This window comes from Microbacterium sp. Ru50 (assembly GCF_002920555.1).
Lineage (GTDB): Bacteria > Actinomycetota > Actinomycetes > Actinomycetales > Microbacteriaceae > Microbacterium > Microbacterium arborescens.
Genome location: NZ_PQSV01000002.1, coordinates 393966 through 438480, shown reverse-complemented (window position 1 = coordinate 438480; position 44515 = coordinate 393966). Strand labels below are relative to the sequence as shown.

47 protein-coding genes and 1 tRNA gene (1 of these 48 running past the window's edge) are annotated in these 44515 nt (G+C 69.1%); 14 read left to right on the top strand and 34 right to left on the bottom strand.

The annotated features are described in order from the left end of the window. Window positions 1-407 precede the first annotated feature (407 nt). From C3481_RS12175 to C3481_RS12135, 9 genes are all read right to left on the bottom strand, one after another. Entirely contained in the window at window positions 408-1187 is a 780-nt protein-coding gene (locus tag C3481_RS12175; RefSeq protein ID WP_103842524.1) for an ABC transporter ATP-binding protein, read from the bottom strand. Beyond that, window positions 1184-1999 (bottom strand): ABC transporter ATP-binding protein, encoded by an 816-nt coding sequence (locus C3481_RS12170; RefSeq protein ID WP_103842522.1) that lies wholly within the window; start codon window positions 1997-1999, stop codon window positions 1184-1186. Before C3481_RS12170 ends, C3481_RS12175 begins: the two co-directional genes overlap by 4 nt. Beyond that, window positions 1996-2871, bottom strand: coding sequence for an ABC transporter permease (locus tag C3481_RS12165; RefSeq protein ID WP_103842520.1), 876 nt, complete (start codon window positions 2869-2871; stop codon window positions 1996-1998). The genes C3481_RS12170 and C3481_RS12165 overlap by 4 nt, the downstream gene beginning before the upstream one ends. Next, entirely contained in the window at window positions 2868-3830 is a 963-nt protein-coding gene (locus tag C3481_RS12160) for an ABC transporter permease (protein WP_308457284.1), read from the bottom strand. The genes C3481_RS12165 and C3481_RS12160 overlap by 4 nt, the downstream gene beginning before the upstream one ends. 20 nt (window positions 3831-3850) lie before the next feature. Next, a complete protein-coding gene (locus C3481_RS12155) occupies window positions 3851-5365 on the bottom strand; it encodes an ABC transporter substrate-binding protein (protein ID WP_258039108.1) in 1515 nt (504 codons plus the stop codon). 79 nt (window positions 5366-5444) lie between these two features. Further along, window positions 5445-6209, bottom strand: a complete 765-nt coding sequence (locus C3481_RS12150; protein WP_103842518.1) for a DUF1684 domain-containing protein — start codon at window positions 6207-6209, stop codon at window positions 5445-5447. Between the two features lie 57 nt (window positions 6210-6266). Then, on the bottom strand, window positions 6267-6671 hold the full coding sequence (locus C3481_RS12145; RefSeq protein ID WP_071917972.1) for a hypothetical protein: 405 nt from the start codon (window positions 6669-6671) through the stop codon (window positions 6267-6269). Between the two features lie 9 nt (window positions 6672-6680). Next, on the bottom strand, window positions 6681-7142 hold the full coding sequence (locus C3481_RS12140) for a DUF3817 domain-containing protein (protein ID WP_023954592.1): 462 nt from the start codon (window positions 7140-7142) through the stop codon (window positions 6681-6683). Window positions 7143-7164: 22 nt separating this feature from the next. After that, window positions 7165-7590 (bottom strand): MarR family winged helix-turn-helix transcriptional regulator, encoded by a 426-nt coding sequence (locus C3481_RS12135; RefSeq protein ID WP_081731878.1) that lies wholly within the window; start codon window positions 7588-7590, stop codon window positions 7165-7167. Window positions 7591-7959: 369 nt separating this feature from the next. Here C3481_RS12135 and C3481_RS12130 point away from each other — a divergent pair, with 369 nt between their 5' ends. Further along, window positions 7960-8388 carry a MarR family winged helix-turn-helix transcriptional regulator gene (locus tag C3481_RS12130; RefSeq protein WP_064954916.1) on the top strand — a complete coding sequence of 143 codons (429 nt, stop codon included), beginning with the start codon at window positions 7960-7962 and terminating at the stop codon, window positions 8386-8388. Beyond that, complete coding sequence (locus C3481_RS12125; protein WP_023954595.1) at window positions 8385-9740, top strand: MFS transporter; 1356 nt, start codon at window positions 8385-8387, stop codon at window positions 9738-9740. Before C3481_RS12130 ends, C3481_RS12125 begins: the two co-directional genes overlap by 4 nt. 106 nt (window positions 9741-9846) lie before the next feature. On the opposite strand, the gene C3481_RS12120 is transcribed toward C3481_RS12125, so the two are convergent. Further along, entirely contained in the window at window positions 9847-10344 is a 498-nt protein-coding gene (locus tag C3481_RS12120) for a TetR/AcrR family transcriptional regulator (protein WP_237049171.1), read from the bottom strand. A 94-nt stretch (window positions 10345-10438) separates the two neighbouring features. Between C3481_RS12120 and C3481_RS12115 the strand changes: the two genes are divergently transcribed. Then, on the top strand, window positions 10439-11149 hold the full coding sequence (locus C3481_RS12115) for an MBL fold metallo-hydrolase (protein WP_071917971.1): 711 nt from the start codon (window positions 10439-10441) through the stop codon (window positions 11147-11149). 34 nt (window positions 11150-11183) lie between these two features. On the opposite strand, the gene C3481_RS12110 is transcribed toward C3481_RS12115, so the two are convergent. From C3481_RS12110 to nrdH, 6 genes are all read right to left on the bottom strand, one after another. Further along, complete coding sequence (locus C3481_RS12110) at window positions 11184-11561, bottom strand: hypothetical protein (protein ID WP_137750438.1); 378 nt, start codon at window positions 11559-11561, stop codon at window positions 11184-11186. Between the two features lie 136 nt (window positions 11562-11697). After that, window positions 11698-12867, bottom strand: coding sequence for an RtcB family protein (locus C3481_RS12105; protein WP_023954599.1), 1170 nt, complete (start codon window positions 12865-12867; stop codon window positions 11698-11700). Between the two features lie 337 nt (window positions 12868-13204). Then, window positions 13205-14182, bottom strand: coding sequence for a class 1b ribonucleoside-diphosphate reductase subunit beta (nrdF, locus tag C3481_RS12100; RefSeq protein ID WP_023954600.1), 978 nt, complete (start codon window positions 14180-14182; stop codon window positions 13205-13207). Between the two features lie 35 nt (window positions 14183-14217). Then, window positions 14218-16386 carry a class 1b ribonucleoside-diphosphate reductase subunit alpha gene (gene nrdE, locus C3481_RS12095; protein WP_064954922.1) on the bottom strand — a complete coding sequence of 723 codons (2169 nt, stop codon included), beginning with the start codon at window positions 16384-16386 and terminating at the stop codon, window positions 14218-14220. After that, the gene (nrdI, locus tag C3481_RS12090; protein WP_103842516.1) at window positions 16356-16805 is read right to left on the bottom strand and encodes a class Ib ribonucleoside-diphosphate reductase assembly flavoprotein NrdI; all 450 of its coding nucleotides are present in this window, start codon (window positions 16803-16805) and stop codon (window positions 16356-16358) included. Before nrdI ends, nrdE begins: the two co-directional genes overlap by 31 nt. A gap of 3 nt (window positions 16806-16808) precedes the next feature. Continuing rightward, the gene (gene nrdH / locus C3481_RS12085) at window positions 16809-17042 is read right to left on the bottom strand and encodes a glutaredoxin-like protein NrdH (protein WP_023954603.1); all 234 of its coding nucleotides are present in this window, start codon (window positions 17040-17042) and stop codon (window positions 16809-16811) included. A gap of 383 nt (window positions 17043-17425) precedes the next feature. Here nrdH and C3481_RS12080 point away from each other — a divergent pair, with 383 nt between their 5' ends. Next, window positions 17426-18631 carry an MFS transporter gene (locus tag C3481_RS12080; RefSeq protein WP_023954604.1) on the top strand — a complete coding sequence of 402 codons (1206 nt, stop codon included), beginning with the start codon at window positions 17426-17428 and terminating at the stop codon, window positions 18629-18631. Window positions 18632-18655: 24 nt separating this feature from the next. Here C3481_RS12080 and C3481_RS12075 read toward each other — a convergent pair whose 3' ends face one another. Beyond that, complete coding sequence (locus C3481_RS12075; protein ID WP_023954605.1) at window positions 18656-19063, bottom strand: hypothetical protein; 408 nt, start codon at window positions 19061-19063, stop codon at window positions 18656-18658. 80 nt (window positions 19064-19143) lie between these two features. Here C3481_RS12075 and C3481_RS12070 point away from each other — a divergent pair, with 80 nt between their 5' ends. Next, entirely contained in the window at window positions 19144-20313 is a 1170-nt protein-coding gene (locus C3481_RS12070; RefSeq protein ID WP_083990350.1) for an acyl-CoA dehydrogenase family protein, read from the top strand. A 113-nt stretch (window positions 20314-20426) separates the two neighbouring features. Here the strand turns inward: C3481_RS12070 and C3481_RS12065 are convergent, their stop codons facing one another. Next, window positions 20427-20699 (bottom strand): metal-sensitive transcriptional regulator, encoded by a 273-nt coding sequence (locus C3481_RS12065; RefSeq protein WP_023954607.1) that lies wholly within the window; start codon window positions 20697-20699, stop codon window positions 20427-20429. A 59-nt stretch (window positions 20700-20758) separates the two neighbouring features. Between C3481_RS12065 and C3481_RS12060 the strand changes: the two genes are divergently transcribed. Together C3481_RS12060 and C3481_RS12055 are read left to right on the top strand one after the other, a co-directional pair. Then, window positions 20759-22039, top strand: coding sequence for a DUF445 domain-containing protein (locus C3481_RS12060; protein ID WP_088380078.1), 1281 nt, complete (start codon window positions 20759-20761; stop codon window positions 22037-22039). Window positions 22040-22043: 4 nt separating this feature from the next. Beyond that, entirely contained in the window at window positions 22044-22517 is a 474-nt protein-coding gene (locus tag C3481_RS12055; RefSeq protein WP_103842514.1) for a histidine phosphatase family protein, read from the top strand. A 21-nt stretch (window positions 22518-22538) separates the two neighbouring features. Here the strand turns inward: C3481_RS12055 and C3481_RS12050 are convergent, their stop codons facing one another. Next, on the bottom strand, window positions 22539-23015 hold the full coding sequence (locus C3481_RS12050) for a YbaK/EbsC family protein (RefSeq protein WP_071917965.1): 477 nt from the start codon (window positions 23013-23015) through the stop codon (window positions 22539-22541). 94 nt (window positions 23016-23109) lie between these two features. Here C3481_RS12050 and C3481_RS12045 point away from each other — a divergent pair, with 94 nt between their 5' ends. Next, a complete protein-coding gene (locus C3481_RS12045) occupies window positions 23110-24180 on the top strand; it encodes a Glu/Leu/Phe/Val dehydrogenase family protein (protein ID WP_023954611.1) in 1071 nt (356 codons plus the stop codon). A gap of 148 nt (window positions 24181-24328) precedes the next feature. Here the strand turns inward: C3481_RS12045 and mgtE are convergent, their stop codons facing one another. From mgtE to C3481_RS12020, 5 genes are all read right to left on the bottom strand, one after another. Next, on the bottom strand, window positions 24329-25687 hold the full coding sequence (gene mgtE, locus C3481_RS12040; protein WP_103842512.1) for a magnesium transporter: 1359 nt from the start codon (window positions 25685-25687) through the stop codon (window positions 24329-24331). A gap of 368 nt (window positions 25688-26055) precedes the next feature. Next, window positions 26056-27702 carry an ABC transporter ATP-binding protein gene (locus C3481_RS12035; protein ID WP_103842510.1) on the bottom strand — a complete coding sequence of 549 codons (1647 nt, stop codon included), beginning with the start codon at window positions 27700-27702 and terminating at the stop codon, window positions 26056-26058. Further along, window positions 27699-28616: an ABC transporter permease gene (locus tag C3481_RS12030; RefSeq protein WP_023954614.1), complete on the bottom strand. Its 918-nt coding sequence runs from the start codon at window positions 28614-28616 to the stop codon at window positions 27699-27701. Before C3481_RS12030 ends, C3481_RS12035 begins: the two co-directional genes overlap by 4 nt. Continuing rightward, a complete protein-coding gene (locus tag C3481_RS12025; protein ID WP_064954928.1) occupies window positions 28613-29578 on the bottom strand; it encodes an ABC transporter permease in 966 nt (321 codons plus the stop codon). The genes C3481_RS12030 and C3481_RS12025 overlap by 4 nt, the downstream gene beginning before the upstream one ends. Before the next feature lie 43 nt (window positions 29579-29621). Then, window positions 29622-31148, bottom strand: coding sequence for an ABC transporter substrate-binding protein (locus C3481_RS12020; protein ID WP_103842508.1), 1527 nt, complete (start codon window positions 31146-31148; stop codon window positions 29622-29624). A gap of 150 nt (window positions 31149-31298) precedes the next feature. Between C3481_RS12020 and C3481_RS12015 the strand changes: the two genes are divergently transcribed. Next, window positions 31299-31967: a DUF1028 domain-containing protein gene (locus C3481_RS12015; protein WP_071917962.1), complete on the top strand. Its 669-nt coding sequence runs from the start codon at window positions 31299-31301 to the stop codon at window positions 31965-31967. Here C3481_RS12015 and C3481_RS12010 read toward each other — a convergent pair. The 4 genes from C3481_RS12010 to C3481_RS11995 all read right to left on the bottom strand — a co-directional run bounded on the left by C3481_RS12010 (window position 31948) and on the right by C3481_RS11995 (window position 35845). Next, the gene (locus C3481_RS12010; protein WP_023954621.1) at window positions 31948-32541 is read right to left on the bottom strand and encodes a helix-turn-helix domain-containing protein; all 594 of its coding nucleotides are present in this window, start codon (window positions 32539-32541) and stop codon (window positions 31948-31950) included. The two genes, C3481_RS12015 and C3481_RS12010, sit on opposite strands and share 20 nt — an antisense overlap. A 101-nt stretch (window positions 32542-32642) precedes the next feature. Next, complete coding sequence (locus C3481_RS12005) at window positions 32643-33209, bottom strand: NADPH-dependent FMN reductase (RefSeq protein ID WP_023954623.1); 567 nt, start codon at window positions 33207-33209, stop codon at window positions 32643-32645. Window positions 33210-33311: 102 nt separating this feature from the next. Next, window positions 33312-34667, bottom strand: coding sequence for an SLC13 family permease (locus C3481_RS12000; RefSeq protein WP_088380084.1), 1356 nt, complete (start codon window positions 34665-34667; stop codon window positions 33312-33314). A 65-nt stretch (window positions 34668-34732) separates the two neighbouring features. Continuing rightward, the gene (locus tag C3481_RS11995; RefSeq protein ID WP_103842506.1) at window positions 34733-35845 is read right to left on the bottom strand and encodes a PrpF domain-containing protein; all 1113 of its coding nucleotides are present in this window, start codon (window positions 35843-35845) and stop codon (window positions 34733-34735) included. A gap of 238 nt (window positions 35846-36083) precedes the next feature. Between C3481_RS11995 and C3481_RS11990 the strand changes: the two genes are divergently transcribed. Further along, a complete protein-coding gene (locus C3481_RS11990) occupies window positions 36084-36995 on the top strand; it encodes a LysR family transcriptional regulator (protein WP_023954631.1) in 912 nt (303 codons plus the stop codon). A 55-nt stretch (window positions 36996-37050) separates the two neighbouring features. Here C3481_RS11990 and C3481_RS11985 read toward each other — a convergent pair. Next, a tRNA-Ala gene (locus tag C3481_RS11985) sits at window positions 37051-37123 on the bottom strand. A 57-nt stretch (window positions 37124-37180) separates the two neighbouring features. On the opposite strand from C3481_RS11985, the gene C3481_RS11980 reads away from it, so the two are divergent. Further along, complete coding sequence (locus C3481_RS11980) at window positions 37181-38380, top strand: amidohydrolase family protein (RefSeq protein ID WP_103842504.1); 1200 nt, start codon at window positions 37181-37183, stop codon at window positions 38378-38380. A gap of 8 nt (window positions 38381-38388) precedes the next feature. Here C3481_RS11980 and C3481_RS11975 read toward each other — a convergent pair whose 3' ends face one another. From C3481_RS11975 to galU, 3 genes are all read right to left on the bottom strand, one after another. Next, window positions 38389-39291: a large exoprotein gene (locus tag C3481_RS11975; protein WP_103842502.1), complete on the bottom strand. Its 903-nt coding sequence runs from the start codon at window positions 39289-39291 to the stop codon at window positions 38389-38391. 72 nt (window positions 39292-39363) lie between these two features. Beyond that, on the bottom strand, window positions 39364-40005 hold the full coding sequence (locus C3481_RS11970) for a GNAT family N-acetyltransferase (RefSeq protein WP_103842500.1): 642 nt from the start codon (window positions 40003-40005) through the stop codon (window positions 39364-39366). A gap of 19 nt (window positions 40006-40024) precedes the next feature. Continuing rightward, complete coding sequence (gene galU, locus C3481_RS11965; RefSeq protein ID WP_023954639.1) at window positions 40025-40903, bottom strand: UTP--glucose-1-phosphate uridylyltransferase GalU; 879 nt, start codon at window positions 40901-40903, stop codon at window positions 40025-40027. 66 nt (window positions 40904-40969) lie between these two features. On the opposite strand from galU, the gene C3481_RS11960 reads away from it, so the two are divergent. Genes C3481_RS11960 through mscL form a run of 3 tightly spaced genes read left to right on the top strand, consistent with a single transcriptional unit; the run spans window position 40970 to window position 42397 of the window. Next, window positions 40970-41566, top strand: a complete 597-nt coding sequence (locus tag C3481_RS11960) for a 5-formyltetrahydrofolate cyclo-ligase (RefSeq protein WP_103842498.1) — start codon at window positions 40970-40972, stop codon at window positions 41564-41566. A 13-nt stretch (window positions 41567-41579) separates the two neighbouring features. Continuing rightward, window positions 41580-41870 carry an FmdB family zinc ribbon protein gene (locus C3481_RS11955; protein WP_023954643.1) on the top strand — a complete coding sequence of 97 codons (291 nt, stop codon included), beginning with the start codon at window positions 41580-41582 and terminating at the stop codon, window positions 41868-41870. Window positions 41871-41902: 32 nt separating this feature from the next. Further along, a complete protein-coding gene (mscL, locus tag C3481_RS11950; protein WP_064954937.1) occupies window positions 41903-42397 on the top strand; it encodes a large conductance mechanosensitive channel protein MscL in 495 nt (164 codons plus the stop codon). Between the two features lie 5 nt (window positions 42398-42402). On the opposite strand, the gene C3481_RS11945 is transcribed toward mscL, so the two are convergent. Then, a complete protein-coding gene (locus C3481_RS11945) occupies window positions 42403-42597 on the bottom strand; it encodes a hypothetical protein (RefSeq protein ID WP_036305846.1) in 195 nt (64 codons plus the stop codon). Beyond that, window positions 42584-44515 carry the 3' portion of an ATP-binding protein gene (locus tag C3481_RS11940; RefSeq protein WP_064954939.1) on the bottom strand. Its footprint extends 1797 nt past the window's final position, so only the last 1932 of its 3729 coding nucleotides appear in the window; its start codon lies beyond the right edge, outside the window — the gene reads right to left on this strand; it ends in the stop codon at window positions 42584-42586. Before C3481_RS11940 ends, C3481_RS11945 begins: the two co-directional genes overlap by 14 nt.

Here is a 44515-nt window from a genome sequence, read left to right as displayed (position 1 = left end):
GAAGAGGAGGTCTTTGATCCAAAGGAATCTCACCCCACCGAAGTGGAGTCGAGGTTATTTGGCATTTGACAAGTGCACGCTGTTGAGTTCTCAAGGATCGGACGCTCCCCCAACTGACCTCACAGCCAGCCCAGAGGGCAACTTCACAACCATACCCCACCCTTGGCCTGTTCATAACCAGGGCCGGAGACCGACTCGGTTGTGAGGTGTGGTGGGGACCCTGTGGCAGGTCTTGGACCTGCGACGCTCGGAAGCGTCTGTTTCGGGTTGTTCTCCGCTTGAGGGAGGCGGGACCTTCCGGCCCTCTCGCTCTTCCCTGTGGGGCGAACAAGTAATAAGTTACGCGGCTCCCGGCATCCTGGCAAAGCGGCGCGACATCCCGGGCGTGTCGCGGTCGCAGATCCCCGTCATTCCGCGGGAAGCCGGGGCACGGCGGCCACGAGCTGCGCGGTGTACTCGTCGCGGGGCGACGTGAGCAGCTGAGACGTCGGCCCCTCCTCCACGACGCGACCGGCGCGGAGCACCGTCATGCGCTCGCACAGCGCCGACACGATCGTCAGGTCGTGCGAGACCAGCAGCATGCCGATGCCCTGCTCCGCGGCGAGCCGCTGGAACAGCTCGATGACGTGCATGCGCACCGACGTGTCGAGAGCGCTCACCGGCTCGTCCGCCAGAAGCAGACGGGGGCGAGGCGCGAGGGCACGGGCGATCGCGATGCGTTGGCGCTGCCCGCCCGAGAACGCGTCCGGGTAGCGGGACGCAGCGTCCACGTCGAGGTCGACGGCCGTGAGCAGCTCGCCGACCCGCGCGTCGATGCGACTCCGGTCGCGGGTGATACCGAGGGACCGCAGCGGTTCGGCGATGGACTGCCCCACCGTCATGCGGGGGTCGAGCGACGAGAACGGGTCCTGGTAGACCGGCTGCACGGCGCGGCGCAGCGACCGCATCTGCGCGCGGTCGCCGACGCGAAGCGGTGCGCCGTCGAAGAGAGCGCGACCCGATGTCGGTGTCGCCAGGCCCAGCAGCAGGCGGAGAACGGATGTCTTCCCCGCGCCCGACTCCCCCACGAGTCCGACCGTCTCGCCGGGCGCGAGCGAGAGCGAGACATCGTGGAGCACGGCCGCTCCGCGACCGTAGGCGAAGTCGACGTGCTCGAGCGCGAGTTTCGCGTGACCGTCGGCCGTCATCGGGTTCCCTTCGCCGGCAGGAAGTCGTCGAGAGCGCGCGAGGCGGCGACCAGCTGCGCGGTGTACTCCTGCCGGGGCGACCGGAGCAGCTGCGCCGTGTCGCCGAGCTCGACCTGACGCCCGTCACGCATGACGAGCACGCGGTCGGCGATCTGCGAGACGACCGGCAGATCGTGGCTGATGAACAGCAGCGTCATCCCCCGCTCCGTCACCTCACGCTGGAGCAGATCGAGGATGCCGGCCTGCACGGTGACGTCGAGCGCGGTCGTCGGCTCATCGGCGATGAGGATGCTCGGGCCCGCCGCCAGGGCGAGGGCGATCGCGACGCGCTGCCGCTGGCCCCCGGAGATCTCGTGGATGAACGACCGTGCGATGCGCTCCGGGTCGGGCAGCTGAACATCTGTCAGGGCATCGAGCACGCCGCGCCGCAGCGCGTCTCCGGCCAGCCCGCGGTGCTTCGCGAGCGGCCAGGCCAGCTGCTTGCCAACGCGCATGAGCGGATCGAGCGAGGCCAGCGGCTCTTGGAAGACCGCTGAGATCGTCCGGCCCCGCACCCGATCGAGGCGGCGCGACGGGGTTCCGACGACCTCCACCTCGCCCTCGGCGGTCGCGATCGTCGCCGATCCGAACGGCGTCAGCGGGTACGCGAGCAGGCCGAGCATCGCGAGGGCGGTCAGCGACTTGCCCGAGCCGGACTCGCCGATGATGCCCAGGCGTTCGCCGGGTTCGAGCGTCACGTCGACGCCGTGCACGAGCGTGCGGTCGTCACCCAGCCGCACGCCGAGACCGGATGCGGTCAGCGCGGCGGTCATCCGATGCTCCTCGCGGTCGGATCGGCGATGTCGCGCAGGCCGTCGGCCAGCAGGTTCGCGCCGATGATGAAGGCGACCAGCAGGACGCCGGGGAGGATCGCCGCGGTCGGGGCGACGAGCACGGTGCTCTGCGCCTCCTCCAGCATCCGGCCCCACGAGGCGTTCGGCGGCGGGGAGCCGAGCCCGAGGTACGACAGCGACGCCTCCGCACCGACCGCTCCGCCGAACTGGAGTGCCAGCGGCACGATGAGGGTGGGCCAGACGTTGCGCAGCACGTGCCGGAACACGATGCCCAGCCTGCCCGTGCCCGAGGTCCGCGCAGCAGTGACGTAGTCCATCGCGAGGACGCGCGTCGCGGCGATGCGCGTGAGCCGGGCGATCACCGCCGAGCCGGCGAGGCCGATCGCGAGGATCGCCGAATCGACCGATGCCCCGCGCCAGGCGACGATCAGCATCGCCAGCAGCAGGGTCGGGAAGGCGATGGCGATGTCGAGCAGGCTCGTGAGGGCGTCGTCCACCCATCGGCGTGCGACGGCGGCGAGAAGCCCGAGACCGATGCCGACGATCGCCGCGATCAGCACCGATCCGAACCCGACGGTGAGGGCCAGCCGCGCTCCGATCATGAGCTGCGTGAACAGGTCGCGGCCGAGACGGTCGGTGCCGGCCCAGTGCTCGGCGGACGGCGGTTGCAGCCGGCCGCCGCTGGTGTCGTCGAAGGTGAACGGGGTCCACAGCAGCGAGATCAGGCCGATCACCGCGATGGCGCCGAACAGGATGCCGCCGACGGCGAGGTTGATCGAGCGTCGGCGGCGGGGCCGGGTGGGCCGCGTCGCCGGGACGGTGCCCGTGTCGGGAAGGGTCGTTGCCGTCATGCCGCCGCCCTCGCTCTGCGATTGCCCGAGATCGTGTCGCGCAGTCGCGGGTCGATGATGCGCTGCACGATGTCTGCGGCGAAACCGAGCAGAAGCACGAGGGCGGTCGAGAAGAGCAGCACCCCCTGGACGCTCGGGAAGTCCTGCTCCTTGATGCCGACCAGCAGCATGTCGCCGAGACCGGGGAGCGCGAAGACCCGCTCGATGATGACCGCGCCGACGAAGGTCGTCGACAGCTGGATCGCGAGGATCGAGATCAACGGGACGACGGCGTTTCGCACGCCGTGACGCCAGATGGCCGTGGCGAAGCTCTGCCCCGTGGCCCGAGCCGCGCGCAGATACTGCTGGCCGAGCACGTCGAGCGTCGCGCTGCGGACGTAACGTGCGAGATCGCTGCCCGCCACGATCGCGATCGTGAGCACCGGAAGCGTGAGTGACACGAGCGCGGCCCCGGGGTCCTCCCAGTCGCGCCGCGGGAAGCCGCCCGCCGGCAGCAATCGCCAGTTCAGCGCGAACACCGCGACGAGCAGGATGCCGACCCAGAAGACGGGAATCGCGCCGCCGAGCTGCGACACGGCCGAGAAGGCGGTTCCGTACCAGGTGCGCGCCTTCCACGCCGCGATGAACCCCACCGGCACCGCGATCAGCACCGACAGCGTGAACGCGATGAGGGTCAGGGGCAGCGTGACGTTGAGCCGGCGCAGGATCTCGTCGCCGACGGGAAGGTTGTTGGTGAACGATCGCCCCAGGTCGAAGCTCGCGAGCTGGCCGAGATAGGCCAGGAACTGCTCCGGGATCGGCCGGTCGACGCCCAGCCGCGCGGCGGCGGCCGCGATCTCGGCGTCCGTCGCCCCCACCGAGATGAGAGCGAAGACCGGGTTGCCGAGAACGCGCAGCACGACGAACAGGATCACCACCGCCAGCGCGAACGCCAGCAGCAGCAATCCTGTCCGTCGGATCAGATACCGGGTGATGGAGATCAGGCCTTCGTGATGTCGGACACGTAGAACAGCGAGTTCAGTCCATTCTTGGGCACGCCCGACACGCCTTCGGCCGCGATGCGCAGCTGCGGGTTGAGGTAGAGCCAGACGCTGGCTGCGTCGTCCGAGATCTGCTGGTTCGCCTTCTTGATCAGTTCGGTCTGCTCATCGACGGATGCCGCGGCCTCCGAGTCGGCCAGCCAGGTCTGCACGTCGGCGTTGTCGTAGCCCCAGTAGAAGTCGGGGTTGCCGTAGAAGTTGATGTCGCGGTCGTTGACGTGGCCCTGCAGCGTCGCCTCGAAGTTCTTCTCGGTGTAGACCTTCTGGTACCACTCGTCGTCGGTGATGATGTTGATGTTCAACGTGATGCCGACCTTCGCCAGCTCCGACTTGAGGAACTCCGCGACCGTCGAGTGGACGCCCGAGTCGGGGGTGTCGACCGTGAACGTGAACCCGCCGGACTGACCGGCCTCGGCGAGCAGCTTCTCCGACAGCGCCGGGTCGTAGGGGTTGTTGTCGGCCAGATCGATGTACCAGGGCTCGGAGGGCGGCACCATCGATCCGATGAGTTCGCCGCGGCCGTCCCAGATCGCATCGAGCAGCTTCTCGCGGTCGATCGCGGAGTAGATCGCCTTGCGCACGCGCGCGTCGTTGAACGGAGCGATCCGGTCGTTGAACGCCAGCAGCTCCTTCGTCGTCGAGGTGCCCTCGATGATCTGGAAGCCGGCGGCCTCGAACTCCGCGATGCTGTCGGGGTTCGACTGGCTCGTGACGAGGTCGACCGCACCGGTCGTCAGGGCGTTGTTCAGGGCCGTCGGGTCGGCGTAGTACTGGTAGACGACCCCGCCGTTCTTAGGCGCGGCGCCCCAGTAGGAGTCGTTGACGTCGAGGGTGATCGAGTCGCCCTTTCGATAGTCGCCGAGCTCGTAGGGCCCGGTGCCGTCGGCGGTGGCCGTCAGGTCGCCGGCATCCTCGTTGACGATCCAGACGTAGCCGAGGTTGTAGGTGAAGCTGATCGACGGCTGCGAGAGGGTCACCTCGACGGTCTTGTCGTCGACCGCCGTGACGGTGTCGATGACGCTCAACTGGCGCTTGCGCGCCGCGATCGACTCGTCGCCGACGAACCGCTCCAGGCTGTACTTCACATCGGCGGCGGTCAGCTCCTTGCCCGAGTGGAAGGTGGCGTCCTCAAGGGTGAACGTGTAGACGAGACCGTCTGCCGACACGCTGGTCTCCGCGGCCAGCAGCGGCTCGACCTGGGCGTCGTCGGTGATCCGGAACAGACCCTCGTACACGTTGCCTGTGAAGACCTCGGTGACGCCCGACGAGCCGCCGAAGATCTGATCGAGGTTGGTCGGCTCGTTCTGCGATCCGACGACGATCTCGGCGTTCGGGTCGCTCGCGCCGGCCGAACCGGCCGGGTCTGCGGATCCGGAGCATCCGGCCAGGACGAGAAGACCGGCCGTCGCAGCCGCGGTGGCGGCGACGATCCGGGAGAAGCCGCGTGAAGTCACGGGTGTTCCTTTGCTGTGTGGAGGGGGCGGCGGAGCGAGGTGCGGGCGCTCCGCCGTTTCGGGTGTTGCAGGAAGGAGATCAGAGCGAGAAGTCGCCGGCGAACCGGACCTTCTTCTCACCGGCGCGAACCGGGAAGGGCAGACGGTTCTGCAGCGGCGGCAGGGGGCAGTTCATCTGGTTCGAGAAGCCGCACGGCGGGACGACGGCCCGGTTGAAGTCGACCGTGACCGGCGTGCTGTCACCGGTGGCCAGGTCGCCGGTCGCGCCCGGGTGGTCGAGGAAGAGGAACCGGCCGGCACCGTAGGACTCGGCGCCGTTGGTCTGGTCGCCGAAGACGAGGTGCAGCTTCGGACCGCCGTAGTTGGTGTCGAAAGCGGCGAGTCGGTACTCGGTGCCGTCGATCTCGAAGACCAGGTCGCCCGAGACCGGGAGGCCGCGCGTCGCGCCGCCGTCCTTGATGTGCTCGAAGGGGACCACCCGGTCTTCATCGACGAGCTCGAAGCGGCCCTCGATCACCCAGGCCGGGTCGTACTCCCAGCGCTCGATGTCTTCGAACGCTTCGTTCGCGGGCGAGTCCTGCCGCCAGATGCGGTAGCCCTCCTGCGGAAGACCGGTCTCGATGTCGGTTCGCTGCAGACGGGTGAGCAGCGCATCGACCGGATGCCCGGCGCGCGCAGTCTCGTCGTCGACGGCGGGCTCGCCCGGAGCCGACCAGTGCGTGAGCACGAGGGCGAGGGATCCCTGCGGGGCCGCGACCGACTCCCGGCGGAAAGCCGCCCAAGCTCGGTAGTCGGACTCAGCCGAGGAGACGGATGCTGCTGCGGATGCGGATGTACTCACCATGACAGGCAACCAAACGTGGGACCGCCACGAGAAATTCCGTGTCGGACTGTTGCGCCCTTAGCGGGACCGCCCGGGGATGTCGGTGCCGCCCGCCCACAGCGCCCACGCGACGAGCACGGGCTGGAGGAAGAGTCGGCCGAAGCGCCGCGCATCGGTGTCGAGTCCGGGAGCCGACGCACCGGTGCGCCACTGGTGCACGTTGCCCGGGAACACGGCGACGAAGAAGGCGGCGATCGCCGCGGCGATGCGACGGCGTTCGCGTGGTAGCGCGACGAGCCCGGCGCCGAGCATCATCTCGACCGCACCGCTGGCCACGACGATCATGTCTTTATCGGTGCGCAGCAGCCGCGGCGCCCAGTCCGGGACCGCGATGCGATAGCCGCGTCGGAGGACGGTCAGATGCGCCGCTCCCGCCGCGATCAGCAGAGCGGCGAGGGCGAGGCGGGCAACGGTGCGCGGCATCCGATCACGTTACGCCCGTCCGGGCGGTCCGATCACCAGCAGCACGACGTATGCGGCGATGATGCCGATCGCGAGGATCATCGCCAGCACCACGGGACGGCGGACGAACCATCGCAGGAACCGGTCGACCGCGCGCCGGTCGCGCGGGTCGTCGGTCGCCTCGGTCCGCCACTCCCCCTCGAGAAGGCCGCGCCGGCGCAGCACGATCTCGGTCGGCACGGTCGCATAGGGGACCACGGCGGCGCCGACGGCGCAGATCGTCGGGACGATCGACCACCGGTTGTTCCAGGCGACGAGCACGGCGGTCGCGCCATAGCAGAGGAAGACGAAGCCGTGGATGCCGCCGCCGATCGTCACGGCGACCGGCAGGTCGAGCGCTGTGCGGAGAATCAAGCCGAGGATCAGCAGCGTCCACGAGACGGCCTCGGCGATCGCGAGCGAACGGAATGCGGTCGACGGTGTTCGGAACACCCCCGAACCCTATCCAGCCGACCTAGACGATTCCTGCACGGATGCCGTCCATCGAGGCCGCCAGGCCCGGCATGTTGTCGCTCAGCGTGGCATCGAGCTCGAGCAGCCGCTGGTGAGCCTGCTCCATGACCGCGATGCCCTTGGCCGTGATGCGCAGGTCGGACGCCGAGCCTGCGTGCGCCGTCGCATCGGCGACGAGCCCCTCGTCGACGAGGGTGCGGACGGCGGTGTGCGCGGATTGCACCGTGATGTGCGAGCGACGCGCGAGCTCCGAGAACGAGATACCCGGCTCCGAGCCGATGTGCCCGAGCAGGCCGAACTTGCGGGTGGAGAGGCCGAGGTCGCGCAGGGCTGCGGAGAGCCGGCCTTCCCACGACGCCGAGACGGCGATGAGCGCGATGACCGGGCTGAAGCGCGGCTCGCGCGTGAGGGCAGGAGTTTCCGACACGGTCACGATTGTAGGAGGCGGGGGCTCACTCGTGCGGGTGATAGCCGCCAGAAAAGCTGTGTCGCACCCCTAACGCGCCGCGCGCCGTTCGTCAAGGACCGAGCGTCGACGCGAGCGGATGTTCATGATGAGTTCCACGGAAGAAGCGGGGAGGTCACCATGATCACGAACGAAGAGCAGGACGAGCAACACACCGACATCCGCGGCGAGAAGCCGTTCGGTCAATGGCTCGGACTGATCAACGGCGGCCGCTGACGCCACGCGAAAGCCCCCGGCATCCTCTCTCGCGAGGAGGATGCCGGGGGCTTCGTCATTCTCGGGAGCGCGACGTTTTACATAGCCAGCCTATGCATGTTGTATAGTGAAGCTATGCAGTTGCCCGACTCCCCTATCCGCCTGATGTCGGCGTCGAGCCGGTTCAACCGGGCTGTGGCCCGCCGAGTCGAGACGTCCGCCGCCGCAGGAACCTGGCGTGCGCTCGCCGCCCTCGACGAGCTCGGCCCCACACGGGTCAGCGACCTCGCCGAGTGGCAGCGCGTGAGCCAGCCGACCATGACGACGCTGGTTCGCCGGATGGAAGCGGAGGGCCTCGTGGATCGTGCACCCGACCCCGAGGACGGCCGGGCCTCGCTCGTGTCGATCACCGACGAGGGGCGGCGCCAGTTCGAGGCGTTCCGCTCGCAAGCGCTGGAGGTGACCGCGCCGGCGTGGTCGCGGCTCAGCGACGCCGACCGGTCGGCTCTCGCGCGCGCGGCCGAGGTTCTCGCCGCGCTGCTCGAGGAGCCGGAACTGCAATGACCCCGACAGACTCCGACGAGAGGAAGGTGCGCGTGACGAGCGCGACGAAAACAGAACGGTCCGCGACCGGCGATCAGACGAAGGCGACAGCCGAGACCGCGAAGGCGTCGATCTGGCGCCAACCCGTCGCGGTATGGGCGATCGCCTTCGCCTGCACGGTGTCGTTCATGGGCATCGGCCTGGTCGATCCGATCCTCCCGGCGATCAGCCGCGAGCTGGATGCGACGCCGTCCGAGACGATGCTCCTGTTCACCAGCTACCTCTTCATCACCGGCATCGTCATGCTCTTCGCCAGCTGGGTGTCGTCGAGACTCGGCGTGAAGAAGACCCTGCTGCTGGGGCTCGCCCTCATCGTCGTCTTCGCTGCGGCCGCAGGCCTCTCCGGTGGCGTGGTCGAGATCATCGGATTCCGCGCCGGTTGGGGAATCGGCAACGCGCTCTTCATCGCGACGGCGCTGGCCGCCATCGTCGGGGCCGCAAGCGGCGGAAGCCGTCAGGCGATCGTGCTGTACGAGGCATCCCTCGGCATCGGCCTCGCGGTCGGACCGCTCCTCGGCGGCGCGCTCGGCGAGCTGTCGTGGCGCGGCCCCTTCTTCGGGACCGCGGCGCTCATGGCCATCGCGCTCCTCGCGATCCTCGTCGTGTTCCGCTCCCCCGCACCCGCTGCCGGAGCTGCAGCGCCGGCGAAGGTGTCGCTTCTCGCGTCGTTCCGTGCGCTGCGCAACCCGGCCCTGCTGACCCTGTCACTGACGGCGTTCTTCTACAACGTCGCGTTCTTCGTGCTTCTGGCCTACAGCCCGTACCCGATCGAGTCCGCCGCGGCGCAGGCCGGGATGACGTTCGGAGCTCACGAGCTCGGCCTCGTCTTCTTCGGCTGGGGACTCGCCGTGGCGCTCACCTCGGTGCTCGCAGCTCCCCTGCTGACCCGCCGGCTGGGCCTGCGCCCCGTGCTCTTCACGATGCTCGGGCTGCTGGCCGTCGCCGAAGCCGTCCTCGCGATCGGCATCGACAGCGCCACCGTGCTCATCGTCACTGTCATCGTCGCCGGCCTGTTCCTCGGCGTGCTCAACACAGCGCTGACCGAGGCCGTCATGGAGGCCACCGACCTGCCCCGGAACGTCGCGAGCGGCACCTACTCGGGCGTGCGCTTCATCGGTGGCGCGATCGCTCCCGCCGTGGCAGGCCCCCTCGCCGCCGCGATCACCCCGAGTGCGCCGTACTGGCTCGGTGTCGCCGCGCTCGTCGTCGCGATCGCGATCCTCGCCGCCGCAGGCCGTACGCTGCGCCACCTCGGCCGCCCGCACGAGACCGCGATCGCCGAGGCCGCCGACATCGGCCAGGGCGACGCCTGACCGGAGGGCCTCTGCATGTCGGAGGGCGGGCTCCTGAAAGCCACCCTCCGACATGCTTTTCTCCGCGTGGACGGAAGCGCGGGGCGCACGCACAGCCCGGGGCGCGTCAGCCGCGCAGCGAGCCGACCAGGTGCGCGACGCCGTAGGCGTAGGCCTCGTCGAGATCCCCGCCGAGTCGGAACGCGCCGGCGAGCTCCATCGTGACGAAGCCCGTCGCCCACGCGGTCAGCAACCGCGCGGCATCGAGGGCGTGGCCGGCACCGACCGCGGCGGTCGTGGCTCGAAGAACCGGCGCGCTCGTCGCCGCGAGCTTGTCGGGATCGACGGTGCTCGTGAAGAGCAGGCGGAACGCCTCGGGGCGCTCACGCCCGAAGCGCCGGAAGGCGCCGAGCATCTCTTCGAGACTGCCGGATGCCGCGTCGAGACGTTTCGTCAGGTCGTCCGCAGCCGCGCCACCGACGAGAGCCAGAAGGGCTTCACGGTCACGCACGCGTTTGTAGAGCGACGGCGCCTTCACCCCGACCGCCTGAGCCACCGCCTGCATAGTCACTGCAGAGACACCTCCGCTTTCGAGCAGCGCCGTTGCCGCGTCGATGATGCTCACGAGCGTTGTTCGTTCCGGTGTCGGCATCGCCCCTCCCAAAGCTACGGTCATAAGCTATCATGGCTACACGCATTAGCCATGACCCGAGGACATCATGCAACTCACTCCTTCACTCCATCGGATCGGCAACGACATCGTCGCCGCTTACCTCATCGTCACGGCCGAAGGCATCACCGTCGTCGACGCCGGCCTGCCCGGCTTTCATCGCGACCTGCGACGAGAGCTGGCCGGCATCGGGCGCACCCTCGACGACATCCGCGGTGTGGTCCTCACTCACGGCGACAGCGACCACGTCGGCTTCGCGGAGCGGCTGCGGCGCGAGCAGGGCGTTCCCGTCTACGTCCACGCTGCGGATGCCGCTCGCGCGCGCGGCGGCGAGAAGCCCAAGACCCCGCTCGGTCCCGTCCGTCTCGGTCCCCTTCTGCAGTTCGCCGCCTACGGCGCGCGAAAGGGGATGCGGCCGCAGTGGCTGACCGCCGTCGAGGAGGTCTCCGGCGGGGACGTCCTGCCGCTGCCCGGCGAACCGCGCGTCATCGACATGCCGGGCCACTCCCCGGGCAGTATCGCCGTGTACTCCCCCGCCGCCGCAGCCATCTTCGTGGGCGACGCGCTGACAACTCGGCACGTGCTGACCGGGCGCACCGGCCCCGGCCCGGCGCCCTTCAGCGATGACCCCGCCGAGGCGATCGCCTCGCTCGACCGCATTGCCGGCCTGCCAGCCGCATGGGTGCTGCCGGGACACGGACCGGCGTTCCACGGATCGCCGGCCGAGGCGGTCGCCGCGGTTCAGGCAGCCAGCTCGTAGGAGAGGCGCGTTGATCGAGCCAGCAGCGGAGCTCTCACCCCATGCCCGACATCCGGTCCCACTCGATCGACCGGAACTGCAGGTACGCACACAGATCGCTCGCGACGCGCAGTTCGGCCGCGAAGCCGGCCAGCCGCTGCGGACTGACCGTCAGGTCTTCATCCCGCCCCGTGAGCGTGATCACCCACTCAGCCCGGTCGGGTCCCGCAGGTTGCATGTAGACCTCTGCCGGCGTCCCGAACGGAACCATGATCACAAGACCGGTGTCTTTGCCGAGAGACTCGTCTTGGATGGCGACCTTGAACGACGACGACGTCCGCGGCCCGGTCGCGAGATAGTCGGCCAGCCATTGCTCGAGGAGAGCCTTCGAGCGCACGGGGTATCCGGGCCGGTGGCGGGTCTCGGAGTTCATGTCGTCAGCGTAAGCGACGGTGTGGGCGCCGGCGTTCCCGTAGGGCGACGCCTGACCCCCGGGCGTCCGCGTGTCGGAGGGCGGGCTCCGGGAAGCCACCCTCCGACACGCTTTTCTCCTCCGATGGGGATGCGGGTCAATCGCCTTTCACGTTGACCAGCTGACGCAGCGTGTGCCGCACCTCGACGAGGTCGGCGGCATCCGCCATGACGCGATCGATCGGCTTGTAGGCCTGCGGGATCTCGTCGATGAAGGCATCCGTGTCGCGGAACTCGATGCCCACCATGGCCTCACGCAGCTGGTCGTGCGTGAAGGTTCGGCGCGCGGCCGACCGCGAGTACTCCCGCCCTGCCCCGTGCGGCGACGAGTTCAGTGACAGCGGGTTGCCGAGCCCCGAGACGACGTACGACGCCGTGCCCATGGATCCCGGGATGAGGCCGGGCCGGCCGGCATCCGCCTGAATCGCGCCCTTGCGCGACACCCACACCTGCTTGCCGAAGTGCTTCTCGCTCTCGGTGAAGTTGTGGTGGCAGTTGATGCGCTCGAGCTCGTCGACGTCGGCGCCCATCGTCTCGGACAGCTGACGGGCGACGCGGTCCATCATCTCCTCGCGGTTCAGGAGCGCGAAGTGCTGCGCCCACCGGAGCTCGCGGATGTAGCGCCGGAACTCCTCCGTGCCCTCGACGAGGTACGCCAGGTCGGGATCGGGCAGGTCGATCCACCACTGCTTCGCGAGCCGCTGAGCGACGCCGATGTGGTGCGTCGCGATTCTGTTGCCCACTCCCCGCGAGCCGGAATGCAGGAACATCCACACCGCGTCGGTCTCGTCGACCGACACCTCGATGAAGTGGTTGCCCGAGCCGAGCGACCCGAGCTGGTTGCGCCAGTGCCCGGCGTAGCGCGCGGGGTCGAACTCGTGCTTCTCGGCGAGCTCCTCCAGCTCGGCGATGCGCGGCTCGGCGGTCGCGACGACCTTGCGGTTGTCGCGACCGGCCGACAGCGGAATCGCCCGCTCGATCTGCTCGCGCAGCGTACCCAGGTCGCGGCCGAGCAGCTGCGACTTCGTGAACTGCGTGCGGACGGCGATCATGCCGCACCCGATGTCGACGCCGACGGCAGCCGGCATGATCGCCCCGAGCGTCGGGATGACCGACCCGACGGTCGCCCCCTTGCCGAGGTGCGCATCGGGCATGAGCGCCAGATGCGGGTGGATGAACGGCATGCCAGACGCGGTGCGAGCCTGATCGAGGGTCTTCTCGTCGATGATGCTCGCCCACGACAGCAGCCTGTTCGAGAGCTTCTCCATGGTTCCTTTCCTTGTGATGACGGTCCGGGAACGGGCGCATGGAGAGGAACACACGAACGCCCCGGACCTGTGCGGTGCGGGGCGTGCTGACAGTGGCGGGTCAGACGTCTCGCACCGGAGGGTACGACTCATTGCGGAGCTGGAACTGGTCCAGGTCCGCTGCGATCAGGCGCTCGTTGCGCATGGTCATGTCGTTCCTCCGGTGATGCCGTGCCTCGTGGCGCAGCCTCGCAACCCTATGCGTGGGCACGGCGCGGCGTCAACGAAAAAGTGGCGCGTGCGCCGGGAACCGCCGGAGCGATCCCGTCACACGCGCCACTTTCGTGCGCGAGTCAGCTTAGAAGTCCCAGTCCTCGTCTTCGGTGGCCTCGGCCTTGCCGATGACGTACGACGAGCCCGACCCCGAGAAGAAGTCGTGGTTCTCGTCTGCGTTCGGCGACAGGGCCGACAGGATCGCCGGGTTCACGTTGGTGACCGTGGCGGGGAACATCGCCTCGAATCCGAGGTTCATCAGCGCCTTGTTGGCGTTGTAGTGCAGGAACTTCTTGACGTCCTCGGTCAGGCCGACGGCGTCGTAGAGGTCCTGCGTGTACTGCACCTCGTTGTCGTAGAGCTCGTAGAGCAGCGAGAACGTGTAGTCCTTGATCTCGTCGCGCTCGGCCTGCGAGAGCTGCTCGTAGCCCTTCTGGAACTTGTAGCCGATGTAGTAGCCGTGCACGGCCTCGTCACGAATGATGAGGCGGATGATGTCGGCGGTGTTCGTCAGCTTCGCCTTCGCCGACCAGTGCAGCGGCAGGTAGAACCCCGAGTAGAAGAGGAACGACTCGAGCAGGGTCGAGGCGACCTTGCGCTTGAGTGGCTCGTCGCCACGGTAGTAGTCCATGACGATCGAGGCCTTCTTCTGAAGGTTCGGGTTCTCGACCGACCAGCGGAACGCGTCGTCGATCTCGGGCGTCGAGGCGAGCGTCGAGAAGATCGACGAGTAGCTCTTCGCGTGCACCGACTCCATGAACGCGATGTTCGTGTAGACGGCCTCCTCGTGCGGGGTGATCGCATCGGGGATGAGCGAGACGGCGCCGACGGTGCCCTGGATCGTGTCGAGGAGCGTCAGCCCCGTGAACACGCGCATGGTGAGCGTCTGCTCGTCGGGCGTCAGCGTGTTCCACGACTGGATGTCGTTCGACAGCGGCACCTTCTCGGGCAGCCAGAAGTTGTTCACCAGACGGTTCCAGACCTCGAGGTCCTTGTCGTCCTGGATGCGGTTCCAGTTGATCGCCTGCACGTGGTCGACGAGCTTGAGCGGTTCGGGAGTCATTTCGCTTCAGTTCCTGGTTCGGGTTCCGGCATCCGTCACAGCATGCAGCTGACGCACTCGGACATGTCGGTGCCCTCGAGCGCCATCTGCCGCAGGCGGATGTAGTAGATCGTCTTGATGCCCTTGCGCCAGGCGTAGATCTGGGCCTTGTTGATGTCGCGCGTGGTCGCGGTGTCCTTGAAGAACAGCGTGAGCGACAGACCCTGGTCGACGTGCTGGGTCGCGGCGGCGTAGGTGTCGATGACCTTCTCGTAGCCGATCTCGTACGCGTCCTCGTAGTACTCGAGGTTGTCGTTCGTCATGAACGGCGCCGGGTAGTAGACGCGGCCGAGCTTGCCTTCCTTGCGGATCTCGATCTTCGACGCGATCGGGTGGATCGACGACGTCGAGTTGTTGATGTACGAGATCGAGCCGGTCGGGGGCACCGCCTGCAGGTTCTGGTTGTAGATGCCGTGCTGCTGGATGGATGCCTTCAGCTCGCGCCAGTCGTCCTGCGTGGGGATGTGGATGCCGTCGAACAGACCCTTCACCTTGTCGGTCTGCGGCATCCACTCCTGCTCGATGTACTTGTCGAAGAACTCGCCCGACGCGTAGGTCGAGTCGGGGAAGCCCTCGAAGTACGTGCCGCGCTCGATCGCGATCTTGTTCGAGGCCCGCAGCGCGTGGAACAGCACCGTGTAGAAGTAGATGTTCGTGAAGTCCAGGCCCTCTTCGGAGCCGTAGTGGACGTGCTCGCGCGCCAGGTAGCCGTGCAGGTTCATCTGTCCGAGCCCGATCGCGTGCGAACGGTCGTTGCCGTCCTCGATCGAGCGGACCGAGGCGATGTGGCTCTGGTCACTGACCGCGGTGAGGGCACGGATGCTGGTCTCGACCGTCTGGGCGAGGTCCTTGCCGTCCATCGCGAGCGCGATGTTCATCGACCCCAGGTTGCAGGAGATGTCCTTACCGATCTGGGCGTACGAGAGGTCTTCGTTGTACGTCGTCGGGGTGTTGACCTGGAGGATCTCCGAGCACAGGTTCGACATGTTGATCCGGCCCTTGATCGGGTTGGCCTTGTTCACCGTGTCCTCGAACATGATGTACGGGTAGCCCGACTCGAACTGGATCTCGGCGAGTGTCTGGAAGAACTCGCGCGCGTTGATCTTCGTCTTCTTGATGCGCGCGTCGTCGACCATCTCGCGGTACTTCTCGGTGACCGAGATGTCGCCGAACGGAACGCCGTAGACCTTCTCGACGTCGTAGGGCGAGAACAGGTACATGTCCTCGCCGTTCTTGGCGAGCTCGAAGGTGATGTCGGGGATGACGACACCCAGCGACAGCGTCTTGATGCGGATCTTCTCGTCGGCGTTCTCGCGCTTGGTGTCGAGGAACTTCAGGATGTCGGGGTGGTGCGCCGAGAGGTACACCGCGCCGGCGCCCTGGCGCGCGCCGAGCTGGTTGGCGTAGCTGAAGCTGTCTTCGAGCAGCTTCATGACGGGGATGATGCCCGACGACTGGTTCTCGATCTGCTTGATCGGAGCACCGGCCTCGCGGATGTTCGACAGCAGCAGAGCCACGCCGCCGCCGCGCTTCGAGAGCTGCAGGGCGGAGTTGATGCCGCGGGCGATCGACTCCATGTTGTCTTCGATGCGGAGCAGGAAGCACGACACGAGCTCGCCGCGCTGCGCCTTGCCGGTGTTGAGGAACGTCGGGGTGGCGGGCTGGAAACGACCCGAGATGATCTCGTCGACGAGCTGCATCGCGAGGTTCTCGTCACCGTCGGCGAGACCGAGGGCGGTCATCACGACGCGGTCCTCGAAGCGCTCGAGATAACGCTTGCCGTCGAAGGTCTTCAGCGTGTAGCTCGTGTAGTACTTGAACGCGCCGAGGAAGGTCTCGAAGCGGAACTTCTTGCCGTAGGCGAAGTCGTTGAGCTTCTGAATGAACTCGAGCGAGTACTTCTCGATGACCTTGGGCTCGTAGTACTCCTTCTCGACGAGGTAGTCGAGACGCTCCTTGAGGGAGTGGAAGAAGACCGTGTTCTGGTTGACGTGCTGGAGGAAGTACTCCCGCGCCGCGCGCTTGTCGGCGTCGAACTGGATCTTGCCGTCCGCGCCGTAGAGGTTGAGCATCGCGTTGAGGGCGTGGTAGTCGAGCCCGTCGAAGCGCGCGTCGACCTTGAAGCCGTTATCGGTCAAGGCTGTTTCCAGTGCTGATTCCACCATCGTTCCAATCCTGCGCTCACGCGCTCGACGTCTTCGGGCGTGCCGAACAGTTCCACCTTGTCCAAGTGCGGCACGGAGCACTTGCGGCTGATGATGTCGCCGGCGAGGCAGTACGACTCGCCGAAATTCGTGTTGCCGGTGGAGATGACTCCACGGAGCAGGGTGCGGTTGCGCACATCGTTCAAGAAGCGAACGACCTGCTTGGGCACCGCACCCTTCTCCTCGCCGCGCCCCTGTCCCCCGCCGTAGGTAGGGGTGACGAGCACGAAGGGCTCGGTCATGACGAGGGGCGTCGGTGAGGAGTGAAGGGGGATGCGGAGCGCCGGCAGTCCGAGCTTGTCGATGAATCGCGCGGTGTTGCCGGAGACGCTCGAGAAGTACACGAGCAGAGGCGCCCGCGTCGCGACCGCCGCGCTCATGGCTCAGGCGAAGCGAGCGGCCAGCTCGTCGATCTTGTCGGGACGGAAGCCCGACCAGTGGTCCTCGTCGGTGATGACGACGGGGGCCTGCAGGTAGCCGAGCGACTTGACGCGCTCGAGTGCCGCCGGGTCCTCGGAGAGGTCGAGGACGTCGTATTCGATGCCCTTGGAGTCCAGCGCACGGTACGTCGCGTTGCACTGCACGCAGGAGGGCTTGGTGTAGACCGTGATCGCCATGTCGAGTGTGGTTTCCCTTCGCTTCTTACGCATCTCCGGCTGAGAACCCGCCGGGACCTCAATACTACATATGGGTGCCGACATCGGGGGGCACCACAAGGGGTAGTAGTTACAAGTCTGTAGTTTTGCACCGCTCTCCCCAGGTACAACACATCTTGTCCACCGTTTCATCCACAGATCGCGAGATCGGTCGAAGCCCGGTTCGACGCGTGATTCCGCGCTTCGTCGAGGTGCTCGCGCAGTCTGTCCACAGGTCGGACGGTAGACCGACCCACCGACATCCGATTCGGACCGATCTCGTCGCTTCGGCGTGTCGCGGGCGTGTCGCGGCGATGCTCGACCGAACGTCGCCGAGGAGCCCCGGGAATCGCTACCGTTGAGGGGTGGCGGGATACGGAGAACTGCTGCGCACACCGGGTGTCGCGCGCATCATCGCCGCACAGTTGACCGCGCGCTTTCCGAGCGGGATGACGAGCCTCGCCATCCTGCTCCACATCGAGCACGTGACCGGGTCCTACGGGTCCGCCGGTCTGGTCCTGGCGGCCACCTCAGTCGGACAGGCGATCGCCGGCCCGGTGACGAGTCGATGGATGGGCGTCTGGGGCATGCGGCGCGTGCTGACGCTGACGCTCGCCGTCTGCGCGGCGGCGATCGGCCTGCTCGCGGTGCTCGACGTCCCGCTGTGGGTCTACATGACACTCGGCCTCATCGCGGGCCTGTCGACCCCGCCGGTGCAGTCGGCCGTGCGCACGATCTACCCCAAGATGGTCACCTCGCGGCAGCTCACACCGCTCTTCTCGCTCGACGCGTCGCTGCAGGAGATCATCTGGATCATCGCGCCGGTGCTCATCACCTTCGTGGCGCTGCAGGCCGGTACCGTGCCGGGGCTGCTGCTCGTCGTCGTCATCCTCATCGGCGGCGGTGCGTGGTTCATCTCCTCCCCCGAGCTCGGCCGCGTCCGCATCCCGCGCAGCCGGCGCAGCCTGGGCCGTGTGCTGCTGAAGCCACCGGTCATGCTCGCGACCGCGACCGGGTTCCTCCTCATCGGCGCGTGCTCCGCGGTCGAAGCGGGCGTCGTCGCCTCGTTCGGTCACGGCGGACTCGAGTCCGGCATCGTGCTCGCGGTGTTCGCCGTCGGCAGTCTGGCGGGCGGCCTGTCGTTCGGTCACATCCCGATCGGGCGCTGGGCCATGGCTCGCCGCTTCCTCATCGTCACCGTCGGGCTCGCGGCGACGATCTTCTCGCTCAACGCGTGGTGGCTCGGCGGCTCGCTCCTGGTCGCGGGCATCGGTATCGCGCCGGCGCTGGCGGTCATGTTCGCCATCACCTCGGCGAGCGTGAAGTTCAGCGAGACGGCGGAGGCCTACGGCTGGATCGGTACCGGCCAGCTCATCGGAGCGGCCGCGGGTTCGGCCATCGCGGGATTCCTCATCGACGGTGTCGGCCCCCAGGGCGCCTACGTCGCCGCGACGCTGTTCGCGGCGGCCGGCCTGATCGTCGCCGCGACCTGCGTGCAGTGGTTCCCCGATCTCCGCGGGCGCGACTCGTCACCGATACCCGACACCGAGCCCGTCCACACGATCACGTGAGGCTGGTTCTGCGGTACCGACCGCTCAGTCGTTGACGCGTCGCAGCATCGCGAGCACCGCTGCCGCGTAGGCGTCCTCGGGCTGCGGATGCTCGAACGCCAGCTCCTCGCCGGCGAACTCGATCTCCACACGGTGGGTGTCGGCGAGCCGGCGCAGGCTCCGGAATCCGCCGCGCAGCATCTCGCGCAGCTGGTCCTCGCGAGGAAGCCACAGCGCCTCGTCGAGCGCGACGGAGTCGAGCGCCCATTCGGTCGTGCCGTTGAACGCGAGGATCGTGCCGGTCGGATACCGACGCGGTTCGACCGTCATCTCGCTGACGGTGAAGATGTCGGCCTCGAACTCCGGCTCGTTGAGCTGAAAACGGTCTCCGGATGCCGGGTGCCAGACGAGCCCGGCCTCGCGCAGGGCGAGCGCGGCGTCGGTCGAGATCATGTCCCCATCCTGCACCAGGACATCGGGTGCACGGCGGGCCCCGCCGGACACACCACCCGCTGCGCGGGGGCGGGAGCAGAATGGATGCCGTGAGCGACTTCGACTCGGCCCGATACCTGCCCGACGACCTCCTCGACCGGATCCGCGGGCGCGCCGCGGGCGTCGATGCCGACAACGTCTTCCCCGAAGACGACCTCGCCGAGCTACGGGAGGCGGGCTACCTCGGCATCCTCGTTCCGGAAGAGCTCGGCGGCGCGGGCCTGTCGCTCGCGCAGGCATCCGTTCTGCAGCAGCGACTCGCCGGTGCTGCACCCGCGACAGCCCTCGCGATCAACATGCACCTCGTGTGGACCGGTGTCGCCAAGGTGCTGTCCGACCGCGGTGACGACGCCCTGCGCTTCGTGCAGGAGGGCGCCGCAGCGGGCGAGGTGTTCGCGTTCGGAATCAGCGAGGCGGGCAACGACCTCGTCCTGTTCGGCAGCGACACCGTCGCCGAGCCTCAGCCGGATGGCGGATACGCCTTCACGGGCACGAAGATCTTCACCTCGCTCGCACCGGTGTGGGACCGCCTCGGACTCCACGGCCTCGACACCACGAGCGAGGACGCACCGAAGCTGGTGTTCGCCTTCGTCGACCGCACCGACGCGGTGCGCACGCGCGACGACTGGGACACCGTCGGCATGCGCGGAACCCAATCACGCACGACGGAGTTGCACGGCGCGGTCGCATCACCCGACCGCGTCGTCCGTCGGCTCTCTCCCGGCCCGAACCCGGACCCGCTCGTGTTCGGGATCTTCTCAGTCTTCGAGCTGCTGCTCGCGTCGGTGTACACCGGCATCGCCCGGCGCGCCCTCGACCTCGCTGTCGTGGCCGCGACGTCGCGCACGTCGAAGAAGACGGGGATGGCGTACAGCCAGGATCCCGACATCCGCTGGCGCATCGCCGACATGGCGCTGACGTACGACGGGATGCTGCCGCAGCTCGAGGCGATCGCGCACGACATCGATGAACGGGCCGATCACGGCGGCCTGTGGTTCGCGAAGCTCAGCGGCCTGAAGCACCGCGCGGTCACGGCGGCGAAGGCCGTCGTCGACGAGGCGATGCTCGTGGCGGGCGGTTCGTCGTACTTCTCCCGCTCCGAGCTCGGCCGCCTCTACCGCGACGTCATCGCGGGGATGTTCCACCCCTCCGACCCGGAGTCCGCCCACAGCACCGTCGCCACCGCCTGGCTCGGCCCCCTGACCCCCTGACCCTCTGCCCGCGCGGTGCCTCCGTGCCGGTCGAGTCGCCACGAAACGCGGATGCCGGGGACCCCGGATCCGCACATCCTGGCGACTCGACGGGGTCGGGGAGAGGGATCCGGTCAGCGGGTCTCTAGGTCGTAGGCCTTGAGCAGCTCGGCGACGGCCTGCTCGCGGTCCGCGCCGCCGTTCTCGAACATGTGCGTCACGTGGGTGCGGAGGTGGTTCTCGATGAGGAGCTTGTCGAGCGACGCGAGGGCCTTCTGGATGGCCCGTGACTGGGCGATGATGTCCATGCAGTAGTCCTCGTTCTCGATCATCCGGGCCAGCCCGCGGACCTGTCCTTCGAGGATGCTCGTGCGGCGCAGGGCTCGCTTCTGGATGTCGTCGATCACGCGGTCAGGATACGCCGTGACCGGCCCCGCCCGGCGAACCACCGTGGGAGGATGACCGGATGGCACGCACGCCGACCTCCCTGCTATCCCCCGCCGACCAGGCTCGACGCCAGGGCCTGCGGCGGATGAAGGCCGTCGCCCTCGGTGCGCTGATCTTCATGGCGATCGTCTTCGCGATCTCGTTCCCCCTGCAGCAGACCGTCCCCGCGTTCGGATACGTCCGCGCCGCCGCGGAGGGCGGCATGGTCGGAGCTCTCGCCGACTGGTTCGCGGTCACCGCGCTGTTCCGGCATCCGCTCGGCCTGCCCATTCCGCACACCGCGATCATCCCGAGACGCAAGGACGAGATCGGCCGCACCCTGGGTGAGTTCGTCGAGACGAACTTCCTCGAAGCCGGCGTCATCCGCGGCAAGCTCGAGTCGATAGGCATCGCGACGCGGCTCGGCGCGTGGCTGCGGCGCCCCGAGAACGCCGAGCGCGTGTCGGCCGAGGCGTCGGCTGCGGCATCCGGCATCCTGACAGCACTGAGCGACGACGAGGTGCAGGACCTCCTCGAAGACCTGGCGCGCGAGCACCTGCTGGCGCCCTCGTGGGGCCCGTCGATCGGCGGGTGGCTCGAGCGTGTCGTCGGCGCCGGGGCCCACCACGGTGCGGTCGACCTCGCGATCGACAACATCGAGACGTGGCTCGTCGCCAATCGCTCGGTGTTCACCGGGCTCGTCTCCCGCCGCCTGCCGTCGTGGCTGCCGTCGGTGGCGACACGGCTCGTCGACGACACGGTCTACCGCGAGGCGCTGACGTTCGTCGCAGCCGTGCGCAGCGATCCCGAGCACCCGGCGCGGAAGGCGATCGACGGCTACCTCGCTCGTCTCGCCGGCGATCTGCAGGGCGAGACCGACACGGCGGCGCGGCTCGAGGCGGCCAAGGCGGCGGTCTTCGACAGTCCCCGTGTCCGTGCCCTGGCCGCCGAGGCGTGGGGCACGGCGAAGGCCGGTCTCGTCCGTTCACTCGGTGACGCCGAGAGCCCGCTCCGCCGCCGCATCGCGGCCGCGCTCACCGAGGTCGGCGAACGTCTGTCGACCGATCCGGCGCTGCAGCAGCGCATCGACGCCCGCGTCATCGACGCCGCCGCGACGCTCGTTGCCCGCCATCGCGCCGACATCGCCTCGGTGATCACCGAGACGGTCGAGCGCTGGGATGCCCAGGAGACGACCGAGAAGATCGAGCTCATGGTCGGCCGCGATCTGCAGTACATCCGGCTCAACGGCACGATCGTGGGATCGCTCGCCGGACTCGTCATCTTCACGATCGCGCATGCGGTCTTCGGCGCGGGAGGATGATTCCATGACGACGCTCATCCTCGTGCGACATGCCAAGAGCGACTGGGGCTCGCCCGCCCTCGATGACCACGACCGTCCGCTGAACGAGCGCGGCATGCGCGACGCCCCCGCGATGGCCGAGCGCCTGGCGGCCACCGGTGTCACCGTCGAGCGCATCCTCGCGTCGACGGCGCTTCGTGCTCGCACGACGGCCGCAGCCTTCGGCACCGCACTCGGGCTCGAACCCGACCTGCGCGACGAGCTCTACGGCGCTTCGGCACGCGCGCTCCTCGACGCGGCGAGCGGCAGCGGTGCTCGCTCGGTGCTCGTGGTCGCGCACGACCCGGGGATGACGGTGCTCGCCGAACGCTTGTCGAACGGCGGCATCGGCGGAATGCCGACGTGCGCGGTGGCCACCTTCATGTGGCGGACCGACGACTGGGATGTCGCGACCGCGACCGATCCCGAAGAGTGGAGCTTCGACAGCCCGAAGGGCTGAGTCCGCGCCGCAGGCTACGACTCAGACGACGGCGACGACCGTGCCGCCGGTCAGACGCACCAGGTCGTCGAAGGTCAGCGGGAAGACGGTGTGCGGGGTGCCGCCGGCCGCCCAGACCTCGTCGTACTGCGCGAGGTCTTCGTCGATGAGCGTCGTGAGGGGCGCGGGGTGTCCCGTCGGCGCGACCCCGCCGATCGCCTGGCCCGTCGCGGCACGCACCTGTTCGACGCTCGCGCGCGTGATCGCGCTGCGTCCCGTGCGCTCGGCCAGGGCGGCGGTGTCGACGCGGTGCGCGCCGCTGGTCATGACCAGCAGCGGCTCACCGTCCGACCAGAAGACCAGGCTGTTGGCGATCGCCCCCACTTCGACACCGAGCGCTGCAGCGGCGAGGGCGGCGGTGGATGCGGCATCCGGCAGCACGACGATGTCGCCGGGGATGCCGGCGGCGCGCAGGGACTCGTGGACGATACGGCTTCGCGAAGGCAGATCGGTGGTCACGCTGACACTCTAGAAGAGGCACAATGGGCGGGGTGCCGCAACGCCGCGGCACGGAGAGCACGAGCCCACAAGGCTCCGCCGAAAGAGGATCGCGATGACCCACGCCCTGCCCCTGCCCGATTTCACGCACGAGCGCGTGGAGGTGATCACGGGGCGGCGAAGCGGCCTGTTCATCGCCGCCGCGTTGCACTCCTCGGTGCTCGGCCCCGCCCTGGGAGGCGCCCGGGTGTGGACCTACCCGCACTGGAGCGATGCCCTCGGCGACGCCCTGCGCCTGTCGGCGGCGATGACGCTGAAGAACGCGGCCGCGGGTCTGGATGCCGGTGGCGGCAAGGCTGTGATCGGACTACCTCCGGGGACAGTGCTCGACGCCGAGCGTCGACGGGCGGCATTCCTCGATCTCGGTGACGCCGTCGAGTCGCTGGGCGGCCTGTACCGCACGGCGGAGGATGTCGGCTCGACCACCGACGACATGCTGACCGTCAGCGAGCGCACGGCGCACGTCGTGGGGCTCCCCGACCGTGTGGGCGGCTCGGGCGAGCCCGCAGGCCCCACGAGCATCGGCGTTCACGCGTCGCTGCTCGCGACGCTCGAGCGCGCGACCGGTTCTCGCGAGGTCGCCGGACGCCGGGTCACGATCGCCGGGCTCGGACAGGTGGGCAGCCGGCTTGCCGTGCAGCTCGCCGCCGAGGGCGCGGAGCTCACCGTGACCGATGTGAACCCGGCCAAGCGCGAGCTCGCGACGAGCCTGGGCGCCACCTGGATCGAGCCCGCCGAGGCCCACCTCGCCTCGGCCGACGTGTTCGTGCCCGCCGGCATCGGCGGCGTGCTGACCGACGAGGTGATCGATGCCCTCGATGCGCGGGCGGTGTGCGGACCGGCGAACAACCCGCTGGCGCACCGTTCCGGCGCCGACCGGCTGGCCGCCCGCGGCATCCTGTACGCCCCCGACTTCGTCGTGAACGCCGGCGGCGTCATCTACCTCGACCTCGCCGCCAAGCAGCGCGACCGCAGCGAGATCGCGACGCGTGTCGAGGGCATCGGCGATGTTCTGCGGCGCATCTTCGACGAGGCCGACGCGCGCGGTGTCACCCCGCTCGCCGCCGCGGAGTCGCTGGCCGCCGAACGCCTCGCCGCCGGAGCCGCCCGCGACGCCCTGGTCTGACCCCGGTCAGGTCCGCTGCCCGCTCGCTTCCGCGCGGACGCGGATGCGAGGGATCGTGGCCGACACGCCGGCGGAGCGGCATCCGCACCGGCGCGCCGCGCCCGATCCCTTGCATCCCGGCACCATCATCCACGGCGCAGGCGGGGGCTCAGATCTGCAGGATGGCGCGCGCGATCAGGAAGTACAGGATCAGGCCGCTGGCGTCGACGAAGGTCGTGATGAACGGGTTCGAGAAGACAGCGGGGTCCACCCGGATGGCCCGTGCGAGAAGCGGCATGACTCCCCCGACCGTCGCGGCCATCGTGCACACCGCGATCAGGGTCGCCCCGATGACGAGTCCGATGCGCGGCTCGTACACGAGCGTCGTGACCGCGAACCCGACGAGCCCCAGGATGCTGCCGAGGAAGAATCCCACCCGCACCTCGCGGCTCAGCACCCGCACGACATCGCGGGGTCGCACATCCCCCAGCGCGAGCGCACGCGTGACCGTCGTCGCCGCCTGGTTGCCGGTGTTACCGCCGGTTCCGATGAGCAGCGGGACGAAAAGCGCGAGCACCGTGATCTGGGCGAGCGTCGCCTCGAACGCCGACAGCACCTGCACGGTCAGGGTCGCTCCGACAGCCAGCACCAGCAGCCAGACGACGCGTGACCGCACGATCTGCAGGATCGGCGTCGAGAGGTAGGGCCGGCGCAGCGGCTCGGCGCCGCCCTGGCGCGCGGCATCCTCGCTCTCCTCGTGCTCCAGGATGCGGGCGGCGTCGTCGACCGTCAGGATGCCGACGAGCCGCTCCTCACTGTCGACGATGGGCAGCGCGAGCAGGCCCCGCTCGGTGCAGCGACGCGCGGCGGTCTCGGCGTCGTCGTCCACGCTCGCGGTCTGCGCGCTCTGCATGATGTCGCGCACGTCGGCGTCGGGGTCGGCGGCGAGCAGGTCGCGCAGGCTGACGACCCCGGCGACGCGACGACCCGCGTCGACGACGGGGAGCGTGTACACCGTCTCGGCGTCGTGCAGACGCGCCCGCACCCGGTCGAGCGCGCCCGCGACCGTGCTGCCGATCGGAACCGACACGAACTCCGGGCTCATGCGGCGCCCGATCGAGCCGCGACGGTAGCCGAGCACGGCGGCTGTCATCTCGCGCTCGTGAGCGGGAAGCCCGCGCATCAGCCGGGATGCGAGCGAGGCCGGCAGCTCGTCGACGAGCCAGGCGCGGTCGTCGGGATCGAGGTCGCCGAAGATGTGCGCCACCTCGGCGTCGCGCAGGTCTCCGATGAGCTCCCCCTGCATGTTCGGCGAGAGCGCTTCGAAGACCTGCAGCGCGTGGTCCTTCGGCAGCAGCCGGTAGGCGACGGCGCGGCGACGACCGTCGAGTCGCTCGAGCACCTCAGCGAGACGCTCGGGCTCGACGTCGGCGAGAGCGGCCGCGGCCGACGGCAGATCACCGCGCGACAGGGGCGCGGCGATGCCGTCGACGACGATGGTCAGTTCGTTGATCTGCTCCGGAGTCATGGGAGCCCTCCTCATGTGGACGCGCGCACATCCGTAGCATCGTCACGAAGACGACGGCACGGAGAACATCGCGAAGCCTGCTGGCGCGTCGCACCGCGGCTCGTCCGCTCAGGAGTCGATTCGGTCGACGAGCGGGCCGGCAGCGGGCACGGCGCTGATGATCTCGCGATGGCAACTATCACCGCTCATTGAGCACCTCACCTCGCTTCCTTTTTCTCGCAGGTCGATGACGGGCAGATGAGGATCTGCCGTCGATCACGGGCCGGGCGGCGGCACATCGGATGCCGCGGGCCGAACCCCGCCGACCATGCTACGCCTCGCACCTGAACGAACCCGACCATCGCCGGAGAACCCCTTCCGGTCTCGCGTCACGAGAGCGTCAGGCGGGCCCGTGGCTCCTCGGGCGGCACAGCGGCCAGGAGTCGCCGGGTGTACTCGTCCGACGGCTCGGCGAAGATGCGCCGGGCAGGGGCCGACTCGACGACCTTGCCGTCCCGCAGCACGACCACGTCGTGACTCATCTGCTGCACGATCGCGAGGTCGTGGGCGATGAAGAGGTACGTCAGTCCCAGCTCGCTCTGCAGGTCGCGCAAAAGGTCGAGCACGTGCGCCTGCACAGACACGTCGAGCGACGCCGTCGCCTCGTCGAGGATCATCAGCTCCGGTTCGAGGGCGAGGGCGCGAGCGATCGAGATGCGCTGACGCTGCCCGCCCGACAGCTCGTGCGGGAACCGGGTAGCGAACGCCGCGGGAAGACCGACCATGTCGAGCAGTTCTGCGGTGCGCCGCTCTCGCGCGGCGGCGGTCGGCCCGCCGAGCCGGTGCACGGTGAGCGGCTCGATGATGGCGTCGCCGACGCTCCGCCGAGGGTCGAGCGAGGCGAACGGGTCTTGGAAGACCATGGAGATCCGCCGGCGGTCGCGCCGCCCGGAGCGCAGCACGTCGCGTCCGGCGAGCGTCGCGGTGCCCGAGTCGGGTCGCACGAGACCCGTCAGCGCATTCGCGATCGTCGATTTGCCCGACCCCGACTCGCCCACGAGAGCCGTCGTGCAGCCGCGCCGCACCGAGAACGACACCCCGTCGACGGCGTGGATGGTACGGCGTCCGGTGGGAGTCGGAATCGTGAACGACACATCGAGATCCGTCACCTCGAGAAGGGACTCGGATGCCGCGGGCTCGGGCGGACCGGCATCGGCCACGATCCGCGGCCGCGCGTGGAGGAGCTCGCGCGTGTAGTCGTCTTCAGGGGCGGCGTAGACGTCTTCGACGGGTCGGTGCTCGCGGGTCCGTCCCTCGCGCAGCACGAGGACGTCGTCGGCCACTTGCCCGATGACGCCGAGGTCGTGGCTGATCCACACCACGGCGGTACCGCGCTCGTTCTGGAGCTCGCGCACGAGGTCGATGATCTGGGCCTGGGTGGTGACGTCGAGGGCGGTCGTCGGCTCGTCGGCGATCAGGAGCGCCGGATCGCAGGCGAGCGCGATCGCGATCATCGCGCGCTGACGCTGCCCCCCGGAGAACTGGTGCGGGTAGGCGTCGACACGCTCGTCGGGTCGGGGCAGGCCGACGGCGTCGAGCAGGTCGATCGCACGCGTGCGCGCCGCGCGGCGGGACAGACGGCGATGGGTCTCGAGCGACTCGGTGATCTGCCGACCCACGGTCAGGAACGGGTTGAGCGACGTCGACGGGTCCTGGAAGACGAAACCGACGCGGTCGCCGTGCACGCTGCGCAGCGTGCGCTCGGATGCGCCCACCAGCTCCACGCCAGCGGCATCGATGCTGCCGTCATCGTTCCGGCGGCGCAGCACGCTCGATCCGCTGACGCGGGCCCCCGGGGCGTCGATGAGTCCGGTCGCCGCCAGCACCGACATCGTCTTGCCCGACCCCGACTCGCCCACGATGCCGAGCGTCTGGCCGGCGATGACGTCGAAGCCGAGGCCGTGAACGATCTCCTTCGTTCCGATGGCCACGCGCAGATCGCGCACCGAGAGCACCGGGTGAGCAGCGGCGGTCATCGCGCCCTCCTCGCTTCGATCAGGGTCCGCTGACGCGGATCGAGGATGTCGCGCAGGCCGTCGCCCACGAGGTTGAAGGCGAGCGCCGTGACGAAGATCGCGGCCCCCGGGAAGACGCTCATCCACCAGGCCTGGCCGAGGAAGCCCTGCGCGGTGAACAGCATCCCTCCCCACGATGGCGCCGGGGGCTGCACCCCGAGCCCGAGGAACGACAGCGCCGCCTCGGAGAGGATCGCGAAGGCGAGCGACAGCGACGTCTGAACGACGACGGGACCGGCGATGTTCGGAAGCACATGGCGGGTGAGGATCCACCACCCGGGCGTCCCCATCGTCTGCGACACCTGGACGAACGCAGAGGTGCGCACCGACAGCGCGCTGGCTCGGGCCACCCGCGCGAAGATCGGGGTGTAGACGATGCCGATCGCGATCGTCGTCGTCACCTGGCCCGGCTGGAAGATCGCGACGATCGCGAGCGCGAGCAGCAGCACCGGGAACGCGAACATCACGTCGACGACCCGCATGAGGGCGGCATCCACCCACCCGCCGCGGTAACCCGCGACGGCGCCTATCGCGAGGCCGAGGACGAGGGCGAACAGCACGGCGACCACCGCGATCGTGAGCGAGGTCGACCCCGCCACGAGCACGCGCGAGAGGACGTCGCGACCGAGTTCATCGGTGCCGAACCAGTGGTCGGGGCCGGGGGGCTGCAACGCGCGCGAGACGTCGATGTCGTTGATGCCGAAGGGGGCGATCCAGCCCGACAGCACCGAGAGCAGCACGATGGCGAACAGGCCGGCACCACTGACCACCGTCGTCGGGTTGGACAGCAACAGACGCCAGGCGGGCGTGCGGCCGCGGTCGGCGACGGCGGGTGCCGTGGCGGGCTCGGGGGTGGCGGAGGCATCGATGGTCATGAGACTCGGATCCTCGGGTCGGCGATCGCGTAGAGCACGTCCACGATGAGGTTGACGGCGATGAACATCACGGCCACCAGCAGGACGGCTCCCTGGATGAGCGGATAGTCGCGGGCAGCCACGGCTTCGAAGACGAGACGTCCGAGACCCGGCCAGGCGAAGACGACTTCGACCACGACGACTCCGCCGAGGATCGTCGCGAGCTGGATACCGGCGATCGTCAGAACCGGCACCAGGGCTCCGCGCACGATATGCCGGAATGTCACGACCCGGCGCGGAAGCCCCTTCGATACCGCGGTGCGGACATACCCTGCCGACGCCACGTCGATGACGGCCGCTCGGATGTAGCGGGTCATGATCGCCCCCGCGACCAGGCCGACGGTGAGCCCCGGCAGGAACACCTGTCGCAGCCATCCGCCGGGATCCGTTCCGAAGGCGACGTAGCCGCTCGCCGGCAGCCAGCCGAGCGTCACGGAGAACAGCGAGATGAGCAGCATCCCGAGCCAGAAGTCCGGGATCGAGACGCCGAATTGACTGGTGAGCCGCACGATGACATCACTCACGCGTCCTTCGCGCAGCGCCGAGTGGATTCCCGCGGGGACGGCCAGGACGAGGGCGATGACGAGACCCACCAGAGCCAGCGAGACCGTCGCGGGCAGGCGGTCGAGCAGCGTTACGGTCACCGGCTGCCCGTTGCGGAAGCTCACCCCGAGGTCACCCGTGACGGCGCTGCCGAGGTAGCCGAAGAACTGTTCCCACAGGGGGCGATCGAGGCCGGATGCCGCGCGCAGGGCCTCGTAGGCCTCGGGCGTGTACCGCGTGCCGAGGGCCAGGCGCACCGGGTCGCCCGGCACGAGCTGGATGAGGGCGAAGACGACGACGGCGACCCCGAGCAGCACGAGCGCCGACGAGAGCAGGCGCACGCCGAGGAACCGGGCGATACGCGCGGGGCTGATTCTCATGAGGCCTCCTCTCGGACGGACCGTGCTGCTCGAGGTCGTCACCTCAGTCGCCGATCGATGCGTCGTCGAACCGGATGGCGCGGTCGGCACGCGTCTCGTAGCCGGAGACCTGCGGCGACCACACCTGGATGACCGACGGGTTGTAGAGGTAGATGTAGCTGGCCTCGTCGGCGATGATCGTCGCGGCCTGGGCGTAGAGGCCCTTGCGCGCGTCCTGGTCGACCTCGACGCGAGCGGCGTCGAGCAGTCCATCGACCTCGCTGTTGGAGTACTTCTGCGCGTTGCTGGCCCCGTCGGTGTGGTGCTGCGAATAGTAGAAGTCGTCGGGGTCGATGTTGCCGAGCCAGCCCATCATGAGCATGTCGAAGTTTCCGGAGTTCTGCTCGTCGAGCCAGGTAGAGAAGTCGGGCTGGCGGATCTGCACGTCGATGCCGAGCGGCTCGAGGTTCGCGGCGATGATCTGCGCGGCCGTGACGGTCTCGGGATAGTCCGACGTCGCGAGCAGGTCGAGCGTTCCGCCGGTGAAGCCGGCCTCGTCGAGCAGCCCGCGAGCGGTGTCGAGGTCGGTCGAGTACCGGTCGTAGGAGGTGTACCAGACGCTCTGCTCGGGGATCGCGAGCTGGTTCAGCGCGGCGGTTCCGTAGCTGACCGCTTGGACGATCGCGTCCCGATCGATCGCATACGCGATCGCCTGCCGCACCCGCACGTCGCTCCACGGTCCCCGCGCTTCATTCAGGGCCAGGTACCAGTGGTCGCTCGAGGGGGTGAGGCCGAGCTGCACGGCGTCGTCGCCCTGCAGGTCGGAGACCTGCTGCGTCGGCACGACATCGGTCCATTGGATGTCTCCGGCGCGAAGTGCGGCGAGAGCCGTGGCCGGCTCCGAGATGAAGCGGAACTCGACACCGCCGAGCTCGGGTGCACCACCCCAGTAGTCCTCGTTGGCGGCGAGTTCGATGCGGTCGCCGGCCGTGTAGCTCGCGACCGAGAAAGGCCCGGTGCCGATCGGCGCGGTGGTGATGTCGCCCGACTCGACGTTCTCCTTCTTCACGATCGCCATGCCCTTGAAGCCGCCGAGGTTGCTCAGCAGGTTCGGCGTGGGCTGCGAGACGGTGATGACGACGGTGTCGTCGTCGGGAGCGGTGACGTCGGTGACCGCGCTGAACTTCCACGCGTTGGCGAGTTCTTCGTCGATGATGCGGTCGTAGGAGTAGACGACATCCGCACTCGTGAAGTCGGAGCCGTCGTGGAAGGAGACGCCGTCGCGCAGATCGAAGGTCCATGTCAGCTGGTCGTCGCTGACTTCCCAGCTCTCGGCGAGGGCGGGCTGCATCTCGAGATTCTCGTCGGGGGCGACGAGTGTGTCGAAGACGTTCTCGAGCACCTCGAACGCGAAGTACGAGCTCGTGCGATGGGGGTCGAGTTGGTCGGGTTCACCGCCGATGGCCGCGACGAGGACGTCGCCTTCGACGCCGGCGGCGCCGTCGATATCGACGCCTTCGCCCGCGGAGCAACCGGCCAGGGTGAGCGCCGCGACGAGGGTCACGGCGCCGAATGCGGTGCGCTTGTTCATGGTCTGCCTATCGGGTCATCGGTCGGGGCATCATCGCTGGTGCATCATTTTGATGATGATTCGATCAGTATGTGCCACCATGAGGGAGGGCGACAAGCGCACGCCCAACTCGAAACAGAATCTTCACAATCGCCCCGCGAGAGGAATCGCATGACCTTCACCGTCCTGGCACGCGATGGTCGTACGGACCTGATCGGCGCTGCCACGGCGAGCAAGTCGCTCGCCGTGGGCAACGCCGTCATCGATGTGCGGCGGGGTGTCGGCGCGGCGGCGAGCCAGGCATGGACCAATCGGGCGCTGCGGGGCCGACTTCTCGACGCGGTCGCGTCGGGATCCGCAGCGGATGCCGTCGCACTCATCCCCCGCTGGGACGACGAGCCGGCACTGCGCCAGGCCGCCGTTCTGCCGGCGGCGGGCGCGGGGGCAGCGCACACGGGTGCGGACACGTCGCCGTGGAGCGGCCACCTCGTCGAGAGCGACCTGATCGTCGCCGGCAACCTGCTGACGGGCGAAGACGTGCTCGGCGCCATGCGAGACGCATGGCTGGCTGGCGACGAAGACCCGACGATCACGCCCGCCCCCGATGCAGCCGCTTTCGCTGCGCGCCTCGTCGCCGTCCTCGCGGCGGGTGAAGCGCAGGGCGGCGATCGCCGGGGACGCCAGAGCGCCGCGGTCATGGTGACGTCGTCGGGTGTCGCCGGCGACGCGTGGGTCGACCTCCGGGTCGACGACCACGACGACCCGCTCGCGGAACTCCACCGGCTCGTGGAGCTGCGCGCGAGCGATCTGCGCCTGGATCTCAGCGCTCGAAAGGCGTGACGGCGCCGAGCACGACCGTGACGTCGTCGTGGCCGTTGGCCCACCAGTGCGCCTCGGAGCAGCCGTAGGTCACCGTGTCGCCGGTTTCGAGCCGCACGCGACGCTCGCCCTGCGCGACGATGAGCACCCCGCGCTCGACCGTGACGGTCTCGGTGCCGATGTGGCGGAACGGACGGCTTTCATTGCTGAATCCGACCGGTAGGGTCGACCGGATCAGCTGGAGCATCGATTCGCCCCGCGGCGTCAGCAGCTCGCGGACCGACTGCTGATCGGCGGGGATATCGGCGATCGGCGGCATCCGGTGCCCCTGGCCGGCGGCCACGACGGCGAGCTCCCCCGCCGGCTCGTCGAGCAACTGGCCGACCGGCACACCGAGGGCACCCGCGAGTCGATGGATCGACTGGAGCGACGGATTGCCCATTCCGCGCTCGAGCTGGCTGACGAGCCCGAAGCTCACTCCCGCCTTCTCCGCGAGGGCGTGCACGCTCAGCCCGAGGCGCTTACGCGAGTCACGGACGGTCGCGCCGAGAGCGCGCACCGCTTGGGCTTCGTCGGTCTCGGGAGGGCGCGTCACGCCTGTCACCCTACCGGCGACGACACCATGCGCCGGGGTGCATCACGACGACAGGGCGCCCGACCGTGTGGTCGGGCGCCCTGTCGAGAGGGGTCTGCCGATCAGCTGGCGGCAGCGAGGTTCTTCGCGACGTGCGCGTGCACGGCCTTCAGCCACGAGAGCAGGAACTCTGACGTCGACTCGTTGGTGACGGTGCCGTCGTCGTCGATCAGCCCCTCGGTGAGCTGCAGGTAGCCCTCGGGCTGCGAGAGCTCGGGCGACGCGAGGAACGAGAGGATCGAGCGCAGGTGCTGCTGCGCGACGGCGGTGCCCACCGCACCGATGGAGATGCCGATGACAGCGGACGGCTTGCCGGCGAAGCTGTTGTCGCCCCACGGACGGCTCGCGGTGTCGAGAGCGTTCTTCAGGACGCCGGGCACCGAGCGGTTGTACTCGGGGGTGACGATGATGACGCCGTCGGCCTTCTCGACCGCAGCCTTGAACTCGGCAGCCTCGGCGGGGATCGACGCGTCGTTGTCAGCCGAGTAGAAGGGCAGCGGTGCGATCGGGATCTCGGTGAGCTCGAGCCCGGCCTGCGGGGCCAGCTTGGTGAGCGCCTTCGCCAGACGACGGTTGATCGAGGTCGACGAGATGCTGCCGACGATGACGCCGACGTTGTAGGTGGTCATGGACGAAACCTCCCGGGGGATCGATTCAGTTGCATGCATTCTACGCCCCCTCGCCGACCGGCTCGCGACGCGCACGGCTGCCGCCGTACGCGACCGGATCCGTCAGAGCGAGAACGGCACGACGAGCGCAGCCCAGGCGAGGAACGGCCCGATCAGTACGATGACCCCGGAGTACCGCAGAATCCGCTGGTAGAACGCGGGCGGGTCGACGTTCTGGGCGTTCGCGAGGACGAGCGCGCCATTGGTCGAGAACGGTGAGACGTCGACGACCTTCGCGGCGATCGCGACCGCAGAGATCGCCATCCCGCCGGCGACGGGGCTGTCCTGGATGAGCGGCAGGAGCATCGGTATCGAGATCGCGATGACCGCCGTCGACGAGGCGAACGCCGAGACGACACCGGCCATGACGCAGAGCACGAGCACACCGATGAGGGGCGAACCGAGGCTGCCGATCCCGTTCGCGACCCACTCGATCGCGCCGGCTTCTTCGACGATGCTGATGTAGGTGATCATGCCGGCGACGAGGAGGATGGTCGACCAGCTGATGCCCTCGACCGCCGCGGTGAGGTGCTTCTTCTCGATGAAGGCGATCAGGGTGCCGGCGACGAGCGCGAGGATGCCGATGTCGAGGTGGAACACCATGGCCCCGACCGCCAGCCCCAACAGGGCGAGCAGCGTCAGGACCTGAGCCGGCGTCGTCCGCACGCGAGGGGTCTGGAGCGTCTGCGTCAGAGTGAGGACCGAGCCCTGCTCGGCGCCGCCGACGGAGATGTTCCCCGTTGCGGGCACGCGGGGTCCGGGCACCGCGCCGCCATCACCGGTGCTGCTGTCCGCAGCGCCCGGGTACGCTCCCCCGCGAAGGCGGTTCTTCCACGAGAAGAACAGCTGCGTCAGGATCGCGATCAGCGTCGAGTAGACGAACGCCGTCACGAACAGCACCATGGGCGAGAAGCCCGGGGTGTCGCCCACCATGCCGCTGACGAGCAGACCGAGCACCGAGATCGGCGAGAGCGAACCCGCCAGCGCTCCGTAGACGACGGTCATTCCCACCGGCAGCGGGTCGAGGCCGTGCTTGGCGGCGAAGCTGAGGGCGACGGGGGCGACGAGGGCGACGGCGGCCGGCGGGAACGTGCCCATGGCCGTGAGGATCGCGGCGACCCCGAACAGCACCCACGGCACCAGCGCCGTCCGGCCCCGCACGAGGCGGACGCCGCGGTCGACGATGAGGTCGACGGTGCCGTTGAGCTTCGCGACGGCGAACAGATAGGTGACGCCGACGATCGTGAGGAAGAGGTCGGCGGGGAAGCCCGCGAGCATCTGCTTCTCGTCGAGGCCGAGCACGAGCGTTCCGACGAGGAAGGTGCCGATGAATCCGAGGATGCCGATGTTGATCGGCCGCACGGTGGCGATGATGACCATCGCGAACAACGCGAGTATCGAGATGAGTTCTGGTGACATCGTTGTCTCCCAACGGGGGTTGGCGGCAGCCGGCTGCGCCTCGGCGAGGCCGGCCGCCTATCTGATCATCGGACGAGGAGGGCTTCCTCGACCAGTCCCGATGCGTGATCGGGCAGCTGCTCCAGCGGCAGGGTGACGGAGGCATCCGCCAGCCGCCGCGCCGAGCGGGTGATGCCGACCGCGGGCAGGGCGCCGTGTCGGCCGATGCGGGTGCTGACGACACCCGACGGCGTGCGAAGCGAGGTGACGTCGGCGGCGCCTCGCGCGGCCATCCTCGACACGACGGTGCCGGGAGTCGCCGCCGCCAGCGTCAGCGCGACGCTGCCGGTGATCGCAATGGCCGGGTGCGCCTTGCCCATCGACATCATCGTGACCCCGAAGTCGTGATCGTCCGCGCTGCGGGGCGACACCAGGGCGACCTTGGGCACCGCTTTGAGCGCGGCGACGGCGGTCGCCGCGAGCCCCATGCGGACGGCGCCTTCTCGACGGATACCGTCGATGCGGGCGAGCAGCTCGGGTCGCGCATCGATCTCGGCGGGCGTCTCGAGGCCGGTCAGGCCCAGCGCCGCCGCCTCGGCGATGACGACGGGCGCGCCGCCGTCGATCAGGGTCACCGGAACACCGTCGATCTCTTCCAGCGCGACGCCGGAAGGAAGCAGCCGTCCCGTGGTCCGGCCGGCCGGGTCGACGAACCAGAGCACGACCTCGAGGCCCGCGAACGGGACGCCGACGATGTGCGTGTCGCCCGACTCGTCGAACATGCCTCCGGGCGTAGGCACCTCGGCGACGATCAGCTGACCCGTGTTCGTGTTGAAGATGCGCACCGCGGTCCGATCACCGCGCGGCGCGAGCCACCCGGCGTGGAGGGCGTAGGGCGCGACGGCGGCAGAGCAGTTGCCGCAGTTGCTCGACCAGTCGACCCGGCCGTCGCCGAGACCGATCTGGGCGAAGGTGTAGTCGATGTCAGCGTCGTCTCGCCGGCTCGGCGCCAGGATGACGGCCTTGCTGGTGGTCGAGGCCCCCCCGCCGAGGCCGTCGATCTGGCGCTCGTCCGGGCTGCCGTACAGACGCAGCAGGATGTCGTCGACGGGCGCGCCGACACGCTCCAGCTCGTCGCGGCGGAACACCCAGCACTTGCTGGTCCCGCCCCGCATGAGTGTCGCCGGAATCTCCAACATGGCCGCCTCCTGAGGTGTCGGCATCCATGCTCGTCTGCAGCTTCGTGCAGCAAAATGACCGATCACTTCACACCCGTGAAGTGATCCTTCATACTGCTGACGCGGAGAATCCCGGTATTCGCGCGAGCGGTCCGGCCAGAAGTGTCGCTCGGGTCAGCCCTGATCGTGAAGCATCGCTTCATCCGCTTTCAGCGTGCGAGCTCTCACCTGTACGGTGAAGGTGGAAAGCGAGGCCCCCATGCTCGATGTGCGACGACTGGCTGTCCTGGTGACGATCCTCGATCACGGGTCGCTGACCGCAGCGGCGAAGACGCTCGGGTACTCACCCTCGGCGCTCTCGCAACAGCTGCAGCGGCTCGAGCAAGAGGTCGGCCAGCCGCTGGTGCGGCGCCAGCCGCGCGGCGTCACGGCCACCGAGGCGGGCGCGCTGCTCGCCGGGCACGCCCGGTACATCCTGCGCCGGCTGCGGGCGGCGGAGTCCGAGCTGGGCGAGCTCGCAGGTCTGCGGCGCGGCCGCATCGCAGTCGGCACGTTCCCGACGATCGGCACCACGCTCATGCCGGTCGCGATCAGCCGCTTCCGGCGCGACTACCCCGATGTGCGCCTCGACGTGCACAGCGCCCGGTTCGACGAACTCGTCGCCGCTCTGCAGGAGAACACGATCGGCCTGTCGCTGCTGTGGGACTACGAGTGGAACCGCATCGACGAGCCCGACCTCTCGATCACTCCTCTGTTCGAAGACCCCACGGTGCTGGTGGTCTCGCAGGACCACCGCCTCGGGCGCACGCGTCACGCGACGATGTCGATGCTCCGGCACGAGGAGTGGATCGTCCGAAAGCGCGACCACCCGGTGGCCGAGGTCCTGGAGCGCAGCTGCCGGGCCGCCGGATTCAGCCCGACCATCGCGTTCGAGGCCAACGACTACCAGGAAGCCCTCGCGATGGTGAGCGTCGGCCTTGGCGTCGCCCTCGCTCCGCGCACGGCGGTGCAGTCCGCACGGCCGGACGTCCGTATCGTCGGCCTCGGCCAGGACGCACCCTCGCGGCGCGTCGTCGTCGCGCATCGCAGCGACCGCGTCCGCCCGCCCGGGGAGCGCGCGATGCACCAGATCCTCGTCGACGTCGCCCGGGAGCAGCTCGTCGCCGGCTGACCGCCCCCCATATGCGAAAACCGGCATCCTGATGGATGCCGGTTTCTCGTTTCGGTGGACCTGAGGGGATTCGAACCCCTGACCTCTTCATTGCGAACGAAGCGCGCTACCAACTGCGCCACAGGCCCGGAACTCCCCCACACTATCACGCAGTCGGGGCTGGTCCGTGCGCGCACAATGGAGGGATGCTCCACCCCGCGGCATCCGTCATCCGCAACGTCCGTGTCTCCGACGCCTCCGCCGTCGACATCCGCATCGCCGATGGCGTGGTCGCCTCCGTCGAGCCGGCGACGCCGCAGGCGCCGTCGGCAGACGCGGGCGACACCGGCCTCGAGATCGACGGGCGCGGGATGCTCGCACTGCCCGGCCTCGTCAACGCCCACGCCCACGTCGACAAGTCGTGGTGGGGGCTCCCGTGGCAGTCGTACGGCGGCGAGGGCGGCACCGACGGCCGCATCCGCCACGAGCGCGCCCGTCGCGACGAGCTGGGAATCCCGAGCGTCGCGACGACGGCACACGTTCTCGAGCAGTTCGTCCGTCACGGCACGACCGCCATCCGCACGCACGTCGATGTCGACCTCGGCGTCGCCCAGCGCGGCATCGAGGCCGTGCGCGAAGCGGTCGCCGCGTACGACGAAGCGCTTCAGGTTCAGATCGTGGCCTTTCCCCAGGACGGCGTGCTGCGCCGCCCTGGCGTCATCGACCTGCTCGACGAGGCGGCCGCCGCCGGCGCGGACTTCATCGGAGGCCTCGACCCCGCGACGATCGATCGCGACCCGGTCGGCCAGCTCGACGCGCTCTTCCGCGTCGCCGCCGACCGCGGCGTCGGGATCGACCTGCACCTGCACGACCCCGCCGAGCTCGGCGCGTTCCAGATCGAGCTGATCATCGAGCGCACCGAGCGTTTCGGTCTCGCCGGACGCGTCAACATCGCGCACGGATTCGCGCTCGCGCAGGTCGGCGCGACGCACCGGCGCGACCTGCTCCAGGCGATGGCCGCGCTCGACATCACGATGACGACGGTCGCGCCCCTGCGCCTCCCCCAGCTGCCGCTTCACGAACTGGACGCCGCGGGCGTGCGCTTCGGCTTCGGCACCGACGGTATCCGCGACCTGTGGAGCCCCTACGGCACCGGCGACCTGCTCGGCATCGCCTGGCAGTACGCCCGCGCCTCGAGCCTCGTCCGCGACGACGACCTGCGCCGTGTGGTCGACATCGCGACGGGCGGCTCGGCCCCCTTCGCGGGACTGCCGGTCGGCCGGATCGAAGCGGGCTCGCGCGCCGACATCATCCTCGTCGACGCGGAGAACCCGATGGACGCGCTCGTGCGCACACCCGAGCGCGAGATCGTCGTGGGGAACGGGCGCGTGCTGTTCCAGCACTGAGTCGGGCGTCAGCCGGCCGCGCGCTGCGCGAGCAGACGCCGGACGTGATCCTCGATCTGCGCGTCGTCGACCTGACCGGTCGGCACGAATGCGGGGGTGGGTGCCTTGGCGGCCCGGCTGGCGTCGAGGGATGCCGGCGCGCGGCGCGCGGCTTCACGCTGGATCGCCTCACCGACCGCGGCCTGGCGCAGCGCTTCACGCGCGTCGACCTCGTCGAGCACGGCCGCGGCGCGCGAACCGGCGGAAGCAGTGAGCGGGCGGGGCAGCTCGCGCGGCGTCCAGGTGGCACGCGCGTCGGCGAACTCGAACTCGGGCACGACGGCCGACTCCGGCTCGACACGAGCGGTGACAGTCGGGGCGACGACGGCGGAGCGGGCGGCGCGTCGAGCCACCGCAGCCATGCGGTTGAGCACGATCGTGGCCACGAGCAGAGTCGCGAGACCCGAGACCAGCAGCGCGGCCGATCCGGACGAGGTCAACATCCATCCGCCGGCGCCGGTCGCGCCAGCAGCCAGCAGAGCGACGATCGTCGTCGCGAGGCGGAGCCGACGGCGGACACGAGCCCGGTGCTCGGGCGACGTCATGCGCGCGGTGCGCGCGGCGCGCACCTCGCGGCGCGCTTCGATGAGCTGGCGGCGCTCGCTTTCGAGTCGCAGCTGCTCCTTCTCGTGCTGCACCTGACGGGCGAGCTTCTGCTGCGCCAGCGCGGTGCGCGTCGAAAGCTCGACCCGCACCTCTTCGGGCGCCTCAGCGGTCTCGGCGAGCACGCGCAGCGCCTGGTTCAGGCGGACGGCGTTGCGTTCGGCGGCGTCGTAGCGGTAACGACTGTGCCAGGACGGAAGCAGATAGACCATCCACAACGCGACCGCGACGAGGACGATCACGCCGCCGCCGAGAACCTGCCCACCCATGGGGACAACCGTACGTGGCATCCTCCGTGGTGACACTTCAGACACACCCGTGTCTGAAGTTCTTGTTCAACTTTAAGGTTCGAGACCCGCCGCGCGGCGGTCCGGGAGCGGGACGGTGGCCGCGTCGGGAGGCACAGCGCCCTCGAGCCAGCGCCCGAGGACACCACGAGGCACCTCCTCTGCGACGAGCGCGAAGGCGAAATGGTCGCGCCAGTCGCCGTCGATGTGGATGTAGCGGCGGCGCAGTCCCTCGTAGCGGAATCCGAGCTTCTCGACGACGCGCAGACTCGCCCGGTTCTCGGGACGGATGCAGATCTCCATGCGGTGCAGCCGCAGCTCCTCGAAGCAGAGGTCCGTCGCGAGGGCGACGGCGGTCGGCGTGATGCTCTTGCCGGCGAACCGCTCGCTCACCCAGTAACCGATCGTCGCCGACGACAGCGAACCGCGCGCGATGCCCCAGACGTTCAGCTGACCGGCGATCTGGCCCTCATGCTCCATGACGAACGGCACTCCGCTGCCGTCACGGTACTGCTGCAGCAGACGCCGGATGCCGAGCCGCATGTCGAACGACACGGGGCCGTCGGGGCTCGTCGCCTCCCATCGCTGCAGCCACGAACGGTTCGCCAGCAGCTCGGACTGCAGGGTGCGGGCGTCGCGCGGCCTGATCAGCCGTATGGCCACCGGTCCGTGGTGGCGGGGTGCGGTGGCCTCCACGCGCGTTCCCGTTCTCGTGTCAGAGGGTCCCGACGAAGTCCTTCAGCCACGGCCGCAGCTCAGGACCGAGGTCATCGCGATCGGAGGCGAGCTGAACGATCGCCTTGATGTAGTCGAGCCGGTCGCCCGTGTCGTAGCGGCGTCCGCGGAAGACGACGCCGAGCACGCCCTCGGTCGTCGCGAGCTCCTGCAGCGCATCCGTCAGCTGGATCTCGCCGCCCTTGCCCGGCTCGGTCCGCTCGAGGATCTCGTACACGTTGGGCTTGAGGACGTAACGACCGATGATCGCGTAGTTGGAGGGTGCGTCCTCCTTCTTCGGCTTCTCCACGAGCCCCGTGACCTTGACGACATCCGGGTCGTCGGTCGGCTCGACCGCCGCGGCGCCGTAGAGGTGGATCTGGTCGGGGTCGACCTCCATGAGGGCGACGACCGTCAGGCCCGAGCGCTCCTGCTCGGCGAGCATCTTCGGCAGCAGCGGGTCGCGCTCGTCGATCAGGTCGTCGCCGAGCATGACGGCGAACGTCGCGTCCCCGACGTGGGCGCGGGAACGCAGCACCGCGTGCCCCAGACCCTTCGGCTCGCCCTGACGGACGAAGTGGATGTCGGCGAGGTCGGACGACTCCTGCACCTTGCGGAGCTTGACGTCATCGCCCTTGCGCGTGAGGTTGTGCTCGAGCTCGGGAACGGAGTCGAAGTGGTTCGACAGGTTGTTCTTGTTGCGCCCGATGATGATCAGGACGTCATCGATGCCTGCCTGGGTCGCCTCTTCGACGACGTACTGGATCGCCGGCTTGTCGACGACGGGCAGCATCTCCTTCGGCATGGCCTTCGTGGCGGGAAGGAAACGGGTGCCGAGGCCTGCGGCGGGGATGACCGCCTTGATGCGCTGCTGAGACATGGGACCACCATATCGATCAGGTGCCGCAGACGAGCCCTAACGCGCACAGCCTTTACAATCGGGGGCATGTCCGACGCGATCGACAACGCAAAGCGCGCGCTGCGGGCGGACCTCCGCGAACGCCGGTACGGGATGTCGGATGCCGCGCGCGAGTCGGCCGCCGACGGCATCAGCGAGCAGCTTCGCGAGCTGGTGGCCAGAACGGGCGCCCGCTCGATCTCGTGCTACCTCTCGGCGCCGACCGAGCCGGGCACCCGCGCCTTCATCGACGAAGCCGTCGCGGCGGGAGTCCGGGTGCTCCTGCCGATCAGCCGCAACGACGGCCTGCTCGACTGGGTCGTCGCCGAACCGGGGGCCGCCGTCGCTGACGGCCTCTTCGGAGTGCCCGAGCCGATCGGCGAAGTGCTCAGCCCCATCGCCGTCAGCGACGTCGATCTGCTCGTCATCCCCGCCGCTGCGGTCGACGCCGCAGGCATGCGCCTCGGCTGGGGCCGCGGGTACTTCGACAAGACCCTCGGTTCGATGGAGAACCGCCCGCCGGTGTACGCCGTGCTCTTCGACTCCGAACTCGTCGACGAGGTGCCGCGCGATCTGCACGATCAGCCGGTCACCGGCGTCGTCACTCCCACCAGAACCGTCGTCCTCGCTCCCGAGGCGCACTGAACACCGAGGAACCATGCCCACCTACGCCTATGCCTGCAAGTCGTGCGGGCACCGCTTCGACGCGGTCCAGTCCTTCGCCGAGCCTGCTCTCACGGTCTGCCCCGAGTGCTCGGGCGAGCTCCGCAAGCAGTACGGGTCGATCGGCGTGACCTTCAACGGCGGCGGCTTCTACCGCACCGACTCGCGCGCGAGCGGGTCAGGATCGGGCGCAGCGTCGAGCACGTCAACCGGTGGCGGTGACTCGTCGTCTTCGGCATCATCGAAGTCCGAGGCGAAGTCCTCCCCCGCCGCGGCGGGTTCCTGACACCCCGGCGCGTCCGGACAGAGAGGAGAGCCATGATCAAGGGCTTCCGCGATTTCATCATGCGCGGCAACGTCATCGACCTGGCCGTCGCCGTGGTCATCGGCGGCGCGTTCACCGCCGTCGTCAACGCGATCGTGTCGAGCATCATCAACCCGCTCGTCGAGCTGTTCTACCAGCCCAACGAGGAGGGTATCGCCGGTCCGACGCTGACCGGAATCTACGGTCAGCCGGTCCCGTTCCCCCTGGGGGGACTCATCACGGCGATCATCAGCTTCTTCGCCGTCGCTCTCGTCGTGTACTTCGTGTTCGTCGTGCCGATGAACAAGTGGAAGGAGCGCCAGGCCGCCAAGGCCGGCGTCGTCGAAGAGACGGCGAAGCTCCCGACCGAGCAGGAGCTGCTCATCCAGATCCGCGACCTGCTGGAGAAGAACAACGCCGAGAGCTCCACGTCGCCCGCACCCGCGGCGGCTACCGACGCCCCGCTGCGCCGTTCGCAGAACACTCCCCCGGCAGCGCCTTCCGCCTGACGGAGTCAGTAGTGCGGCGGAACCTCGTTCCGCATCCGCGCATCGTTCGGACCGGATGCCCCGGCCGCGCCCTCGGCGCCGGCCGGGGCATCCGTCGTCTCATCGGCCGGTGTCGGCTCGGCCGTGGTACCCGGAGCTGCGGTCAATCGGGCGCGACGGCGACCGACGCGCTCCACCCGTTGCCGATCAGTCGATGACATCGAGCGGCTCGGTGCTCGCATCCGCCGTCGGCGCCTCGGGCTCGACGCCCAGGATCGCCGCGACCCGTGCGGCCACACCGGCGGGATCGCTGTAGAGATCGAACGAGTGCACGCGGATGTAGTGCCATCCCAGCCGCCGCAGGATCTGCGGCCGCAACCGCAGCGACTCGCGGAGCGACTGTCCGATCGTCTCGGGGTCGCCCTCGACAACGACCGCTTTGCCGTCGCGCTGCGCGACCAGCGGAAGCAGCCCGCGGTATGCGACATCGACCGCGACGCCGAGGCGGCGGAGGTTCTGCGCGAGAGCGAGCGTCAGGGGGTCGGCGAGGTCTTCGAGGCGGGCCTCGCGGGCGCGGGCTGCGATGCCCCCGAGGATCGACATGAGCGTTGCGGCGCCATTCTCGAGGCGTCCGTCGTCGAACGCGGACGGCCGGATCGACGACACGATGACCATGGAGCGACGGGCGCGCGTCATGCCGACGGTGAGCAGACGCTCGCCGTCCGGTCCGGAGAGCACGCCGAAGTCGCTCAGGACGCGCCCGTGGCGGGTGAGGCCGTACCCGAGGGAGAACACGACGCGGTCGCGGCTCTCGGCCACAGACTCCTCGAGCCCGAGGACGGCGAAGGGCTCAGCCGTCTCGCGACCGACGAACTCGGCGACATCCGATCGTCCGGCGAAAGCGGCCTCGACGGCGGCGCGGATGCGGAGGGCGTGTTTCGTCGACGCGGTGACGACCATCAGCGACTCGTTCGGGCGGTTGACGGCGTGCTCGACGACGAGCGTCACGACGCGGGCGACCTCGGCGTCGGGGCTCTCCACCGCACCGGAGTCGGGGTCGGGCGCGCCGACACCGCCTTCGACGTAGTCGACGCTGAGGCTGCCTCGTCCGAGGTACGAGCCGGCCCAGGGGAACGAGACGATCTCGCCGCCGTAGAAAGCCTCGTTGACGAGCTCCGCGAGGTCTTCGCCTCCCGCGCGGTAGCTGCGCGTCAGAGTCTCCACCGGGACGATCTCGGCGAGCCGCTCGAAGACGCTGCGCTCTTCGGGGTCGACGAGGGGCTCGTCGGAGGGATCGCGGTCAGCGGCGATCTCGAACGGCGTCGGTCGCTGCGTCACCGGATCGCCGAACGCGACGACCTGCCGCCCGCGGCGGAGCGCAGCGGCGGATTCGGCGACGCTGAGGGCGCCGGCATCCGCCAGGATCACGACGTCGTAGGCGGGACGGGCGGGCAGCGTCGCGACCTCGTAGGGCGATGCGATCCACACCGGCGCGAGGGTCCGAAGCAGCTTGGGAGCGACCGCGAGCAGCTCGGCGGCCGAGGCGGTGCCCTCGCGCAGCGCCGACTTCAGCGCCGCGGTCTCGTCGGCCTCGTCGACGATCGCGATCTTCCATCGCGTCGCGAGTTCGGCCGCGAGCTGCTGCCCCGCCGATGCCGCGTGAGCCTCGTCGACGAGGCGGAAGTCGCGTTCGAGCCGGTCGACGACGCTGGTGTTCGCGCCGAGCAGCGCACGGTCGCTGCGGAGCATGGCCTCGAGGGCGGACTGCCACCACGCGAACTCGAACTCCGACGCGACGCGTTCCTCGGGCACATGCCGCACGGAGAGCTCGGTCAGCAGACCCTCGAGGCCCAGTGCGGCGAGCTCGCCGCGCAAAGTGGCGCGCTCGACGAGGTTGTCGAACACATCGGAGTCGGCGGCGAGTCCGGCGAGGATCCGCACGAGCTCGGGGATCGGCGTCGCGAGCAGGTCGTGTCCGGGGCCGAGAACGCGAGAGAGCTCACCGAGATCGGCATCGACGCGCTGCCACGAGGTCGCGACGGCATCGAGGCCCGCGGGGATCTCGGGCACGACGCCCGCCTCGGCGAGGCGCTGCCACTGCTCGCGCTGCTTCTGCACTCGCACGAGGGCGTCGTGCAT

What these genes read in the sequence shown, in the direction of transcription:
- C3481_RS12175 (WP_103842524.1), bottom strand. Translation starts at nt 1,187, where the DNA reads ATGACGGCCGACGGTCACGCGAAACTCGCGCTCGAGCACGTCGACTTC.
- C3481_RS12170 (WP_103842522.1), bottom strand. Translation starts at nt 1,999, where the DNA reads ATGACCGCCGCGCTGACCGCATCCGGTCTCGGCGTGCGGCTGGGTGAC.
- C3481_RS12165 (WP_103842520.1), bottom strand. Translation starts at nt 2,871, where the DNA reads ATGACGGCAACGACCCTTCCCGACACGGGCACCGTCCCGGCGACGCGG.
- C3481_RS12150 (WP_103842518.1), bottom strand. Translation starts at nt 6,209, where the DNA reads ATGGTGAGTACATCCGCATCCGCAGCAGCATCCGTCTCCTCGGCTGAG.
- C3481_RS12145 (WP_071917972.1), bottom strand. Translation starts at nt 6,671, where the DNA reads ATGCCGCGCACCGTTGCCCGCCTCGCCCTCGCCGCTCTGCTGATCGCG.
- C3481_RS12130 (WP_064954916.1), top strand. Translation starts at nt 7,960, where the DNA reads ATGCAGTTGCCCGACTCCCCTATCCGCCTGATGTCGGCGTCGAGCCGG.
- C3481_RS12125 (WP_023954595.1), top strand. Translation starts at nt 8,385, where the DNA reads ATGACCCCGACAGACTCCGACGAGAGGAAGGTGCGCGTGACGAGCGCG.
- C3481_RS12115 (WP_071917971.1), top strand. Translation starts at nt 10,439, where the DNA reads ATGCAACTCACTCCTTCACTCCATCGGATCGGCAACGACATCGTCGCC.
- C3481_RS12110 (WP_137750438.1), bottom strand. Translation starts at nt 11,561, where the DNA reads ATGAACTCCGAGACCCGCCACCGGCCCGGATACCCCGTGCGCTCGAAG.
- C3481_RS12105 (WP_023954599.1), bottom strand. Translation starts at nt 12,867, where the DNA reads ATGGAGAAGCTCTCGAACAGGCTGCTGTCGTGGGCGAGCATCATCGAC.
- nrdF (WP_023954600.1), bottom strand. Translation starts at nt 14,182, where the DNA reads ATGACTCCCGAACCGCTCAAGCTCGTCGACCACGTGCAGGCGATCAAC.
- nrdE (WP_064954922.1), bottom strand. Translation starts at nt 16,386, where the DNA reads ATGGTGGAATCAGCACTGGAAACAGCCTTGACCGATAACGGCTTCAAG.
- nrdI (WP_103842516.1), bottom strand. Translation starts at nt 16,805, where the DNA reads ATGAGCGCGGCGGTCGCGACGCGGGCGCCTCTGCTCGTGTACTTCTCG.
- nrdH (WP_023954603.1), bottom strand. Translation starts at nt 17,042, where the DNA reads ATGGCGATCACGGTCTACACCAAGCCCTCCTGCGTGCAGTGCAACGCG.
- C3481_RS12075 (WP_023954605.1), bottom strand. Translation starts at nt 19,063, where the DNA reads ATGATCTCGACCGACGCCGCGCTCGCCCTGCGCGAGGCCGGGCTCGTC.
- C3481_RS12070 (WP_083990350.1), top strand. Translation starts at nt 19,144, where the DNA reads ATGGATGCCGTGAGCGACTTCGACTCGGCCCGATACCTGCCCGACGAC.
- C3481_RS12060 (WP_088380078.1), top strand. Translation starts at nt 20,759, where the DNA reads ATGGCACGCACGCCGACCTCCCTGCTATCCCCCGCCGACCAGGCTCGA.
- C3481_RS12055 (WP_103842514.1), top strand. Translation starts at nt 22,044, where the DNA reads ATGACGACGCTCATCCTCGTGCGACATGCCAAGAGCGACTGGGGCTCG.
- C3481_RS12045 (WP_023954611.1), top strand. Translation starts at nt 23,110, where the DNA reads ATGACCCACGCCCTGCCCCTGCCCGATTTCACGCACGAGCGCGTGGAG.
- mgtE (WP_103842512.1), bottom strand. Translation starts at nt 25,687, where the DNA reads ATGACTCCGGAGCAGATCAACGAACTGACCATCGTCGTCGACGGCATC.
- C3481_RS12035 (WP_103842510.1), bottom strand. Translation starts at nt 27,702, where the DNA reads ATGACCGCCGCTGCTCACCCGGTGCTCTCGGTGCGCGATCTGCGCGTG.
- C3481_RS12030 (WP_023954614.1), bottom strand. Translation starts at nt 28,616, where the DNA reads ATGACCATCGATGCCTCCGCCACCCCCGAGCCCGCCACGGCACCCGCC.
- C3481_RS12025 (WP_064954928.1), bottom strand. Translation starts at nt 29,578, where the DNA reads ATGAGAATCAGCCCCGCGCGTATCGCCCGGTTCCTCGGCGTGCGCCTG.
- C3481_RS12020 (WP_103842508.1), bottom strand. Translation starts at nt 31,148, where the DNA reads ATGAACAAGCGCACCGCATTCGGCGCCGTGACCCTCGTCGCGGCGCTC.
- C3481_RS12015 (WP_071917962.1), top strand. Translation starts at nt 31,299, where the DNA reads ATGACCTTCACCGTCCTGGCACGCGATGGTCGTACGGACCTGATCGGC.
- C3481_RS12005 (WP_023954623.1), bottom strand. Translation starts at nt 33,209, where the DNA reads ATGACCACCTACAACGTCGGCGTCATCGTCGGCAGCATCTCGTCGACC.
- C3481_RS12000 (WP_088380084.1), bottom strand. Translation starts at nt 34,667, where the DNA reads ATGTCACCAGAACTCATCTCGATACTCGCGTTGTTCGCGATGGTCATC.
- C3481_RS11995 (WP_103842506.1), bottom strand. Translation starts at nt 35,845, where the DNA reads ATGTTGGAGATTCCGGCGACACTCATGCGGGGCGGGACCAGCAAGTGC.
- C3481_RS11990 (WP_023954631.1), top strand. Translation starts at nt 36,084, where the DNA reads ATGCTCGATGTGCGACGACTGGCTGTCCTGGTGACGATCCTCGATCAC.
- C3481_RS11980 (WP_103842504.1), top strand. Translation starts at nt 37,181, where the DNA reads ATGCTCCACCCCGCGGCATCCGTCATCCGCAACGTCCGTGTCTCCGAC.
- C3481_RS11975 (WP_103842502.1), bottom strand. Translation starts at nt 39,291, where the DNA reads ATGGGTGGGCAGGTTCTCGGCGGCGGCGTGATCGTCCTCGTCGCGGTC.
- galU (WP_023954639.1), bottom strand. Translation starts at nt 40,903, where the DNA reads ATGTCTCAGCAGCGCATCAAGGCGGTCATCCCCGCCGCAGGCCTCGGC.
- C3481_RS11960 (WP_103842498.1), top strand. Translation starts at nt 40,970, where the DNA reads ATGTCCGACGCGATCGACAACGCAAAGCGCGCGCTGCGGGCGGACCTC.
- C3481_RS11955 (WP_023954643.1), top strand. Translation starts at nt 41,580, where the DNA reads ATGCCCACCTACGCCTATGCCTGCAAGTCGTGCGGGCACCGCTTCGAC.
- mscL (WP_064954937.1), top strand. Translation starts at nt 41,903, where the DNA reads ATGATCAAGGGCTTCCGCGATTTCATCATGCGCGGCAACGTCATCGAC.
- C3481_RS11945 (WP_036305846.1), bottom strand. Translation starts at nt 42,597, where the DNA reads ATGTCATCGACTGATCGGCAACGGGTGGAGCGCGTCGGTCGCCGTCGC.